Origin of the sequence: Flavobacterium sp. UBA6135, from assembly GCF_002428305.1 — a bacterium.
Taxonomy (GTDB): Bacteria; Bacteroidota; Bacteroidia; order Flavobacteriales; family Flavobacteriaceae; genus Flavobacterium.
This window is the reverse complement of record NZ_DIVJ01000029.1, coordinates 1-56,833: the sequence shown is the minus strand read 5'-3', so window position 1 is coordinate 56,833 and position 56,833 is coordinate 1. Positions and strand designations below refer to the sequence as shown.

The following is a 56,833-nucleotide window of genomic DNA, read 5'->3' as shown; positions in this document are numbered from 1 at the left end:
AAACTATAAATTCTTTATTAAAAAAATAACTATTATGAAAAAAATCATTTATTATTCCGTTTTACCGGCTGCTCTTTTTTCGCTTATATCTTGTAACAATTCTAAAAAACTAGAAGAAGTAGTAGAAGTTGCAGGTCCGGAAATTGAAGAAGTCATTGTTGCTGATCCTGCCGATGTGAAAGCAGATGAAGGAGGGACTTTTGAAATGATAACCCTGCCTTATGCTTATACTGCATTGGAACCTTTTATTGATGCGAAGACTATGGAAATTCATTTTTCCAAACATCATTTGGCTTACACCAACAACTTAAACAAAGCAATTGCGGGTACACCAATGGCTACTCTTTCTATTGAAGAAATTCTGAAAAATTTAGATGGTGAAAACAAAGCGGTTAGAAATAACGGTGGTGGTTATTACAACCATAATTTCTTTTGGGAAATCCTAAAAGTTAATGACGGCAAAGGACCAGGTGATGCTTTATCAAAAGCCATAACTAAAGATTTTGGTAGCTTTGAAAATTTCAAAACACAATTTTCTGATGCAGCAATGAAACAGTTTGGTTCAGGCTGGGCTTGGCTGGTTGTGGATGCTACCGGTAAATTGAACATTGTAGGAACTCCAAATCAAGACAATCCTTTGATGTCTAAATTGGGATTATCAGGAACGCCAATTCTTGCTTTAGACGTTTGGGAACACGCCTATTATTTGAATTATCAAAACAAACGAAAAGACTATGTAGATGCTTTTTTCAACATTATCAATTGGGAAAAAGTCAGTGAAAAATTCAACGCCACTCAAGTAGCCCAATAACTAAAAAATTATATTTAACACATCCCGGGCCTTTGTTCGGGATTTTTTTTAATACACCTTTCATGAAAAAGTTAATTACCCTTATTTTGATTTCAACGCTGCTAATTTCTTGTAGAAAAGACAAAGAAGAACAAGAAGAAGTTATAGCAGTCACCAATGAACCGGAAGTTAGTGACTTAAACTATTATAATTTATATGGTCCGGTAAAATCAGTTGAAGAAAAATCATATGAAATTGTTGACGGTAGAAATTCAGGCCGTTTAAAGAGAGAAACCTATTCTGAGTATGATTTTGTATTAGAATTTAATCAAAAAGGGCAATTGATTCGTGAAAAGAAGTTCAATTCAACAGGTGCACTTCATGAAGAAACCATTTATGATGGAAAAGACCTAATTGTTGACTACATTCAATATATGAACAATGCGGTTTTTTTAACCACAAAACACACCCGTGATGACAAGGGAAATACTATCATTATCACCCGAAGAAATCCGGATGGCAGTCAGTATGATAAAATTGTCCAAACTTTTGTGGATTCAAAATTAGTACAAAAAAGAAATTTTGATGCCAATGAGCGTTTAACGAGTAAAATCAGTTTTACCTATGATGACAAAGGAAATTTAATAAAAGAAAGTTATTATAAAAACACAGAACGTATCACCAACTACATCACCTATGAATATGATGATACCAACAAAAAACTAAGCGAGTCGTATTATGATAGTCAAAATAACAACGTTTCCAATACAAAGTTTGAGTATTTGGATGATTTATTGGTAAAAGTGGAAAGTTACCTTCCCAATGGAGAACTACAATATTCTGAAATGAAAATGTATGACGACAACAACAATTTAACTTATAATAAGTTGGTTGACAACAGTATAAAACATGTTTCAGAAGAAAAAATTGGGTATGACAATCAGAAAAACATTGTTTCTTATGAAGTTATTCAAAACGGTACAACAGTTCAAACCATAACCAAGGGGTATGACGACTCCAATCGATTAGTGGAGACTGCTACTACATCACAAAACGGAACCTCAAAACGCACGCTTTTTTTTGAAACAGATGACAAAGGAAATTGGGTCAAGAAAACCGTTCTTATTGATAAGATGCCTATTTATGAAATCCAGCGGGTGATTTTGTATTATTAAATATTTGGATGAATCATTTTGTTTCAATCTCCTTCAACACTTTAACCAATTGTAGCACTTCATCATTAGTATTGGTATAACTAAACGAAATACGAATATTGGGTTTTTGCAATTCGCCCATAGAAAGCATTTCTGCTAAAACGTGTGAAGGCTTTGTGGTTCCGGATTGACAAGCACTTCCTCGAGAAACTGCAATACCATGCATGTCCAATTCAAAAAGTAGTATGGCTGTTTTTTCTGCTGAAAAAGGCAATTGCACATTCAATAAGGAATGAAACGTTTCTTCAAGATTCCCATTGGATTTCACTAACGGAAAAACTTTTTGCAATTCGTTCCATGCAAAAGCTTTGAGTTCTTTGATTCGATTGCTTTCTGCTTCCAAATTTACATAGGCTAGCTCTAGAGCTTTTGCCATTCCTGCAATTTGATGAATGGCTTCTGTGCCGGCTCGCAAACCTTTTTCTTGTTCACCACCCAATAACATCGCTCCTAAACGACTGTTTTTCTTAATATAAGCAAACCCAACCCCTTTTGGTCCGTTGAATTTATGAGCACTCGCAACAATAAAATCCACCGGAGTTTCTTGTAGATTGAAGGTTTGCTTTCCAATACTCTGAACCGTATCAGAATGAAAAAGTGCGTTGTATTTTTTGCATAATGCTCCAACAGTATTTAAATTCATTACAACTCCTGTTTCGTTATTGACATGCATCAAACTTACAAGAGTAGGTTTTTCGTCTGCCAACAACGTTTCTAATTCATTTAAATCGATACAGCCATTACTATCAACCGATAAAAAGGAAACTTCAACCCCTTCTTTTTGCTCTTCTAAAATGGGATACAACACCGCGTGGTGTTCCACTTTAGTTGATATGATACGTTGGATGTGCAGTTTTTTAACTGCATTGCTAATAATCCAATTGTTGGCTTCTGTAGCACCGGAGGTAAAAATTATTTCAGAAGTTGTTGCATTCAAGAGTTTGGCAATACTTTTTCGAGCCGTTTCCAAAACTACTTTGGCACTTCTTCCATAACTGTGCGTTGATGAAGGATTGCCAAAATCTTCCATCATGACACGGGTCATCTCCTGAATTACTTCGGGCCGGATTGCAGTTGTTGAGGCATTATCCAAATATATTTTATTCATTTCAATTTTCGTAAGTCGTTTTTAATTTAAGGGTTGAAAACTAATAGCTGTACCACCTCCGGCCGCTAAATTCAGTTTCAGTTTCGATTTTGAAGTTACTTCAACTGTTCTGATAGCATACGCTTTCGGATTTTTTTCCCAATGAGCGTCTTTTGCATCTTCATAAATGGTGGCTTTGTATTTTTTTCCGGGTGATAAAAAATCTAATGCAATTTCTGTTTTTCTGGCATTTTCATCTGTAATACCACCTAAAAACCAAGTTTCTTTCCCTTTTGTTTTTCTGGCAATGGTGATATAATCTCCCGGTTCGGCTTCCAGAATTTTAGTATCGTCCCAATCCACTTCAACATCTTTAATAAATTGGAAAGCATCCGGATACTTCTCATAATTTTCCGGTAAATCGGCTGCCATTTGCAACGGGCTGTAAATCGTTACATATAACGCCAACTGTTTTGCTAGTGTGGTGTGTACTTGTTCGCTTTTGGTTGGATCATAATGACTCATTTTGATTTCAAAAATTCCGGGTGTATAATCCATCGGTCCACCCAAAAATCGAGTAAATGGTAAAATGGTTTCATGTGCCGGAGGGTTTCCATTACTCCAAGCATTGAATTCATTACCACGAGCTGCTTCTGAGGCAATATAATTGGGATACGTGCGATGCAAGCCTGTTGGTCTGGAAGATTCATGAGAGTTGACTAAAATTTTATAGTCTGCAGCTCTTTGAACCACATAATTAAAATGATTGACCATGGCTTGTCCGTCATGCCACTCACCTCTTGGAATAATTTTACCCACATATCCTGTTTTAACCGCGTTGTAATCGTTTTTCTTCATAAAGTCAAACGCACGATCTAATCTTCGCTCATAATTGCTCACAGAGCCTGAGGTTTCGTGATGCATGATCATTTGTACCTCCCTTGATTGTGCATAACGTTTCACTTCTTCCACATCAAAATCAGGATAAGAAGTTACAAAGTCAAATACTTCTTCTTTCCAATTGCCAAACCAATCTTCCCAGCCTACATTCCAACCTTCCACTAAAACACCGTCAAAACCATGTTTCGCCGCAAAATCTATATAGCGTTTGGCGTTTGCTGTAGTTGCTCCATGTTTTCCGGTTGGCTTTAGCGAACCATCAGTGGTGTTTTGAGCATTTTGCGAACCTGCATAATCCCAAGTAGCCTTCCCAACGTGCATTTCCCACCATATACCCACATATTTCATGGGCTTAATCCAAGAAGTATCTTCAATTACATTGGGTTCATTTAAATTCAATATCATTTGAGAGCTAAGTATTTTTCGAGCATCTTTACTTACCATGATGGTACGCCATGGTGTTTTTGCAGGAGCTTGGAGATAGGCTTTATCGCCAATTGCGTTGGGAACCAAATGCGATTGCATGGCAAAAGTGTCGGTATTCACATCCAAATGCATGATGGGATAATTCACAACAGCCGCTTCAAAAATAGTGATGTAAAGTCCGCTATTTGTTTTCATCATCACCGGAGATTGGATTCTGGTTTTTGTCATTGGTCCTTTCATTCCAATGCCATTATTCATATCTAAACTTAAAACATCAATCTCAGAAAGTTTCGTTTCATTATAGGCGTATTCTTGACTATCATAATCTCCGGGAATCCAAAAAGCTTTATGGTTTCCAACTAAATTAAATTGTGTAACCTCATCACTTACAACAAAATAATTGAAGTTACTTTGAGTAGAAATTTCATATCGAAATGCCAAACCTTCATTGTATAATTTAAAATGTAGGTGCACTTTTCTATTGGTTGCGTTTTGAATCAACTCAATCATCAAACCATTGTAATGATTTTCAATGGTTTTATATTCACCTAAAACCGGATTCCAGTTTTCTTTAAATGTAGTTGGTGTTGTATTTTGAACAGAAAATCCGGATGTTAATCCTTGTTCGTTTTTTAACTCAAGACCCAAATTACTTTTATTAATCACTACTTCAGACCCTAAGAGCAACTCATATTGAGGTGTGCCATTTTCCGAAATATAAAAAATCATTTTCAATTGTTTATCAGGCGATTGCAAGTTTTGACTAAAAGCAATAGATGAAGCTGAAAATATCATAAATACAATGAGTTTGTTCATGTTTTTTCTTTGTTTGATTTATAGTTTCAAAGATAGTAATATTGGTTAAAATCATCCCAATTAAAAACAAATGCTTTTACAAGCCATTAAAAGTTCTATTTTTGCTTTTTAAATACATTTAAAATGAAACGTTTTTTAGGTCTTTTACTTTTGGTTTTTGGAATTCAATCGTGTGATGATGGCGATTTCAATGTGGAATCGTTTGATTTTAGCAATGTTACTGCAACGGCCTGTTCAGGCTTAAACAATCAGTTTTTTATTTATTACATCAACCAAAGAGAAGCTTTATTGCTTCAAATTCCAAGCTCAAGTTTTCCTAACACAATTACACCTACTGACCAACCAAGAACGATAACAATTTCAACCGGAAGTCAAGTTTTTTATCGAGTATATAGCGAAACTGTAAATGCCCAAGTAATTTGCTCCGCTATTCCACCAGCAACACCAACAGTTTCTGAAGAATGGATTGCCACTTCCGGAGTAATTGAAATAGAAACTTTTGCAAATAAAGCCATCAATGAAACTACAGGCCAAGCATTAATAACCGGCTACACTCACACCGTTAAACTAATTAACACTACTTTTGAAAAAAGCAATGGAAGCCAACAGTTGTTTTCAGAATTACAATTAGGAAATTTTGTCACTAATGCCTCACCTCCTTCCACTATTATTACAAGTTCCGTTTTAAACATTTGCAACAACAACTTGTCTTTTATATACAAAAACGGAGGTGCTCAAGCCATAACTTTAACGACTGATATTCCCCTTTTCGAAAATAGCAATACTCCTATCAACGAACCAAGAATTGCGATTGTTGGCCAAAACAACACCTCAATCAACTATAGACTTTATGAAGCCATCATTCCAATACCTGCTTCGTTTTTTTGCACAAATCCGAATCCGACAACACCGGCACTTTTAGAAAGCTGGACCGGAGTGGATGGAGTAGCAAATGTTAGCGGAATTATTGAAGTAACCTCAATTGAAGAATTTGACAATGCACTACAGCAGAATGTTTTCAAACACACTGTAAGACTTCGTAAAGTAGCTTTTTCCAGAGAGGGAGTTCACTTTACTTTTGGAGATCTATATGAATTAGGAGTCCTGACAACTGTTCCCTAAATACGAACTAAGCCCTTTGCTTGATGTATACTTCCGTAGCTCCTAATCCATATTTTTGATAGTTGGCATCTTGAAAAGACACATTTTCATACCTGCCTAACAAAAAATCCAGCTCCGCTTTTAAAACACCTTCACCAACGCCGTGAATAAAAACCACTTTGGGCATTCGTTTAGAAATGGCAAATTCAAGTTGCCTTTTGGCTGTATCTATTTGAATCGTTAAGATATCATAATTAGACAATCCTTTTTTATTTGGCACTAATTTTTCAATGTGCAAATCAATTTCGAGTACAAATTCATCCTTCTTAGATTTCTTTTCTTTGACAAAAGAACGCTTGATTGGTTCCTTTTTATCATGCAAAGCCTTATGTGATTTGTCACTTGATATGAATGAGTTTAAAGCATTGGTATTGTTATATTTAATCAATTCATTGACAAAATATGTCATCAAGAAACCGTCAGTAGTTTCTATCAAAACTTCGTTATTTTGAACAGACACTACTACCCCTTCAATTGCTTCATCAAGCACCGAAACCTTATCCCCTTTATACAACATCATCTTGGTTGTCATTTTGATTTTTACTTGGCACTTTATTCATTAAACGCATCACTCCTATCATAACAATTACGATAGCTAAGATTTTAAAATAAAAAGAAAAGGAATTATCTTTTGGCAAATACAAAGCAAAAAAAGCTGCCACTACAACTAATACGATTAGTAATTTTTTCATTGGTTTCAAATTTTACCAAAGGTAGTAACAAATAAAAAAACGAACGTCTAATGGAATTAAAAAATATTTTTAGTAAACTTGTGCTATTCAAATTTTGTATTCCATGGAAAAATATATGATTCCCTGTATGAGTAAAAAACTTTTTGGCATTGACTGTATGGGTTGTGGCATACAAAGAGCCGTTGCTTTACTTTTAAATGGAGAATTTGAAGCAGCTTTTTATATGTATCCTGCCATTTATACCTTACTCCCTTTTTTTATATTTGTGGGGTTGAGTTTTATTGACAAATCACGTAACTATCACAAAGCAATTGTTGGTTTTGGCATCATTACCGCAATTTTGATGGTTACCTCCTATTTTTATAAAGTAATCTATTATTAACCAACTTATAACTAAATCAAAACGTATGGAAAAACAAAAACTACCCAATCAAACTGCTATTATCATTCTCGGATTAACCTCATTTGTGGGTTGTTGTTGCACTAACGGAGTACTAGGTGTTATTTTAGCTTATATTGGACTGCATCTTGCCAAAAAAGACGAAAAATTATATGCTGAAAACCCGGAAGTTTATGATATTAGCTCTTTGAACACATGGAAAACAGTTAATTTAATCAGTTTAATCATCAGTTCAATTTTTGTTATTTGGTTAATCTATTTGCTTGTAACGGGAGACTTTCAAGAAAGTATGGAACAATACAGAATACTGATGGAACAATTTCAAAATCAATAAAAATAAAAACCACGCTCAAGGCGTGGTTTTCTTTTACTCATTATGTAAAAATGATTGTCTGTTGAGCAACGTTTCTTCACTTTCCACATGGTTATCATCAGGAACACAACAATCAACCGGGCAAACGGCTGCACATTGTGGTTCTTCATGAAATCCTTTGCATTCCGTACATTTTCCGGGTACAATATAATAAATATCATCTGAAATAGGAGTTTGAGCAGCGTCAGCATCAATCTCTGTTCCGTCCGGCAAAATAACTTTACCGCTCAATTTAGTACCGTCTTTATAACGCCAATCATCTGCTCCTTCATATATTGCTGTATTTGGACATTCCGGTTCACAAGCTCCGCAATTGATACATTCATCTGTAATTATGATTGCCATTTTATTTTGTTTAAAAGTTTATGTGTTTAAGAGTTTAAAAGTTGATTGTCAAAATTTGTTTTTCAAAATCTAATTCAATCATTTTAACTATTGGCTATTTCCAACTTTCAATTTCTTATTTTTGTGCAAAATTACAATCAAAACACTACATAAACAAGTAATCAAATGTTAGAAAATACCAAAATAAATACTTTTGTTGCTTTAGGCGATTTTTTACGTCAATTTTCTCTGGATAACAACCAGCGAAATCCTGAAATTCAAAACAATGCTACTTTTTTTGACTCGTTTGAAGCTTTGTTAGAATTATCGCAATCACACAATGGATGGTTCACCAAAGAACAAGTATATTTTGCTGTGAATTCTTGGGCAGAAGCCTTAACAGAAGAAAATCTAACTACTTGGCTCTCAAACTATGGTTTTTCGGAAAAAGAAACCAAAAGAGTTGGACTAATTTTGGCAGGAAATATTCCTCTTGTGGGTTTTCATGATTTTTTAGCAGTCTTGTTGTCCGGACATCATGCTTTGGTAAAAACGTCTTCAAATGACCAACATCTCATAAAATTTTTAGCCAACTATTTGATTGCTGTTGAGCCTGAATTAAAAAACAGAATAACATTTACGGATGGAAAATTAGAAAACTTTGATGCCGTAATTGCAACCGGTAGTAATAACACCGCACGCTACTTTGAATATTACTTTAAAAACAAACCATCCATCATTCGTAAAAATAGAAATTCTATTGCCATTTTAAATGGAAATGAAACCCATGAAGATTTAGTCAATTTAGGCGAAGACATTTTCAGGTATTTTGGTTTGGGATGCCGAAATGTTTCCAAGTTATTTGTACCAAAAGGTTACAATTTTGAGTTTTTTTTCAAAGCCATTTATGAATACCAAGACGTGATTCATTATGAAAAATATTCGAATAACTATGACTACAACAAAGCTGTTTTTTTAATGAGTAATTTTAAGCTATTGGATAACGGCTTTCTGACAATCAAAGAGGATACAAGCTACTCTTCCCCTATTTCCAGTGTTTTTTATGAATTTTATGAAGATTTGGAAGCATTGAAAAATCGTCTAATAAACGAAAATGAACAAATTCAGTGTATTGTTTCTAATGATTTGGTAGATAAAAGTATCGCTTTCGGTCAAACACAAAAACCAAAACTTTGGGATTATGCCGATGATGTGGATACGTTGAAGTTTTTGAATTCATTATAAAAAACTACTTTTTAACTATATCGTTATTGTTAATAACCTATAATAAAAACAATACTTAAAAACGAGTCATTTCGCTGTGAATTTCAGAAATTTGCAATTCAATTTTTGCAATCAAACTTCTATAATGAAAAAACATAACTACAGTGCCGGTCCTTGCATTTTACCACAAGAGGTATTTGAAAAATCGGCTCAAGCCATTTTAAATTTTAATAATTCAGGATTATCTATTCTTGAAATTTCACACCGTAGTAAAGATTTTGTAGCCGTGATGGACGAAGCTAGAGCTTTAGCCTTAGAATTACTTGGCTTAGAAGGAAAAGGGTATCAAGCACTTTTTTTACATGGTGGTGCAAGTTTAGAATTTTTAATGATTCCTTACAACTTAATGAAAGTTGATGGAAAGGCTGCTTATTTAGATACGGGAACTTGGGCAAATTCAGCAATCAAAGAAGCTAAACATTTTGGTGAAACGTTAGTGGTTGCCTCTTCAAAAGCAGAAAACTATAACCATATTCCTAAAGGATATGTTGTTCCTTCAGATGCTGATTATTTTCACTGCACCTCTAACAATACCATTTTTGGTACACAAATGAAAGAATTTCCAAACCTTGATATTCCAATGGTTTGCGACATGAGTTCTGACATTTTTTCGAGAACATTAGACTTTTCAAAATTTGACTTGATCTATGCCGGAGCTCAAAAAAATATGGGGCCAGCCGGAACAACACTAGTAGTGGTTAAGGAAGATATTTTAGGAAAATCAGGTAGAACTATTCCTAATATGTTAGATTACAAACAGCATATTGAGAAAGAAAGTATGTACAACACCCCTGCCGTTTTTCCTGTTTATGCTTCGCTTTTAACCTTGCAATGGTTAAAAAATTTGGGAGGAATTGCTGCTATTGAAAAAGTAAATCAAGCTAAAGCCAATTTATTATATTCAGAAATCGATCGCAATCCCATGTTTAAAGGAACGGCAGTGGCAGAATTCAGAAGTAACATGAACGCAACCTTTTTATTAAATGATGAAGCACATGCTCCATTATTTGATGCCATGTGGAAAGAAGCAGGAATTTCCGGTTTACCTGGTCATCGTTCCGTTGGTGGTTACAGAGCTTCAATGTATAATGCCCTTCCTTTAGAAAGTGTTCAGGTTTTGGTAGATGTTATGAAAGAATTGGAAAAAAGAAGTTAGATTAAAGAGAAAGAAAGAGAAAAGAAGAAAGAGAAAAGAAAATAAATAAAAATAGAAACAAAATTCTCAGTTAATCAGAAACTTAAAAACTTAGAAACTCAGAAACTTAGAAAAAAATGAAAGTATTAGCCAACGACGGAATTTCTCCAAGCGGAATTAAAGCCCTAGAAAAAGGAGGGTTTGAAGTAATTACAACCAAAGTAGCCCAAGAACAAGTAGCCAATTATATTAATGCCAATCAGGTTAGTGTGATTTTGGTGAGAAGTGCGACAAAAGTTAGAAAAGATATTATTGATAATTGTCCGAGTTTAAAAATCATCGGCCGTGGTGGTGTTGGAATGGACAACATTGATGTGACTTATGCTCGTGAAAAAGGAATTCATGTCATTAACACTCCTGCATCTTCCTCTGAATCGGTAGCTGAATTGGTTTTTGCTCATTTGTTTTCAGGTGTTCGTTTTTTATATGATGCCAACAGAAATATGCCACTTGAAGGTGACACCAATTTTGACGGATTGAAAAAAGCCTATGCCAACGGAATTGAATTACGTGGCAAAACATTAGGAATCATTGGTTTTGGAAGAATTGGACAAGCTGTTGCTAAAATGGCTTTGGGACTCGGAATGAAAGTAATTGCATCCGATAAATATGTGGGAGAAGCTGTAATTCGAGTGGATTTTTACAATGGCCAATTTATCAATGTTGACATTGTTACTGAACCTATGGAGGATTTATTGAAACACTCTGACTTTATAACATTACATGTTCCTGCTCAAGAGGGTTATGTAATTGGTCGCGAAGAATTAAGTACCATGAAAAATGGTGTTGGAATTATTAATGCGGCTCGTGGTGGTGTAATTGATGAAGTAGCTTTAATTGAAGCTTTAGATGAAGGTAAAGTGCTTTTTGCCGGTTTAGATGTTTTTGAAAACGAACCCACTCCGGAAATTAAAGTATTAATGCACCCAAAAATTTCGTTAACACCACATATTGGTGCTGCTACAGAAGAAGCTCAAGATAGAATTGGTACAGAATTGGCAGAACAAATTATCAGTTTATTAAAAACTGAAAAATAAAAAAACACTTATTAAACCATCTCAATTGAGGTGGTTTCTTTGTTAAAAACAAATAGGCAACTAATTTATACAATCAAATATTTGTATCTTTATAAAATGAAAAATATAGTTATCATTTTCATCTTAGGTCTATTTACTTTAGCCTGTTCCGGTTATAAAAACAAACTTGTTGCAACTAATAATCAGGGTATTGCTAACGACACCATACGTATTGCTAACGAAGAAATTGAATATGAAATCATTATAATTGAGCCAGGGTTTAACGCTTGGTTAGCAAGCAGAGCTATGCCTCGTGATTATCACTCGCAATCCTATTTGGAATCACGAAATAATGTATGGGTAATTGAATACAACAGAAGAGCTCTTCAACCTTTCAGTTATGACCCGAATCTTTATCCTATGCAAATAGATTACAGACGTGGTATTGATTATGGCTATGAAGTAAACTATATGCTGTATAATTATTTGGTTTTTTTTCAATTAACCTACAAACAGAAACTTGGCGGTTTTCAAGCAAGGTTGTAATATTTTAAAATTATTTATTTACAAATAACCCATAACTATCAACAATAATACTACTTTAATTACCTTCTTTTTTTATGAAAAAACTTAAAGAACGTTGGGGTATTTCCTCAAATTTTCAATTAGTAATTATATTTATCGTATTTGCAATCACAGGATCATTATCAGCTTATTTATCAAAACCTTTTACCAATTGGATTGGTCTTACAAAAGAAAACTTAAGCTATTTCTATCTACCCGTTCGAATGCTAGCGATATTTCCAATTTATCAAGTTTTATTGGTCTTAACCGGTTTTCTGTTTGGACAATTTTCCTTTTTTTGGTGGTTTGAAAAGAAAATGTTGCGGAGTATGAAACTTGGATTTATGGCAGATTGGTTTGAAAGGAAATAAGAATAGTTTGAGGGTCTAAGGCACTAAGATTCTGAGATTTAAAAAAAAGCTTCATTTAATTTGAAATTTTTCTTTTTTCTATTTACTACCCTCTTAATTCTTCTTAATCAAATAAGTATAAATCCATGTAATGGTGAAGGTGGGAATAAAATCTAATCCGGGTAGTAATTCTTCTATGAAAACAATCACCCCACCAACAGCTCCAACTGTTCCTTTATACATTCGTAGTAAAAGTAATCCTGCAATTGGAGCCCAAATCACATCAGATAGCGTTCCTAAAACAGGAACCAAATAAGACATCATTCCAATACCATCAAAAAGGAGACTTAGGAATAAATCTCTTTTTTTATTTGATTTTGATGTGTTTTCAATAACTTCTTTTGTCATCGATAGTAATTTAAATCACGATTCAGACAAAAGTAGTGCCATTTATTTATCCTGTTTCATTAAGTTGAAAAAATCATTTCTGTTTTCTTTTTCGTTAAATATTCCTCCATATTGAATGGTTGAAGTATAACTGGAACTGTCTTTTATACCACGACTTGACACACACAAATGTTCTGCTTCAACAACTACAATCACATCTTGAGTATCCAAAACCGTTTTTAACTCATTGAAAATCTGCATTATCATTCGTTCTTGCACTTGGGGTCTGCGAGCATAATAATCTACAATTCGATTTAATTTTGACAAACCAATTACTTTTCCGCTAGAAACGTAACCGATATGAGCCTTACCAATAATAGGTAAAAAGTGATGCTCACATGTGGAATTAAAACTTATATTGGCTTCAACCAACATTTTATCATAGTTATAGCTGTTATCAAAAACCGAAATTTTTGGTTTATTTGCAGGATTTAAACCACTGAAAATTTCCTGAATAAACATTTTAGCAACCCTGTGTGGTGTGCCTTTCAAACTATCATCAGTCATGTCTAGACCCATTTCTTCCATGATAATTTTAAAATGTTTTTCAATGGTTTCCATTTTTTCTGCATCCGATTTTACGAAAGCATCAGGACGCAGCGGTGTTTCGGCAGAAGTCATTTGATGATTATCCCCCAAAAGTTCAATTAATTCTTTTTCAGTTAAAGTATTCATAGCTTTTTTTTTAATTATTTCAATGCTTCCATATAAGCTGTTCGATAATCGAGGTAACTCTTGGGAATTTATTTTTTCAATCTACTCTTGTAATTCTTTTTGAGCTTTTCAATCTTAGGAGTAATTACGTAACTACAATAGGATTGGGTTTTATTTAAGTTATAATAATTTTGATGATACTCTTCGGCTTCATAAAATTTTGAAGCGGGAGAAATTCGCGTTACGATTGGATTTAAAAAAGTTTTTTCTGAAGTCATCAAATCAATATAATCTTCTGAAATTTCTTTTTGTTGGTCATTATAATAAAAAATTTCACTTCTGTATTGTGTACCAATATCGTTACCTTGACGGTTTAACGTTGTGGGATCATGAGTAGCAAAAAATATTTCCAATAATTCGCCAAATGAAATTACTTTCGGATCAAATGAAATTTGAATAGCTTCTGCATGACCGGTTGTTCCTGTGCCAATATCTTTATAGGTTGGGTTTTCGAGTATCCCACCGATGTAACCCGACACTACTTTTTTTACTCCTTCTAATTCAAGAAAAACTGCTTCTGTACACCAAAAGCAACCACCAGCAAGTGTTGCTATTTCTAATCCATCTTTTGTTTCCATAACTACAGGTTTATCTACTACTAAGAAGGTAGTATTTTTATCTTGCGACTGACACGAAGTTTGTGATACAAGTAACAATAGTAAGATATACTTTTTCATAGTGAAATTTTGTTTAACAAATATAGTATTTAATTAAACAATAAATACAATTTAACGTAACTTTATTATCTATCTTTAAATAATAAAAAACTATACGATAAAAAATTCTTCAAAACTTTGTTTCTTTGTGAAAATGAAAATGATGATTCAAATAAAAAATATCCATAAATCTTTTGGTCAGTTACATGTTCTAAAAGGTGTCGATTTAACTATACAAAAAGGCGAAATTGTTTCCATTGTAGGCTCTTCAGGAGCCGGAAAAACTACGCTTTTGCAAATTTTAGGTACTTTAGAAAAACCTGATAAAAACTTTAATGAGGAACTAGTTATTGATTCTGTTTCCATTTTATCATTGAATGACAAGGAATTGTCTAAATTTAGAAATTTAAAAATCGGTTTTATTTTTCAGTTTCACCAATTATTACCTGAGTTTACTGCGATTGAAAATGTTTGTATTCCCGGATTTATTGCCGGAAGAAACACAAAAGAAATCGAAAAAGAAGCCGAACGTTTATTGAATTATTTAGGTTTGGGCGAACGCATGCATCACAAACCATCTGAACTTTCGGGTGGAGAACAACAGCGAGTTGCCGTAGCAAGAGCTTTGCTTAACAAACCGGCGGTGATTTTTGCCGATGAACCTTCAGGAAATTTAGATACGGCTTCGGCTCAAAATTTACATGAACTTTTTTTCAAATTAAGAGATGAATTTGGACAAACCTTTGTGATTGTAACACATAATGAAGAATTAGCTAACATGGCAGACCGAAAACTAGTAATGAAAGACGGACAAATTATTGAATAATTAATCAAACAAACGGATGTTTTTAATTGCACTATCATTCATCTACATCATTTTTACTTGTATCAATTTTGGTTTGGTTTATAGTCGATTTATTAAATTTCATCCATCCGATCTGATTCTCAATTCTTTGTTAGGTCTTTTTTCTATTACTATTATAACCAGCATTTGGGCTCTTTTTGGCAGAATTCACATTGAATTTCATCTTTTTATTCTTTTTCTAAACTGCTTTATCTTTTATTTTTATCAAAAAGAAATCAAAGCCAATTATATAGAATTCAGTAAAGAGTTTAAAAATATCAATCGCTTTTTAAAAAGTTTTCTTTTCTTTTCCATGCTATTAATTTTAGCACAAGCTGCAAGTATTCCTTATGTTCTAGATAATGAATCGTATTATATTCAAACTATAAAATGGCTCAACAATTATGGTTTTGTTGAAGGTTTAGCCAATTTGCATTTGTTTTTAGGTCAACAAAGTGGTTGGCATATTACTCAAAGTGCGTTTAGTTTTTCATTTTTATACAATGAATTTAATGATTTGAGTGCATTTTGCTTATTGTTAGGAATCACATATTCTGTCTTTAGATTGCAAGACTATTTAACTACAAAAGATAGTAACCAATTGATTTTTGGTTTATTACCTCTTTTTTTGGTTTTATTGTTTCAATTTATAAGTGCTCCTTCTCCTGATTTACCCATTTATATACTTACATTTTTTCTTTTTTATGTTTTTCTTGAGCATTACAACAAAATGACCATTGGTGTTTTTAACCTGCTTACCACTTTTGTTTTATTCATGTTGTATATCAAAAACACGAATATTGGTTTGATCATTTTGCCGCTGCTCCTTTTCTTAAAACATTCCAAAGATTTTGTTCCACAATTATTTCGAATTAGTAGTATTGCTTTTTTAGTCTTAGCATTATTTCTATTAAAAAACATAATCATCACCGGAACGCCTGTTTTTCCTTTGACAGCAAGACTATTTTATTCGTTTGAACATGTTATTCCCGAAAAAATTGTCTACGCATATTATATGGAGCTAAAAACATCTTATGGCTTTTATGTAACCGCTGAAGAATACAAATCAATGAATGCCTATCAATTGTTTGTGCAATGGCTTTCAATGCCAAAACTGAATGGACTGTTTAATAAAATTAGTATTATTCTACTTGTAGTTTGTCCGTTTTTGATTTTAAGAATGAAACGATTAAGAAACTATGGAATACTCTATTTAATCATGGTCATTCATTTAATGATTTTATTAGTCACCTCACCTCAATATCGTTTTCACCTGAACTTTGTTTTGTTTTTTAGTTTGTTCTGTTTAGCAATTGCCTTTCATGAAAAAATTAAAATCATTTACTTTGGTTTAATTGCATCCGGTTTAGTCACATTACTGGTTTTGATTGTTCCGTTGGATTTCAATGCATTCAGTTCTAATAAATTTTTATTAAAAAACAGTACATTCAACATTGAAAACATAATTATTCCGCATCCCAAAACAAAATTAATGACCGAGCATGAAACATATACATTGGGTAATTTGACTTATCATTCACCCATCAAAAACGAGTTTTTTTGGGCTTCAGGTGATGGACCGCTTCCATGTGTAAATAAAGTACAACTTGATTATTATGAGTATTGGTTACACCTAATTCCGCAGATGCAAACAGCTGATTTGAAAGACGGTTTTTATGCAAAAGACATTTCTAAACCATGAACTCAGCAGAACTAAAATCGTTTTTAGACGAAAAAGTAGTACTCTATAATCAATCAAGGTTTATAGAAAGTGACCCTATTCAAATTCCGCATCGTTATTCTCTGAAAGAAGATATTGAAATTGCCGCTTTTTTGACCGCAATCATTTCTTGGGGAAACAGAAAAATGATTATTTCTAATGCTAACAAAATGATGGATTTCATGGGAAATTCACCATATGATTTTGTTATGAGTCATGATGTTTTTCAATTAGAAAAACTGGAAAACTTTGTACATCGCACCTTTAATGGACAAGATTTGCAGTTTTTTATAAAATCGTTACAACATATTTATAAAAACCATAAAGGATTGGAAGCCGTTTTTGCTAAAAATCAAGAAACAGCAAGTTTACAAACAAGTATTTCTGAATTTAAGAAAGTCTTTTTCGAACTTCCTCACTTAAGCAGAACACAGAAACACATTTCGGACCCTATGAATAATTCTGCTGCCAAACGAATCAATATGTTTTTGAGATGGATGGTTAGAAATGATACTGCAAAAGTTGACTTTGGAATATGGGAAAGCCTCACTCCTGCTCAATTGTCGTGTCCGTTAGATGTTCATTCGGGTAATGTAGCCCGAAAATTAGGTCTTTTAACCCGAAAACAAAACGATGCCAAAGCTTTATTAGAATTAGACACTTCCTTACGAAAACTTGATGCAACAGATCCGGTAAAATATGATTTTGCTTTGTTTGGATTGGGTGTTTTTGAAAAATTTTAGTAAAAAAGTTACTATTACCACTGCTTCAGATTTAGTATCTTTGTTTTCATTTATTTCAAAATATAAATTATGCAACACATCATAGATCGTTTTATCAGTTATGTGACTATTGACACCGAATCTGATCCCAATTCTGAAACCACGCCAAGTTCAAAAAAACAATGGGATTTAGCCCATAAATTAGTTGATGAATTGAAAGCCATTGGGATGGAAGACGTAACCATCGATGAAAAAGCATACGTCATGGCCACTTTACCTTCAAATGTAGAACATGAAGTGCCTGTTATTGGTTTTATTTCGCATTTTGATACAACACCTGATTTCACTGGAGCCAATGTAAAACCTCAAATTATTGAGAATTATGATGGAAAAGATATTATTTTGAATGCCGAACAAAACATCATTTTATCGCCAAGTTATTTCAAAGATTTATTACAATATAAAGGACAAACTTTAATCACAACAGACGGTACAACACTTTTGGGTGCTGATGATAAAGCCGGTATTACAGAAATTGTTTCGGCTATGGAATTTTTGATTAAAAATCCTGAAATCAAACACGGAAAAATTAGGGTAGGATTTACTCCTGATGAAGAAATTGGAAGAGGAGCTCATCATTTTGATGTAGAAAAATTTGGAGCAGATTGGGCATACACGATGGATGGTAGCCAAATTGGTGAATTAGAATATGAGAATTTCAATGCAGCCGGAGCCAAAATTACTTTCAAGGGTAAAAGTGTACATCCGGGTTATGCCAAAGGTAAAATGATTAATTCCATGCTTTTGGCTTCAAAATTCATTTCCAAATTACCAAAAGATGAAGTTCCGGAAGCAACAAAAGGGTATGAAGGTTTTTTTCATGTAACCGGTATTACGGGAAGTATTGAAGAAAGCACAGTATCCTTAATCATTAGAGATCACAGCAAAAAAGTATTCAAAAAGAGAAAAGACTTTTTACATGATTTAACTTCAAAATTCAACAAAAAATATAAAAAACAATTTGGGGAAGATATAGCAATCATAGAAATCAAAGATCAGTATTATAATATGAAAGAAAAAGTAGAGCCGGTCTTTCATATTGTAAGCATCGCAGAAAGAGCAATGAAAGAGATTGGTATCAAACCAATTATTAAACCCATTCGCGGCGGAACAGACGGTTGCCAACTTTCTTATAAAGGATTACCATGCCCAAATATTTTTGCCGGAGGCCATAACTTTCACGGAAAATATGAATATGTCCCTGTTGAAAGTATGCAAAAAGCGGTAGAAGTCATTGTTAAAATTGCAGCACTTACCGCAGAGAAAAAGTAAATTTTCATTACTATTTTAGCCACTGATTCGCTAACTATTTTTAAATTTTATCATCTTATTAGTGGCTTTTTTTATAAATTAATTATGGAAGAAAGTAAATCTTGGAACAGAAATCAAAAATGGCTTGAAGAAATTGAAGCATTAAAATCAATTCTAGTAAAAACTGACTTGGTTGAAACCACAAAATGGGGCGGAATTGTGTATACTTGGAACAATCGCAACATCATTGGAATTGGTGGTTTTAAAGATTATTTCACGATATGGTTTTATAATGGTGTTTTTCTTCCTGATGAAAAAAAAGTTTTAGTTAATGCTAACGAAGGTACTACAAAAGGATTAAGACAATGGCGTTTTGCTTCAAAAGAAGAAATTGATGAAAAGCTGGTTTTGCATTATGTAAACCAAGCTATAGAAAATGAAAAAAAAGGATTAGCCATTAAACCCGAAAAAAAGGAAGTAATTCCATCCGAATTTTTTATGTCCAAATTAAATGAAAATTCAGAACTTTTGGAAAAATTTAAAAACTTCACTCCCTTCAAACAAAAAGAATTTGTTGAATATATTGACACAGCAAAACAAGAGAAAACAAAACACGACCGTTTTGAAAAAATAAAACCGATGCTTTTAAAAAACATCGGTTTAAATGATAAGTATCGTAAGTGAGATTATTTTTTCTCTACTAATTTAGCACTCATTTCCATTGAAATGGCAGAACGCTCCATTTTTAATTTTCCGGCCATTGTTTCAATAACCACAGTTCCTTCTGATAATTCAGCTACTTTTCCGTGAAGGCCACTTTTAGTGATGACTTTATCTCCTACTTTTAAATTACTTTCAAATGCTTTTTCTTGTTTGGCTCTTTTTTGCTGTGGACGGATCATAAAAAAATATATGACCACAAACATTAGTAAAAAAGGTAATAACGATTGCATGTTTTCCATTTTATTGATTTTCTGTTGTTGTTACTGGTTTTGGAATTACGTTGGCTTTGATTGTCAAAACGTCTGTTCCTTGTTGTGTGTTACAAGTAATTGTAACTGATTTTTGTTGCATCCCGGGTTTTCCGGTACTGTCAAATGATACTTTTAACTTTCCGGTTTTTCCTGGTTTGATTGGCTCTTTTGGATATTCAGGAACCGTACAACCACATGAACCGCTTGCATTTGAAATAATCAAATCGGCATCTCCGGTATTGGTAAAGGTAAATGTTGTTTCCGGTTTGGCTCCTTCATTGATATCGCCAAAACTGTGTTCTTTTTTATTGAATGTCATCACCGGAAATTTTCCGTTTGATGGAGGTGGTGTTGTTGTAATTGTTGGTTGTTCCGGAGTCGCTGCTGTTGGTTGATTTCCAGCCGCTGTCATTTGAACATCGGTACTATTAGGGTCAATTCTTGAAAGTGCATCTTCTTTTTTGCATGATGAAAGTACCATTGTAAAAAGGAGTAACATGGTGTAAATTACATTTTTTTTCATAGTCTTAGTTAATTATTAAAGTAATCCTCTTCCGGATTTGGTTAATTTATTTGTACGCTGAAAATCTTTGACTAAATTATCTAAAATTCCATTGATAAACAAACTACTTTTTGGAGTAGCATATTCTTTAGCCACCTCAAGATATTCATTGATTGTCACTTTGATTGGAATGGATGGAAAATGAAGAAATTCGCAAATTGCCATTTTTAACATGATTGTATCCACTTCAGAAATTCTATCCGGGTCCCAATTTGGAGTTCTATCTATAAATTCTTTTGCCAATTCATATTCACGGAGTGCTGTTTTTCTGAAAAGTTGGATGGCAAATTCTTCATCTTCCTCATCTCTAAAAAGAGCCGGAACGCTAAACGAACTTTCCTTGGTATGATCAATGGCTTTTAATTGTTTTAGAATAATGGTATTCACCAGAGGGATATCATCAACCCATGTCAATCTGTGGTCTTCTAAAAATTCGTATAGTTTATCGTTGGGGGCAATTACTTCCGAAAACAAATCCATTACAAAACGTCTGTCTTCCTCAAATGTATTGATTCGGTTGGACATATAAGTTTTGTAAACCACACTGTTTTTTGTGCTTTCCAATAACAAAAGGATATAATCATCATTCTGTTTCCAGTCGTTGATTCTTCGTTTTTCAACGGCATTTGCTAGTGATTTATTTTCTGTTAAAAATTTTAAAACGATATTATCAACAAACTTAGTATTGGGGTCTTTTTCTTCGGGAGTTGCTAAGTGTTTTTTTTTGGAAATATCTAAAAACGTTTGCTCTTTCTCTCTAATTTCAATTAAAGTAGAAATCATCAACAAATACAAATCCTGAAGATTTTCCATACTGGCTATCAAAAACTTTTCGGTTTTCTGTAAATCATCAGAACCACTTTGATGCATTGCATATATAGTTTGCAAAACTTTTACTCGGATATGTCTTCTGTTTAACACTTTTAAGAACTTTTTTAAAATTAGTGACGCCTCTTAAAAAAAGGCGTCACAAAAATAACAATATTATATAGCAAAAACTATTTTGCCATTTCTTTTTTACGTTCGTTAATTCTATTTTGTGCTACTAACAAAGCTGCTTGGTGTGTAGTAAGCTTATTTTTAACTGCATAGTCAAAAATTTCAAGCGATGTGTTATAGATATTTTCTGTTCTGCGTAAAGCTTCTGCTTTGTCATACTTTTCGATTTCAGCATAAACGTTGATAATTCCACCAGCATTGATTAAGAAATCAGGAGCATACAAAATACCTCTTTCCTGAAGAATTTTCCCGTGTACATTTTCATCAGCCAACTGATTATTAGCAGCTCCCGCAATAATGTCTGCCGTTATTTTGTAAACTGAACTATCATTAATTGTAGCTCCAAGTGCACATGGTGCATAAATATCTACTTCTGCGGTATACAAATCGTTTCCGGCATAAATTTTTACGCCATATTGAGCACTAACTTCATTCAATCGTTCTTGATTGATGTCGGCAATGATAACTTCTGCTCCTTCTTTAACTAAAAAATCAACTAAAGTTTCACCAACATGTCCAATACCTTGAACCAAAACTTTCTTACCACGTAAACTGTCTGAACCATATTTGAATTTTGCTGCTGCTTTCATTCCCATATAAACGCCATAAGCAGTTACAGGAGAAGGATTACCGGAACCACCTCTTGATTCAGAAATACCGGTTACATAAGGTGTAACATCATGAACGGTATCCATATCTTCGGTTTTCATACCTACATCTTCCGCAGTAATATATTTTCCGCTTAGAGAATGAACAAACTCACCAAACTTACGCATTAACTCAGGTGTTTTTTGGGTTTTAGCATCGCCAATAATAACGGCTTTTCCTCCACCTAAATTCAAACCAGCTACTGCCGATTTAAATGTCATCCCTCTGGATAAACGCAATACATCATTTAATGCTTCCCATTCATTTGTGTAATTCCACATTCTTGTACCTCCTAATGCAGGTCCTAAAACTGTGTTATGAATACCAATAATTGCTTTCAATCCAGTATCTTTGTCATGACAAAAAACAATTTGCTCATGATTATCAAATGAAACCTGACCAAAAACCGGGTCCATTTTTTGAAGTTCTTTTTGTGAAACTACTTCTGCTATCATAGTAAAAAATTTAAGAGATAAAATTGCGACTTTATCAATAAGTCCACACAAAAATATAATTTAAATTAAGATTAAACAATTTAACGACTATATTTTAGCAATATGTTAATAACTTAAGCTTATACGCAAATTATACTCAATTACATTAAAACACAATTTTTAACAAATTGAAGCACATTAAAACAGTAATTACATAAAATTAATGAAAGAACTCAACTATTTAAATAAATATTTCGTAAAATACAAATACCGATTCTTGCTTGGAATTTTAATCACCATAGTCGCACAAATTTTTTCGTTGTTTACACCAAAATTGATTAGTCGTTCAATCAATATTATCGAAGAGTATACTACCAATCCGCAGGGTGATTTATCGTTTGTAAAAAATGAGTTATTTATTAGCTTGGCATTGATAATTGCAGCTACTTTAATTGCTGGATTCTTAACCTTTTTAATGCGTCAAACACTTATTGTCATGTCGCGTTATGTGGAATTTGATTTAAAAAATGAAGTATTTCAGCATTATGAAAAGTTGTCGCAAAACTTCTACAAACGAAACAGAACCGGTGATTTAATGAATCGTATTTCTGAAGATGTCGGAAAAGTGAGAATGTATGTGGGTCCGGCCGTGATGTATACCATCAACACTATTATCCGTTTTGGAATTGTAATACTATATATGTATAACGTTTCTCCAAAACTAACGCTGTATACCTTATTACCGTTACCGCTTCTCTCCTATTTTATTTATAAATTAAGTACAGAAATCAATAAACGTAGTACGCTTTATCAAGAAAACTTGTCTAATTTATCGAGCTTTTCACAAGAAATTTTTTCAGGAATTCGAGTAATTAAAGCTTACGCTCTCGAGAATCAAAACATTGATAAATTCAAAAATTTAGCACAGGAAAGTAGGGATAAAAACATGAACTTGGCAGTTGTCAATTCACTTTTTGGTCCGTTGATGTTATTGTTAATTGGTTTAAGCAACTTAGTGGTTATCTATTTTGGCGGAATTATGTATATCAATGGAAGTATTGCCAGTATTGGTATCATCGCCGAATTTATATTGTATGTCAACATGCTAACATGGCCTGTGGCTTCCATTGGTTGGGTTTCGTCGTTGGTGCAAGAAGCCGAAGCCTCTCAAAAACGAATTAATGAATTTTTGAAAAGTGAACCCGAAATACAAAACAACAATTCACAACCCTCAATAATCAACGGCTCAATTGCATTCAAGAATGTGAGTTACACTTATGAAGATACAGCCATAACAGCACTTAAAAATGTGTCATTTACTGTTGAAAAAGGAGAAACATTGGCTATTTTAGGAAAAACCGGTTCCGGAAAATCAACTATACTTTCATTAATTAGTAGGTTGTATGATATCAAAGAAGGAACTATTACACTTGATGGAAAACAACTCGATCAGGTGAATTTGGAAAGTTTGAGAGAAAGTATTGGCTTTGTGCCACAAGATGCCTATTTGTTTTCTGATTCTATAAAAAACAATATCAAATTTGGCAAAGAAGAAGCCACAGACGAAGAAGTAATTGAAGCGGCTAAACAAGCAAAAGTTCATAAAAATATTCAAAAATTTAAAAAACAATATGAAACGGTTTTGGGCGAACGAGGCATAACGCTTTCCGGCGGACAAAAACAGCGGGTTTCTATTGCCAGAGCAATCATTAAAAATCCTCAAATATTACTTTTTGACGATTGTTTATCTGCCGTTGATACAGAAACGGAAGAGGCTATTTTACAAAATCTGTTCAAGATATGTGAGGATAAAACAACAATTATTGTCAGTCATCGCGTTTCATCTGCAAAAAATGCAGACAAAATTATTGTGCTAGATGATGGAAAAATCATTGAACAAGGCACTCATAATCAATTGATAGACCAAAAAGGGTATTATTATGAATTGTACATGAAACAACTTTCTGAAAAAGAATTAATGTAATTTTTTTGTTTATTCATTTATTTTTTAGATTTTTGGTTAACACAAATTAATTGACAGAAAGATTATGAGAGAAAATGAAATGTTAGAAAAAGACGAAATTTTTTCTAAAGTTTTAAGAGCAGGAAGAAGAACTTATTTCTTCGATGTACGTTCAACAAAAGCGGATGACTATTACATCACCATTACTGAAAGTAAAAAATTCACAGAAGAAGATGGTTCATTCCATTTTAAAAAACACAAAATCTATTTATATAAAGAAGATTTTGCAGCGTTTAAAGAAATACTTGACGAAATGACCACTTTTGTTTTAGAGAACAAAGGAGAAGAAGTAATCTCTGAAAGACACCAGAAAGACTTTAAAAAAGAGTTCGCTACTGATGAAGAACCAACTTCAGAAAATGCAACAAAATCAAGCTATACCGATATTGATTTTGACGATATTTAAAAAAGTATCCCCGAAAATTTCGGGGATTTTTTTTATCCTATCCGCATACCATTGTCAACTTTACTATCAGGATGCAGCAATACCACATCACCCTCATCACCTACTGCACCTAAAACCAAACATTCACTCATGAATTTTCCAATTTGTTTTTTGGGAAAATTTACAACGGCAACAATTTGTCTGTTTACTAATTCCTCTTTTGGATAGCGTTTCGTAATTTGTGCTGATGTTTTTAGAATCCCAATAGAGGTTCCAAAATCAATATGCAATTGATAAGCCGGTTTTCGAGCTTCCGGAAAATCATTGACTTCCAGTATGGTTCCAACACGCATTTCTACTTTTTCAAAAGCTTCCCAAGTTAACATAATTGCTATTTTTTATATTTGAAGTTAAATTTATAAAAAAAGAAATTTAAAGTTAGCCCTTTTTCATAACTTTAGCATAAAATCAACCTGTTTTAAAAATGGCCAGAACTGAATCAAAAATGTTACCGCTTGGAACTACTGCTCCAAAATTCAATTTAAAAGACACCAATTCGGCATTTCACAAAAGCTATGACGAAATTAAAGGCGAAAAAGGAATTTTAGTGATGTTTATTTGTAATCATTGCCCTTTTGTGCATCACGTTATGGAAGAAATCATCAGAGTTGCAAATGATTATAGAGTTCAGGGAATTGGTATTGTTGCCATTTCAAGTAACGATATTCAAATCCAACCTCTTGACAGTCCTGAATTGATGACCGAATTTGCTTTTGAAAACAATTTTGAATTTCCTTATTTGTATGATGAAACCCAAGAAGTTGCAAAAGCCTACGATGCTACCTGTACGCCGGATTTCTTTTTATTTGATGCGTTAGATAAATTGGTTTACAGAGGACAATTGGACGATTCAAGACCAGGAAACGGCATTCCTTTGAGCGGTAGTGATTTGAGAGGAGCCATTGATAGTTTGTTGTACAACCGCACTATCAATCCTAACCAAAAACCAAGTATTGGGTGCAATATTAAATGGAGAGACTAAGCTATTTTTTAACTAAATACACTTCAATAGGGCGATTGGTTTTAGGACCAAATTGTTGAGCTTGGCGTTCATTTTCTGACGAACAAAGCACATACATATTAAAAGGATATAGCTGAATTAATTGGGTTTGAAAACTGCCACCGTTTTCATCGCCATCAATATCTTCTATTTTCAAAAAATAATTTTCTGCGTTAAAAGTATTGGTGACAGATAGTAAGTAATGTTCTTTGGCAAATGGAAAAAACCATCGGCTTTCGGGAGTGTCGGCAGCAACTTTAGCTCCATTTTTATCAATTTTATAATTCATTGAAAAAACTAAAGGTTCGTTTCGTTTTGTCCAACTCAATAAGTTGTTTACATTGATAACTTCGCGTCCTAAACTGTCGGCGATTGAAATGCGTAAATTTTTTATTGTTTCCGATTTGCCCACTTCATTTACTTTCACTACCAAATAGGAAGTAAAATCATAACCACAATGTTGACCGGTTATAACTTGTCCTTTAACGGAAAATGAAAACAAAAGCAAAAAGTATAAAAAATAACGCATAATTAGATGTAGACTGTAAAGTTACGAAAGCAAAAGTTATTCCAAAAAAAAAAAAAACAAAGCATCTATTTCTGAATACTTTGCTTTTTTATAAAATTTTATATTATAATGATATTAACCCATTACCTATTTTACTTTACATTCATCAATTCTACATCAAAAATCAAAGTTGCATCAGGTGGAATTACACCTCCGGCACCACGAGAACCGTAGCCCAAGAAAGAAGGTATCACAAAACGAGCTTTGTCACCAACTTGTAACAATTGAATGCCTTCGTCCCAACCTTCAATAACCTGACCAATTCCTAATGTAAAATCAATAGGTTGTTTTCTTTTGTAAGAAGAATCGAAAACCATTCCGTTTTCTAACGAACCTGAATAGTGAACCGAAACTATTTTACCTTTTTCAGCTTGTTTACCATTTCCTTTTTGAATGAATTTATAACGCAAACCACTTTCAGTTTTTTCAAAACCGGCCGCAAGTTTTTCTAATGCTTCTTCAGCTTTTTGTTTTTCTTCGGCAATTCTTTTTTCGCGAGAACCTTCAAATGTTCTGAAAGCTTCGATGGCATTCCATTTTTGAGCTTCCTCACCTACTCTAACGATTTCCAATGTTTCTAATACATCGCCTTGTGTAATGGCATCTACTATATCTTGTCCTTCAACCACATTCCCAAAAACCGAATGTTTATTATCTAACCAAGGAGTTGCTACGTGCGTAATGAAAAATTGTGACCCGTTTGAACCCGGTCCTGCATTTGCCATAGACAAAACACCTGGTTTATCGTGACGTAAATCAGGGTGAAATTCATCATCAAATTGATAACCCGGTCCTCCTGTACCTTGACCTTTTGGACAACCACCTTGAATCATGAAGTCTGAAATAACTCTGTGAAATTTCAAACCATCATAATACGGTTTTCCCATTGGTTTGGCGTCGTTTTCTAATTGTCCTTCGGCCAAGCCAACAAAGTTCCCTACTGTTCCCGGTGTTTTATCGTGTGTCAATTTTACTAAAATGGTACCTTTTGTGGTATTAAATTTAGCATATATTCCGTTTTCCATTGATTTGATTTATTTAATTGAGGTGCAAATTTAAGATATTATTGTTGATTAACCTTATTTTTATAAATGCAGATTGTTGAAATTGAATTTCTTTTGAAACATAATCCCATAGTCTAGATTACTTCACTTAACTTTTTTTTAAGTAGAGTTCAACGAACTTCTTTTGAAACGGAAAGCTTTTTTGAAAAAATAAATTAGTTTTATTGATTTTGTGTAGCCACTTAGGAGCTCTTGTTGAGGCTTGCAAATCTTTTTTTGAAAAAAACTTGCAGTAAAATGCCAGGATACCTTCTGAAAAATAAGTATTTTTGCCAAAAAATTATATCTATGCGAATTGATATTATCACGGTTTTGCCTGAACTTTTGAAGAGTCCGTTTGAGGCATCGATTTTGAAACGTGCCATTGATAAGGGTTTGGTGGAAGTGCACGTGCATAATTTGCGTGATTATACGACCAACAAGCAAAAAAGTGTGGACGATTATCAGTTTGGCGGCGGTGCCGGAATGGTGATGTCGATTCAACCGATTGACGATTGCATAGCTAAATTGAAAAGTGAACGCAACTATGACGAGGTGATCTATATGTCTCCGGATGGCGAAACGCTGAATCAAAAAATGGCCAATTCGATGTCGATGTTGCACAATATTATAATTCTTTGTGGGCATTATAAAGGTGTTGACCAACGAGTTCGCGATCATTTTATTACGAAAGAAATTTCGATTGGTGATTATGTGCTTTCGGGTGGCGAATTGGGTGCGGCGGTGTTGAGTGATGCGATTATTCGATTGATTCCGGGTGTTTTGAGCAATGAAACTTCGGCTTTGACAGATAGTTTTCAGGACAACTTATTATCTGGGCCTATTTATACACGTCCCGCAGAATACAAAGGTTGGAAAGTGCCTGATGTTTTGTTGAGTGGGAATTTTGGTGAAATTGATAAATGGCGTGAGAATCAAGCGTATGAGCATACGAAGAATAGACGACCGGATTTGCTGGATGAATAGTTAACTATTATCGGTTGTCTGTTACGTTGAGGCGGTTTTGTTTTCACTATCTTTGTTATTGAAATTCCAATTTTATGCACACTAATTTACGAACGGTAAATGTTACCCGCTACATTACTCCTTTACGAGAAGGTGGTTCGTTGCCTGCATTGGCTGAAGCCGATGATGATTTTAAGTATGTTTTAAAATTTCGAGGTGCCGGTCACGGTGTAAAAGCGTTGATTGCTGAATTTTTGGGTGGTCAAATTGCAAAGTTTTTGGGTTTACCTGTTCCTGAATTGGTTTTTGCTACTCTCGATGAAGCTTTTGGACGAACCGAAGGTGATGAGGAAATTCAAGATTTGTTGCAAGGCAGTCAAGGGTTGAATTTAGGTTTGCATTTTCTTTCGGGAGCATTAACTTTTGATGCTACTGTGAATGATTGTGATGCCCTTTTAGCCTCCAAAATAGTTTGGTTAGACGCATATATTGCCAATGTTGACCGCACTTTTAAGAACACCAACTTATTGATTTGGAAAAAAGAACTTTGGTTGATTGATCACGGTGCGGCTTTTTATTTTCATCATTCGTGGGATAATTGGAAAGCCAATGCGTTGACTCCGTTTTCCTTGATTAAAGACCACGTTTTGTTACCGAAAGCGAGTCGTTTGGAGGAAGTAAACAACGAATTTATATCGAAATTAAACGATACAGTTTTACGTGAAATTGTGAATCAAATTCCGGAAGAGTGGTTACTTTGGGAAGATCAAACGATAACACCCACTGAAATAAAAGAAGTTTATTTTCAATTTTTGTCCATCCGATTGGCCAATGCATCCGTATTTTTAAAACAAGCACAAGATGTCCGCACCACACTTATATGAGTACGCCGTAATCCGCGTTGTACCAAGGGTGGAACGTGAGGAATTCATTAATATTGGTTTGATGGTTTTTTGTAAACATCAAAAATATTTACGGATTCAGGTTGAAATTCCGGATGAAAAAATTCGATTACTAGATGCTGAATTTGATTTATCCCAACTAAAAATAAATTTAGACGCTTTTTCAAAAATCTGTTCCGGTAAAAAAGACGGTGGACCGATTGCTGCTTTTGATATGGCAGAACGGTTTAGATGGTTAACCGCCGTGAAGAGTTCGAGCATACAAACATCAAGACCTCATACGGGTTTGAGTTTTGATTTAGATAGCACTTTTGAAAGATTGTATGCGGAGTTGGTTTTGTGAATGTTAAATAAAAGATATAAATAAAATGAAAAATATTTTCTTGATTGCATTAGTAATGATGATGATAAGCTGTAAAAATTATAATGAAAATACTATTACAGTGCAAGAGTTAGAAGAACAAATCTCAGATTTGAAGAATCAAAATAAAATTTTAAAAGATTCTTTAGATGATTACGAGGAAAATTTTCTTTATTCTCAAATACTAATTGGAATCCCTGATGACAATGTTCTAACTGTTGGAAAAAAAAACAATATAGCTATGCTTTTTCAAACTTACAATGTTGAAATTCCTGAATATGAAATTTTTGAAATTGAAGATGGAAAAAGAAAAAAAGTAGGTACATGTAATCTAACTAAATTTAATTACGAATTTATTCCTAAATCTATTAATGATAATTCAATTAATCTTGTTGTTAAAATTCCATTTAATAACAAGACATTTGAAATCCCTGCCACAATGACAGTTCAGTTAAAAGAATAAAACAATTACCTTAAAATATGAACCCCATCAAAACAGCCCTTTTAGCCTACGGGTTTTCCGGAAAGATTTTTCACGCTCCTTTTTTGGCCACTAATAAGGGGTTTGAATTGTATGCTGCTTTGGAACGCAATAATCAAAAAGCGAAGCAGGATTTTCCGGATGTGAAAAGTTATGCTTCGCTGAAAGAACTTTTGGCTGATGATTCGATTGAATTGGTAGTTGTAAATACGCCCAATAACACGCATTTTGAATTGGCTAAACAATCTTTGCAAGCTAAAAAACATGTCTTATTAGAAAAACCTGCAACAACTACACCTGAAGAATTTTTGGAATTAATAGCATTAGCCCAATCAGTTAACAAACAACTTTTGATTTATCAAAACCGACGATGGAGCAGTGATATTTGTGCTGCAAAAGAAATTATAAAATCGGGGAAATTAGGAGATATCATTGAAATTCACTTGCGTTTTGATCGCTTTCGCCCCGATATTAGTGCGAAAGCATTTAAAGAAAATGAATTGCCCGGAAGCGGCATTTTGTATGATTTAGGTTCGCATTTAATTGACCAAGCGATTTCCATTTTCGTTAAACCTAAAAAGCATTATGTTCAAAAAGGAATGTATCGCAACGGCACTTTGGTGGATGATTATGCGTTTGTGCATCTTTTATTTGAGAATCAGGTGAATGCTTTTATAACCGTTAGTTTGCACGCACTTGACGTTCAGCCGGGAATTATAATTCACGGAACAAAAGGAAGTTTCATCAAAGATTTTTGTGACGAACAAGAAAATCAATTGATGGCAGGAATGGCTCCGAATCATCCTGATTTTGGATTGGAACTGGAAAGCAAAGAGGGAAAATTGACTTATGTTGATGAAAACAACACTACCATTATAGAACGAATTCCTTCCCAAAAAGGAAATTTTAATGGTTTATTTGATGAAGTTTATGCGTGCATTCGCGAACACAAACCCTTTTCTGTCACAAATGAAGCTATTTTGGAACAAATCAAAATAGTAAGTACGGTTTAAGGTACGATTATTTTTCTTTAAGCAATAAAAAAACATATAGCATCACACAAATAATAGAAGGCCTTATTTGTGTGATGCTAGTCTTATTTAACTCTATTTAAAAATAAATACACTTTCGAGTTTTGGCAATCGTACTGTTTTTTGGAATCTCAACTAAAGTTCCGTCAGAGAAGTTGATTCCGAAAACGGTACTAACAGATGCTTCTGTGCTGCTCCAATAAATTGCGTCTAAAAAACCTCCCAATCCATTTAAATGTGTGTTGTTGTTAAAGCAGAGGGTTACCGTGAAGTGGTGAATGCTGCCGGTGGCGATCCAACAAAAGCTTTCCAATTGTTGTTAATTGAAAAACTTCCAGAATTAGTAAAAACACAAGTTGAAGCTGTGAAAAACATCAAAATTGATAAAATTACGGTTTGGGATTCCGGAAACAATGCTGACGGAAACGGTTCTACTGCCAATTTTGTTTCGGGTATGATGAAAACGGTACCACCATTGAATGATTTATTCAACATGGCAGGATTAAATTTGCCAACGTATTTGAAAGGTGAAGATAAAGTGGAGGATGTTAAAGCTACTGATAGTTCATCGGAAACTAAATCACCAGAATAGCTAAAGTAATATAGTAACGTACTTTTTTAAAAATCCCAAATTCCAAGTTTTGAGTTTGGGATTTTTTCTTATTTTTACCTACATCAATAATTTTCTATGGAATATATCATACAAACTAGTAATCTCAATTTTCGCTATTCAAAGCATAGAATTATTATTGAAAACTTATCAATTAATGTTCCTAAAGGAAGCATATATGGATTTCTTGGTCCAAATGGTGCAGGTAAATCTACGACCATGCGGCTGTTAACTGGAATCATTCCTGATGATAAAAATGCAATCAAAATTTTTGGGAATGGATTAAAGGAACAAACTCCATTTATATTTTCTAAAATTGGTGCTTTAGTGGAAAGTCCTGCTTTGTACCTTCATTTATCAGGTTACAATAATCTATTATATATTGCAAAAATTAGGAATATTAATCCCGATAAAATTAGTGAAGTACTTGATTTAGTTGATTTAACCTACGTAAAAAATCAAAAAGCCAAACAATATTCACTTGGAATGAAACAACGATTAGCAATTGCAATGGCTCTTTTAGGCGAGCCAGAGTTGTTATTTTTAGACGAACCTGTTAATGGATTAGATCCAAATGGAATTGTTGAAATAAGAAAACTTCTAATCAAAATAAACAAAGAAAAAGGCGTAACAATTTTTGTGTCAAGTCATTTGCTAAGTGAAATCGAAAAAATGTGTACACATATTGGCATCATTGCAAAAGGGAAATTAAAATTTGAAGGTACAATGAATCAACTGTCCACAAGTTTTAATACATGTAAAATTGAAATAACTATTGACAATGCTTTTGATTGGCAAAAAAAATTAAATGAAAATGGAATTAAAACACAATTAAACGAAGCTAATAAAATAGCCGTTGTATTGAATGCTAAAGAAGAAATTCCCGCTTTTATAAAAAAATTAATCGATGAAGGTGCACTACTTTATGAAGTTAAAATACTTGAAGGATTAGAAGAGTGGTTCATGAACTTAATTGAAAATTAAAATGAAAAATAGCTTTAATAACTTATTCACTGCCATTCAAGGAGAACATATAAAAAAGCGTGGTTCTGGTTTGTATACCATGAGTTTAATTTTTGGATTGATTATACCATTACTCTATTCGATAATTTATATTTTTAATCAAGAAGCAACAGCCAAACCCGAAGCTTTTTCATTTAATATATTTACGAAACACTTAAATGATATTTTTGATTCTTTTACCGTTTTTATTTTTCCGTTGTTAATAATCTTAATTACAAGTAAAATAGCTCAATTAGATCATAAAAATGGTGGTTGGCAACTTATGGAAACCACTCCACTGCAAAAAACATCCATCTATTTTTCTAAATTCTGTATTGTTTTGATAGCAAACAGCATTGCAATTTTTTCATTTTTATTTTTTAGTATACTATCTACGCTATTAATTTATTTGTTTGTAGAAGCTCCCGAAGTGGCAGAATTCAACTTGCCGTTTCTTCATTTAATACATGTTTTCATCCGATTATTTATCGCAAGTTTATTCTTAACTGCTTTTCAATATTTCTTAGCAGTCAAAGTTTCAAGTTATATTTGGTCGGTATTAATTGGTTTTTTTCTGTTGTTAGGCTTCTTAATTGCATCCAATTTAATTACAATACCAGACTGGTTCCCTTTTGAAATTTTAAAAAGAGTTTCAAAGTATCCAGAAGGTAGCCAAGTAGGGAATTGGCTGTTATTTACTGAAAAAATCAGTATTATTGGAGCCCTTTTCTTTTTATTTTTGGGTTATTATTGGTATAGCTTTAAATCTATTTTCAGAGCATTTTTTTATTCTAAAAAAAGATTGATTATTTCTTTGCTTGTTATTGCGATAACGGTATTTTCCTATTTTTTCTTGTCACAAACCTATCAAGTAAGGTTAAATGAAAATACAATAATTGCCGGTGAGATTATAAGTGAAACAAAATTTAAAAAAGCCTACTTAATTCATCCAATTATAGAAGATACACTTGCCGCTTTAGAAATTAGAAACAATAAATTTCATACTGTTTTAAGCAACAAAATTCCGTTGGATAATTATAAAATAATCATTGATAATTCTTTACCGGTAGACCTATTATTTGCTTCGAATGATAGTGTTTTTGCTTCGGTTGTATTTATGAATAATGAATTAAAAACTGAATTATCTGGCTCACGATTTCCGGAAAACGTTTATAAAAAGAGTAATAGTTTTAGTTGGAGTTATTTAAATTATAAAATTAACGAAAATGTCAATTTAGATAACTCAAAAAAAATACAAGAAGAATTATATGATGAATGGGAAGATCGATATAACGCGGCAACTACTTTTAAAACAGCAGACAATTATATGCCAAAACAAGATTTTATCGAAAAAGAAAAAAAATTAATTACTGTTGAATACCTCAATCTTCTCAATCAATTTCTAGATAAAAGAAAAGCTTTGTTTCCAAATGAAAAAACAGTTATAATTGATGATATAAAATTTTTGAAATCAAAAATAACATTGCAAGACGAATCTTTAATAGGTAACGAAAATTATTTAAGTTACTTACTTTATGAAATTACTAAAGAGGATCAACGAGATATTGATAAAAACCTGAAGGAAATTGAAGCTATTTCTATTTTAGAACCAAGTCAATTCAAAAATAGATTGCTTTTTTATTATTTAAAAAACAACATTAAAGAAGCCAATTCTTCTGAAAATAGATTGCAATTAGTTGAAAATTATGCGAATAAAATAACTGATACAAAACTCAATAAAAATATTCTTCATATTTTTAAAACCTATGAAAGATTAGGAAGAGGGAAAATAGCTGATGAGATTATAGCAACCAATTTAGATGCAAAACTTATTAATTTATCAAATTTTAAAGGAAAAAATATTGTAATTGATGTTTGGGCAACTTGGTGTGGACCATGCCGCTATCAATCGCCCTATTTTGAAAAAATGGCCATTAAGTATAAAAAAGAAAATATTCAATTTATTGCGTTGAGTACTGATAAGGATACTAAAAAATGGTTTGTAAGTGCAAAATTAAAATCAAAATCAGTTTTGCAATTACATGCTAATGATAGTGGAAAACTAGTAAAAGATTATAATATTGAATCTATTCCAAGATTTATTTTAATTGATACCGAAGGTAAAATTTATAATTCAAACATGCCTTTTCCAACAGAGGCAACTTTTGAAATGATTTTGCGAAAAATATTAAATATGAAAGAATTAGAATAGAATATTTATTGAACGCTTTACAAAACTCTGTTAAATCGGTTAAAGCAAAAACTTAATACACTTACTTTTATAAAAAAATTATAAGAGATGAAAACAGGTTTAGTTTTACTCATGGCAATTTTAAACACAACAATGATCTACGATTTCAACAAAAATTCCTCCCCACGCGATTGGCGAATCATTGACGATGGTGTCATGGGCGGATTATCCCAAGGAAAATTTTCTATTGATTCCGATGGAAATGGCGTTTTTGCGGGAACAGTCTCGTTAGAAAACAACGGCGGTTTTTCTTCTGTTCGTTACCAATTTGAAAAAATTAAGGTATCGAAAGACAGCAAAGTACGTATTCTCTTAAAAGGAGATGGCAGGGATTACCAATTTCGAATAAAAGACAAAGCCTCTTCCTATTACTCATACATCACTACATTCAAAACATCAGGTAATTGGGAAACCATCGAAATTAAACTGAGTGATTTATATCCTTCGTTTAGAGGCCAAACCTTGAATTTACCGAATTTTGATAGTACTTCTTTTGAAGAAATTGTCTTTTTAATCGGTAACAAAAAGAACGAATCCTTTCAACTGGTTTTGGATAAAATTGAGTTGGAATAAAATTAGTTCCTTTTCACTTATCTTTACGTCTCAATTTCAAACATGAGTCCTACCCTATTATCTTCACCATTACAAGGTTTCACCGATTTCAGATTTCGAAATGCGTTTCATCAGTATTTTGGTGGCATTGATACATTTTATGCTCCGTACATTCGGTTGGACGGCAAATTGGTCATCAAAAATTCTTACCAACGCGATTTGCAGCCGGAAAACAATAAAGTGTCTGAATTAATTCCGCAAGTGATGACAAATGATGCCGATGAATTTTTGTTTGTTGTAAAATACATTCAGGAGTTGGGTTACAAAGAACTGAATTGGAATTTAGGTTGTCCCTACCCGATGGTCACCAAAAAAGGAATGGGTTCCGGTTTGATTTGCGAACCTCAGCGAATTGACCATGTTTTAAACCGCGTTCACAACGAAACCGACGTCATTGTTTCCATGAAAATGCGAATGGGTTACGAACATCCTGAAGAAATTTTAGATGTTTTTCCGATTTTGGATAAATATCCGCTTAAAAACATTGCGATTCACGCCCGAATTGGTAAGCAATTGTATAATGGCGGTGTGAATTTAGAAGCCTTTCAACGCTGTACTGAAAACACCAAACACAAACTCTATTACAACGGCGACATCACTTCTGTTGCCAAGTTCAAAGAAATGCAAGAACGTTTCCCAAGCATTGATCATTTCATGATTGGTCGCGGTTTGATTGCCGACCCGTTTTTGCCGAGCATGATTAAAAACAACACGACGGAATACCCAAGCAACCGATGGCAAATCTTCAAAGAATTTCATGATACCATTTACCAAGAATACGATGCCGCTCTTTCAGGTCCCACGCCTATCAAAATGAAAATGTTAGGTTTTTGGGAATACTTTTCCACGTCCTTCTCCAACCCACAAAAGACGTTGAAAAAGATTAAAAAAGCTCAAAATCCGAGAAGTTATGTGGAAGCGGTGGCAGAAATTATTGTTAACGAAAAATAAATGTTTTTTGTTAATTAGTAATTTAAAGCTTTTTATCTAAGTTTATTATTAAGGCGATGATTCAATGAAGTTAACGAATGTGCATGGAATTGGATATTTTTTGGAGATGAAAGACTAGAGTTAAAAAAAAATCAACTTAATGATTCAACAACCATAAGGAATCATTTGCTTTATTGGTATAATTCCAAATTAATTCTTTGTCAAGATTGTTACGCAAATGAATTTTACCATCAATTAATTTGTAATCTACTTTGTAGTAATTCAGCACTTCAATTAAATTTTTGATTTGTTCTAGATTTAAAGAGTTAGGTTTTTCAACTAATTCATTGCCGTCAAAATATACCGGTTTATATTCTCTATAATTGGAACATGAAATCAGAAGTATAATAAACACAATATAAATAGAAATTTTAATCTGAAAAATTTATTTAGAATACAATAACTTGAAACCTGAAACTTGAAACTAATACAAACCTACCTAGTAAAAACCAACCTATCCCCCTTACTCAAATTCCCATCAAACGCATAACCCTCATAATTAAAACCTTTTAAATCATCAATCGTTTCGGCATTCGTATCAATGATGTATCGCACCATCATGCCTCTCGCCTTTTTGGCAAAAAAGCTGATCATTTTTAATTTTCCATCTTTGTAGTCTTTGAATTCGGGTGTGATTACAGGAACTTTCAAGGCTTTTACATCCACCGCATCAAAATACTCGTTACTGGCTAGGTTAATAAAAAGTTCGTCTTTTTGAAGTTCGCTATTTAATTGTTTGGTGATTTTGGTTTTCCAAAATTCATATAAATTCTTGCTTTTGCCAACTGATAATTTGGTTCCCATTTCCAATCGATACGGTTGCATCAAATCCAAGGGTTTCAACAATCCATACAATCCGGAAAGAATGCGGAGTTTGTCTTGTAAAACGTCTAATTTTTCTGTGGGAAGTGTTTTAATATCCAAACCAATATATACATCACCATTAAAAGCATAAATAGCTTGGCGTGAATTCTCAGGTGTAAAATTATCCAAATCACGTTCCTGATTGCGTTGCCAATTCAAATCGGCCAATTTATCTGAAATGTCCATCAATTCCATCAATTGCTTTGGCTTTTGCTTTTTCAATTGACGGTTGATTGTGTTTGCTTCTTTCAAAAAACAAGAAATAGTGGATTGATTTGTTGGTAACGTACTTTCGTAATCCAATGATTTGGCTGGCGATATAACAATTTTCATAGTAAATTTTTATAATTTCAAAAATACAAATTGATTCCTGAAAATCATATACGTAAAAATGGAAAGTATTGATTGTCCTATCAATGAAAATGATGGAACTTAATTATAAAATTTATGGATTAAATCCAAAACCAAATCAAATTGTTCCTTTTTGGTTAAGGTTGAATTGTCAATTACAATGGCATCATTGGCTTTTACTAAAGGTGAATCATCACGGTGCGTATCGATATAATCTCTTTCTTGAACGTTTTGCAACACATCTTCATAGGAAACATTCTGACCTTTTTCTGCTAATTCATCAAAACGTCGTTTGGCTCGTGTGTGAGCACTGGCAGTCATGAATAACTTCAATTCAGCATCCGGAAAAACGACTGTTCCAATGTCTCGACCATCCATAACGATAGCTTTGTTCTTTCCCATGGCTTGTTGTTGTTCTACTAATTTTGCTCGAACTTCAGAGATTTCGGCAATTTTGCTTACCAATCTAGAAACATCAATAGTTCTAATTTCATTTTCTACATTCACGTCATTCAAATACATTTCTGCAAAACCTAAATCAGCATTAAACTGAAAATGAAGTTTGATTTCAAGCAACTTTTCAATCAAACCTTCTTTATCTAAAAAATTTTCAGAAACCAAATGATGCTGCATTGCAAAATAGGTTACTGCCCGATACATTGCTCCGGTATCCACATAAACATAGCCCAAATGTGTAGCTAATTGCTTGGCTAAAGTGCTTTTTCCTGTGGATGAAAATCCGTCGATGGCGATGGTGATGTTGTTCATTTTTCTAAGGTACTGAGGTGCTAAGTTACAAAGGAACTAAGGTTCATTCTCTATTTTCTTTTCTCTATTTTCTTTTCTCTATTTTCTATTTTCTCCAAACTCCATTCCTAATCCAAATTAATCATTAATCCAAATAAACTGGTATTTGCTGCAACAGTATATCTGGAATACGAATAATCAAAACGAATGGAATTCATCCGAAGTCCGACTCCAAAAGAGATTCCTGAAAAATGGCGTTGGTCTAAAATTCGCAATTCTTCACTTCTTCTAAAATTATAACCTACACGAACATTAAATTTCTTTTCGGGAAAAAGTTCTGCTCCAACAACCACATGTCTAAGGGCATTATTAAAAAACGATACTTTTTCTTCATTTTGTCCGCCATCTAAAGTACCTTCTGCTCTAGCCGGATTAGAAAAAGCAACATTCCATTGCTGAAGATTTTCTAACGACAAATGCCAACGGATGGGAACATTTTCCAGCTCTTGCGAGATTCCTGCAATGATTTCAAAAGGCAATTTTTCTCGAGTTCCGGCATAGGTTACAAATTGGGTTCCAAAATTCCGAATGACCAATGCATAATTTATATCATTTCTGTCATCAATATAAATACAACCCACATCAATTGCTCCACCAAAAGAGGTATAACTTTCCAAGGTTGAAGTTATCAGCTTTGCATTGGCACCAATATAAAAATTTGAAAACGGAATATTATAAGAATAGCCAAAAGACAAAGCCCCTTCACTTCCAGTGAAATCAGCTGTTTCTAATCCATTTTCATCTCTTCCTTCAAAAGTTCCATAGTTAATATAATTTACACCCATATGAAATGTTTGTAAATGACGATCATAAGTATAAGCATATGCAGCTGTTCCATACGCTATTTCGCCAAAATAACTACCGTAATTCACCGCTAACTGATTGTGCATTTCGCTGTTGATGGAAGCCGGATTAAAATGGCCTTGATTCACATCATAATCAAAAAGGGTGATGGTTTTTCCGCCCAAAGCAGCTTGTCTTGGTGAGGTCATTAAATTTAAAAACTGATAAACTGATTGACCACCCACTTGTGCAAATAGATGGAATTGACAGAATAAAAATAAAACAAATATCAGGTTTTTAACCATAGCCTTTTTTGGGAAGTACTTCTCCTATAAACGAAGTTGCGAAGATATTATTTTTTGTTGAGTAAGTTTTTATTTGAAATCGTAAAGTTAACGAAGGATGAAAAAAAATGGCAATCGAAAAATTGATTGCCATTTTAATTAAACTTAAAGTTTTTTTGCGTTTTTTACATTTTGATTGGTGATGGCTAATTTTAGCACTTCCGCCATTTCTTTGACATAATGAAAGGTTAAACCTTCTAAGTATTCCGGTTTAATCTCATCAATATCATGTTTGTTATCTGCACAAAGTATGATCTCTTTTATGTTAGCACGTTTTGCTGCTAAGATTTTTTCTTTTATTCCACCCACAGGGAGCACTTTTCCTCTTAGCGTAATTTCGCCGGTCATGGCTAAGTTTTTCTTAACTCTTTTTTGAGTCAAAACAGAAACAATCGATGTTAACATTGCAATTCCGGCACTTGGTCCGTCTTTTGGTGTTGCTCCTTCCGGAACGTGAATGTGAATGTTATAATTTTGTAATAAATCTTGATTGATTCCCAACTCTTCCGAATACGATTTGATGTATTCCAAAGCTATAGTCGCCGATTCTTTCATAACTGTTCCCAAATTTCCGGTTAAGGTAAGTGTTCCTTTTCCTTTTGAAATTAAAGATTCTATAAATAAAATATCGCCTCCAACACTTGTCCAGGCTAAACCAGTTACAACTCCAGCCACATCATTCCCTTCAGACTTGTCACGTTCTAAACGTGGAGCTCCTAGCACTTTAATAATGTCTTCATCTGTCACTTTTTTATTGTATTCTTCTTCCATTGCAACAGATTTTGCTGCATTTCGAATTACTTGAGCAATCTTTTGTTCCAAACTTCTAACTCCGGATTCTCTAGTGTAACCTTCAATTATTTTTTCTAATTGACGTTTTCCAATAGTCAAATCTTTTGTGGTTAGTCCGTGTTCTTTTAATTGTTTTGGCAATAAATGTTTGGCGGCTATTCCAACTTTTTCTTCAATAGTATAACCTGACATTTTAATTACTTCCATTCTGTCTTTCAAAGCCGGTTGGATTGATGACATCGTATTTGATGTGGCAATAAACATCACTTTAGACAAATCATAACCCATTTCCAAAAAATTATCATAGAACTCATTGTTTTGTTCCGGATCTAAAACTTCCAACAATGCAGAAGAAGGATCTCCGGAATGGCTGGCCGAAAGTTTATCGATTTCATCTAAAACAAAAACCGGATTGGATGTTCCTGCCTTTTTTATATTTTGAAGAATACGACCGGGCATGGCTCCAATATATGTTTTTCTGTGACCTCTGATTTCTGCTTCGTCACGCAAACCGCCTAATGACATTCTCACATATTCTCTACCAAGAGCTTTTGCAATGGATTTTCCAATTGATGTTTTTCCAACTCCAGGAGGTCCGGTTAAACACAAAATTGGAGATTTCATATCGTTTCTTAACTTTAAAACCGCCAAATGTTCAATAATTCTTTTCTTAACGTCTTCAAGACCAAAATGGTCTTTGTCTAGAATTTTTTCTGCTCGTTTTAAATCAAAATTGTCTTTTGAATAATCATTCCATGGTAATTCTAAAAAGAGTTCTAAATAATTACGTGATATTCCAAAATCAGGAGACTGTGGATTGGTTCGTTGTAATTTTTTTAATTCCTTTTCAAAATGGTCTTCCACTTTTTTATTCCATTTTTTGGATTTTGCTTTCTGACGCATTTCTTCAATTTCCTGCTCATAAGAAACACCGCCCAATTCTTCTTGTATGGTTTTCATTTGCTGATGCAAGAAATATTCACGTTGTTGCTGGTCTAAATCAAATCTTACTTTAGATTGAATATCGTTTTTCAACTCCAATTTTTGCAACTCTGTGTTCATGTAACGCAAGGTAGTCAACGCTCGTTCCTTCAAAACATTCATCATCAACAATTCTTGCTTCTCTTGAACAGAAAGATTCATATTGGAGGAAACAAAATTGATTAGAAATGATTTACTTTCAATATTCTTTATAGCAAAAGTGGCTTCAGTTGGGATATTCGGACTCGATTTAATAATTTGAATGGCAATTTCTTTAATTGATTCAATGATTGCTCCAAACTCGGTATCAGTATGACTTGGTCTTTTTTCAGGAACTTCTTTAACAAAAGCATTGATATAAGGATCTTCAGAAATAACTTTATCAATCTCAAATCGTTTTTTGCCTTGTAAGATTACGGTAACATTACCATCAGGCATTTTTAAAACTCTTAAAATTTGAGCAACAGTTCCAATCGTATTAATATCTTCTCTTTTCGGATCTTCAATTTCTTCATTGATTTGAGCCACTACACCAATTACTTTTCCGGCTGCATTGGCATCATTTATTAATTTAATTGATTTATCTCTTCCTGCGGTAATTGGGATTACAACTCCCGGAAATAAAACCATATTTCGTAAGGGCAATATTGGTAATGACTTTGGAAGCTCTTCCTTATTCATTTCCTCCTCATCTTCGGGAGTCAATAACGGAATTAAATCGGCTTCAGTATCAAAATCATGAAGTGACAATTTGTCTAGGGTTAAAATTTTGTGATTTGACATAGTTATTTTATAGGTCATTTTGTCATTAAACATAAAAAAAAGGAAAGCAAATATAGAGTATATGTTTGATTGTGAATAAGAATCTACAACATAAACGATGAAATACAACTAACCATCTATAAAATGTCAAATCTCATGCCATAAAAAAACCGTCTCCAAATGGAAACGGTTATTAAAATGAGTTAAAAATTAATTAACTGTATAACTTACTAAGTCGTGATCAAGGGTTTGTCCCATTGCAATATTAACATATTTTATTAAACCAATGTTTTTAGCAAACCAATAATAATTTGTCAATGTTTGACCTTGTGTATTTTGAATTAATTCAACTTTAATTACATTTTCATAGGAAACATTATTCACAGTCACAGTTACATCTTTTTCTAAAATTTTACCAACTATATTAACTTGAGTTTGAACGGGAGGAATTCCTTCAATTGTAGTGGTTTGAGTAAAATTCTGAGTCCATGTTTGATTAACTGCTAAAAAGTCTTTCAAAATAATTATTTCAATCGGAGAAATAGTAATTGAAGGCATTCCCGGTACAGAAGGAATTGTAGCTTGTTGTCTTACATAATAATTACCACTGCTCTTTTTAGTCCAAATGTTTCCTTCAAAAGCTTGACCTTCTGTGGACATACCAACAAAGTTATCATACTTATAATGAGTACTATTGTTAATTGACTCCGTTGAAATGATTTTCATAGGTGGTTGATTCACCCCATCTTTAACAAAAATCCATGAATTATTTACTGCCATAGGCCAATAATCACCGGTTGATGTTCCTCCTCCATTATTACCTCCTCCATTGTTTGGATTCGGAATCTGAATAGCCGGATCAATTGGTTCTACATCTCCAGAACAAGAAATAACCAATGAAGAAAAAATTAATGTAATAATATAAAGTAAGTTATGCTTTTTCATTTGGGATTAAATTTAAATTTTCCAAATATAAAAATTTGAATACATCTAAAGAACAATTTTAAATTTTATTTTTACAAAACTGTAACATTTAATAAATTAATTTGTCTTTAAATCAAATCCAGTTAACCAATTGAGTTTAGCAAACGAAAATATTGAGCATTTAATCTTGCTTTGCAAGCAAAATAATCAAAAAGCACAACTAGAGGTGTATAATCGCTATTGCAAAGCGATGTATAACGTGGCTCTTCGAATTGTGAAAGATGAACATTTTGCAGAAGATGTGATGCAAGAAGGATTTTTAAAAGCTTTTCAAAAACTGGATACCTTTAGAAATGAAGTTGCTTTTGGAGCTTGGTTAAAACGAATTATTATTAATTACAGCATTGATTTTTATAAAAAAAATAGCTTTTTTAATCATGATGATTTTGAAACTAAAGTCTATAAAATTGAAGATGAACCCGAAGATGAGTCTATTGATTATACCAATTTAAAGGTTCAGGAAGTATTAAACGCTATTCAAAACTTAAAGGAAAGCTACCGAATGATACTAACATTAGTATTCATTGAAGGTTTTGATTTAGAAGAAGTTTGTGAAATATTAAACATCAGTTATGCCAATTGCAGAACTACTATGAGTAGAGCAAAAGAAAGTTTACGAATGCAATTAGCAGTAAAATAAAAGGATTATGCAAGAGAAAAAAGATCAAATGGAAAAATTGTTCAGTCAATTTGAAAATCAATGGGATACCGAAGCTCCACGGCTAGGTCATTCTGAAAGATTTTTGAAAAAATTAAACACTGAACCCGTTCAAAACAAAAAGAAAAATTGGTTACCATTATCACTAGCGGCTTCACTTCTACTGATTGTTGGAATGATAACTTTTTATCAACTTAAAAACGAACAACCAACAGATCAATGGCAAAACGCTTCATCACAGACCAAAGAAACCCACGATTACTTTGCTTCTGTAGTTGAAAAAGAATTAAACGATTTAAAATCAAAACAAACTCCAGAAACAAAAGAAATTATTGAAGACGCCATGATTCAGATGAAAATTTTTGAAGAAGATTATCAAAAAATAATTCTCGAATTACAAAAAAACGGAGACACCAAACAAGTGCTGAATGCAATGATTGTAAATTTTCAGACCCGAATTTCATTCATCGAAGACATCATCAAAAAAATTGAAATAATTACGTATCAAAACACTATTCAAAATGAAAAATCTATTTAACATATGCTTATTTGTATTGCTGACTTCTGTTTCCTATGCAAAAGATTTTAACGGCAAGCACACCAAACAAAAAACAGTTAAAAAAACAGTTGCTGTTAACCCTGATGCAACTGTTGATATCAATAATAAATACGGAAACGTTTTAATCACAACGTGGAACGAAGACAAAATTGATATTGAAGTCATAATTACCGTAAGTGCAGATGATGAAAAATGGGTCGATAGCAAATTAGAATCCATTTCAATTGATCTAGGAGGAAGTAAAAGTTTGTATTCCGCAAAAACCATATTTGGAAAAACTTCAAATTACAGCAAAAGAAGTAATATGGAAGTAAACTATACCGTTAAAATTCCAAAAAACGGAAATGTAAAAATTATCAACCATTACGGAAATATTGTAACTCATGATTTAAACGGAAGCACCAATATCGTTTGTAAATATGGTAAAATTTCATTGGGTAAATTAAACAACACTTCAAATGATATCAAAATTGATTATTGTTCAAAATCAACCATTGAAATGGTAAAAAATGCAACCATCAATGCAAAATATTCCGGATTAACCATGAATGATTTCACCAATTTGAATTTAAATTCAAGTTATACCGATGTGATTGTTTTAAATGGAACAAATTTGAATTATTCCAGTAATTATGGAAAAATCAATATTGGTAAAGTGACAAATGTTGAAGGAAGCGGCAACTATCTTTCCATCAAAATTGAAGAAATTTTGGGTAAATTGAAATTGGCTACCAATTATAGTAATCTTACCTTAAATGCTATTTCTGCAAAAGCAAATTCAATTTCAATTGATGCCGGTTACACCAATATTAAAATAAATCACAGTCCAAATTATTACTTTGATTTTGATGTGACTACAAAATATGCCAATTTTAAAAGCGATGCCGAATTGGAATACAATTCAAGAATTGAAACTTCAAACACTAAATCATACAAAGGTTTTTATAAAAAAAGTGGTGTAAACCAACTTACAATCTCCTCCAATTATGGAAATGTTAGTCTAACTCAAAATTAAAATAATCAATAATAATTAACTTTAATCATAATGAAAAAAATAATCACACTTCTAGCAATCTTAACTGTTTCAATAACGTCTGCTCAATGGGGACAAAAAAAGATTAAAGGAAACGGAAACTTTATCTCCAAACAAATAAGTACATCAGATTATGAATCAATAAGTGTTGCGGGTACATTTTATGTAACACTTGTAAAAGGAAAAGAAGGTAAAATCACAATCAAAGGCGAAGAAAATATTCTTGAACATATTGTTGTGGAAAGCAAAAATGATGATTTACAAATTCGAACAGAAAAAGGATATAATTTAAGTCCATCAAGAGGAAAAAGAATTGAAATTACTGTTCCCGTTGAAGAAGTTGAAAAAATAAACTTAGCCGGTTCAGGAGATATTGTAGGCGATTTTACATTAAAAGCAGCCAATTTCAAAGCATCTTTAGCCGGTTCAGGAGACATCAAACTAATGATTGATGCTCAAAACACTACGGCAAATGTTGCGGGTTCAGGCGATATTGAATTAAAAGGAAAAACCGAAAATTTCAACGCGAATGTTTCGGGTTCAGGCGATATCAAAGCCTTTGATTTATTAGCTCAAAAAAGCAAAGTAGCTGTTTCAGGTTCCGGAAATATCAGAACCACGTGTTCCGAATTCATTGAAGCTCGTGTGGCAGGTTCAGGCGATATTGAATACAAGGGAAAACCTAAAAAAGTAGACACAAAAGTGGCCGGATCTGGAAAAATTAAAATGATCTAAATAAAATAAATCTGCTTCCGAAATTATTCTACTTCGGAAGCAGTATATTTTGGTACACGCAGTAACAATAACAATCCTGCTACAAAGAAAACCATTAAAAATACAATTGCGTTTCGCATGCTTCCTGTAATTTGGTCTATCGTTCCATATATTGCCATACCAATCACAATTCCAATTTTTTCGGCAACGTCATAAAAACTAAAGAAAGACGCTGTATCTTCTGTTTTAGGTAAAAATTTCGAATAAGTTGAACGAGAAAGTGCTTGAATTCCGCCCATCACCATTCCCACAAAACCTGCTGTAACATAAAAATGAATAGGTTCGGTTACAAAGTAAGCAAACACACAAATGATTGCCCAAATGGCGTTAATCACAATCAACGTTGAAATATTTCCGAATTTTTCTGAAGCTTTGGAAGTTAAAGTCGCACCAACAACGGCAACCAATTGAATCACTAAAATACTTATGATTAAACCGGTTGTTTTTTCACTATCGGTTGACCAATTTATTTCTTGTTCACCAAAATAAGTCGCCACTAACATTACCGTTTGAACTGCCATACTATACACAAAAAAAGCAACTAAATAGCGATAAAGCCTGAGGTTTTGGTATAATTGACTTTGCACTTTTTTCAGTTCTCTAAATCCGTTTAAGATGACATCTTTAGTAATTTTATCGGCATTCTTATTTCCTTTTGGCAAATACCAAAAAGCATATTGAGCAAAAAGAATCCACCAAATTCCGGTCATCGCAAAAGCCATTCGCATAGCTAGAAGAGCTTCTTCTCCCTCTTTTCCGATAATCATGTATAAGTTTACCAATAACAAAATAACACTTCCTACATAACCCATCGAATACCCTTTGGCACTCAAACTGTCTTGTTGCTCTTTATAAGCGATGTCGGGTAAATAGGAATTATAAAACACCAAACTCCCCCAAAATCCAATCAATCCAAAAAAGAAACAGACTATTCCAAAATAGATATTATCCGCTGTAAACCAATACATCCCAATACAAGAAAAAGCTCCTAAATAACAAAAAAACTGCATAAAACGTTTTTTATTACCTGCAAAATCAGCAATCCCTGATAAAATCGGAGAGAAAAAAGCAACACATAAAAAAGCAAAAGCAGTAACAAAACTGATGAGTGCCGTACTTTTAAATTCATAACCTAAAAAAAGGATATTCGGATTCTCTTTCGGAAATAAAAACCCGTAATACAAAGGAAAAATAGAGGATGAAATTACCAACGGATATACCGAATTGGCCCAATCATAAAAAGCCCAAGCGTTCAGTAATTTTTTGCTTCCTTTTAAAAGTATTGCCATAGTTGAAATTTTTAGACATAAAAAAAGCTGCTCTTTTCAGAACAGCTTCGAAAATACTATTTTTTATTTAAATGTTACACCATATTTTGCGGCTTCTGCTTTTGCCTCTGGAATCCATTTTGTTAAATTGGATACCCTAGTATTATGAGAAGGGTGCGTACTCATAAACTCCGGCGGTGCTTGACCTCCTGATGCTCCTCCCATTCTTTGCCAAAAAGGAATAGAGGCCTCTGGGTTATATCCGGCAATAGCCATCAATATCAAACCGATTTTATCCGCTTCAGATTCATGATTTCTGCTAAATGGCAACATTCCAAACATTTGAGATCCTGCTCCATAGGCTGTCATAGCTAATTGTTGGGTTTCAGTACTTGAATTTCCGGTTGCGGCTCCTAATCCAACAGCTCCGACTTGCTGTAACATACCGGCACTCATTCGTTGCTGACCATGATTTAATAAGGCATGGGCAACTTCATGACCCATCACAGTTGCTAATCCTGCATCATCTTTTGCAATAGGTAATATACCGGTATAAACCACAATTTTTCCACCCGGCATGCACCAAGCATTAACTGCTTTATCTTCTACCAATTTGTATTCCCATTGATAATCCTTTAAATAATTAGGTTTGCCAACTGCTGTCAACCATTTTTGAGCGGCATCCTTAATTTTAATCCCAACTGTTTCAACTCTTTTTGCATCTGCAGTTCCGGTTAAAACTTTGTTTTCCTTTAAAAATGCCTCATATTGCTGAAATGCAGAAGGAAAAATAGAACTATTGTCCACTAACGCTAAAGTGCTTTTCCCTGTTAAAGGATTAGTGGCACATCCCATTGTAAATAATAGGAAACTAAATGTACTGAAAGCAATAACTCTTTTCATTGTTTTATTTTTTTTTGAATAGTAAATGTACGAAATTTTGCTTACTTCCCGACAATATGTAATTCAGTAAAAAACTTATCAACTAACAAGGAATTTGTACCATTATAAGAGGCCGACTCTAGTGAAACTATTTCATTATCAATCTCAATTTCAATAATTGAAAAAGGCAATCCAATTAAGTTAATTCTGAATTTAGAATAATTGGTTAAAAATTCGCCTTCTTGATGTAGTTGAATAATGAGCTCTTTTTCTTTTCCTGTTAAACTAAATGTTTTTAAAGAAAATCTTCCTTTATTGTAATCATAACCGTCTTGTGAATCTTCGTATAAAACTGATTTTTCTTTTCCGAATTTATAATAAACATCCAAAGTGATTTCTTCAAACTCTTTTTCGCCTACATATTGTTGAATAGGATATTTTGGAATGATAGCTCCTTCTTTAATGAAAATCGGAATTTGATCATAGTCTGTAGCGACCCATAACTCCCTCTTACCTTCAACCAATTCATTAGTCCAATAATTATACCAGTTTCCTTTTGGAAGATACATTCGTCGTCCCACCGCATTTGGTTCTAAAATCGGACAAACTAGAATTTGATTTCCAAAAATGAATTCGTCTGTTCGATATAACGTTTGAACATCTTCTTGATCAAAGTAAACTAAAGGTTTCAACATCGCTTCACCTTCATTCACATATTTCCAAAACATAGTATATAAATAAGGAAGTAATTGGTAACGAAGATTCACGAATTTTCGAGTAATATCTACCACTTCTTCGCCAAACGACCAAGGTTCTTGTTCTCCGTGATCTCCGGAAGAATGCGTTCTGCAAAACGGATGAAAAACGCCTAATTGAATCCAACGAGCATACAATTCGCCCGAAGGTTGTTCGGCAAAACCGCCAATATCAGAACCGGTGAAACCCATTCCGCTAATCGACATACGTTGCATTTGAATGTTAGCAATCCACAAATGTTCCCAAGTGGCTACATTATCGCCTGTCCAAGATGAAGTATACCGTTGAGCACCGGAATAAGCGGAACGAGTAATAATAAAAGGTCGTTTCGGATAAGCAAATCGTTTCACACCTTCATAGGTTGCTCGGGCCATTTGGGTTCCATAAATATTATGAGCTTTTCGATGACTACACGGATGGCCATCATAGTCGTGACGAACATCCATTGGAAATGTTTTTCCCGGAACATCCATTACAGCTGGCTCGTTCATATCGTTCCACACTCCTTTTACACCAATATCAGAAATTAATTCTTTGAATAATCCGGCCCACCATTCGCGAACTTCAGGATTTGTATAGTCTGGAAAATTACATTCGCCAGGCCAAACTTTTCCTTTCATATAAGGTCCGTCGGCTCGTTTACAGAAATAATCTTTTTCTAAAGCTTCTTGATATACCCAGTAATCCTTATCAATTTTAATTCCGGGATCAATAATCACAACTGTTTTAAATCCGTCTTTGGCCAATTCAGCGACCATTCTTTTTGGATCGGGAAAATATTCTTTACTCCAAGTAAAGCAACGAAAACCCTCCATATAATCAATATCCAAATAAATGGCATCACACGGAATTTTAAGTTTTCTAAAAGTTGATGTGATTTCTTTCACTTTACTTTCCGGATAATAACTCCATTTACATTGATGATACCCAAGTGTCCACATCGGTGGAAGCTCCGGTTTACCGGTAAGATGCGTGTAATTCGTCACTACATCTTTCATTTTTGGCCCGTAAATGAAATAATAATTCATCTCACCCCCTTCTGACCAAAAACTAGTTACATTTCTGCGTTCGTGACAAAAATCAAAAAAAGTTCGGAATGTATTATCAAAGAAGATTCCGTAAGCTTTATTGTGATGTAATCCAATATAAAACGGAACCACTTTATACAACGGTTCTTGGTCACGATGAAAAGCATATTGATCGGTAGCCCAATTTTCAACTCGTTTTCCTTTCAAATTCAAATGAGTGGCTTTGTCGCCCAAACCATAATAACATTCACCATCATTGGCTTTCTTACTCATTTTTACAATGTTGCCACCAAATTCATAACTTTCCTCCCAATGAAAACCTATTTCATCATCCAAAATTTGAAAACCTTCTAAATCAAAAATCGAAACTTTGGCATTTTCTTTATTGATTTTACAAACTATTTTGCTGGTGGTAATGGTATAAAAAGTTTTGTGTTCTTCAACATTCAATTCGTTATAACCATGCGATTGGCCTTTATCAATGGCGTACGAGAAATCTTTGTTGAAATAGCCTTTGGTCGTATAACGAAAACGAATCATACTATCACGAAGAATAGTAATCTTTAAAACCACATTATTTTCGGTGTAAAAAAAGACGTTGTCTACATCTTGGTTAAAGGAAATTATCTTAGAAGGAAATTGATCGCCTTTGTATTCTAGTTCGGTATTTGTAATCATACTTTTGGGTTATAATGTTCAAATTTACAAAGTTGAAACTATTTATTTGTTTTTAATTTTAGCTTTTATTAACTCAAACGTTTGCGGTGTTGGATAAAATGAAATCCCTCTTATTAGGAGGGATTTAAACTTGTCAGGTTTAATGATTCAAATTAATTAAAAATATTCTACTTCAAAGAAACCTTAAAAACCAAAACTCCCAAAGGCGGCAAAGTCAATTCTGCTGAAAAATCTCTACCATTCCAAGGTTCTTTTTCAATTTTGATGGCTTTTTTATTGTTGATGCCACTTCCGCCATATTCAACTTTGTCAGAATTAAAAATTTCAGTCAATTTTCCTTTGGAAGGCAATCCGATTCGATAATTCTCCCGCACAACCGGAGTGAAATTACAAACCACCACTAAATTTTCTTTTTCGTTTTTTCCTTTACGGATGTAACTCAGCACTGCATTTTGGTGATCGGAATAATTAATCCACTCAAAACCTTCGGGACTAAATTGATTTTCGAATAAAGCGGGATTCGTTTTATAGAGTTGATTCAAGTCTGAAATACATTTTCGTGTGCCTTCGTGATAACCGTATTCTAATAAATGCCAATCTAAACTTCCGTCAAATTTCCACTCGGCACGTTGACCGAATTCGGAACCCATAAACAACAAATTCGTTCCCGGATGCGTAAACATGTATCCGTAAAGCAAACGTAAATTGGCAAATTGTTGCCATTCATCGCCTGTCATTCGTCCTAAAATGGATTTTTTGCCATACACCACTTCATCGTGCGAAAGTGGCAACATAAAGTTTTCGGAAAACGCATACGTCATCGAAAAAGTCAAATCGTTTTGATGGTATTTTCGATAAATCGATTCTCTTTGAAAATATTGCAAGGTGTCGTGCATCCATCCCATCATCCATTTCATACCAAAGCCTAATCCGCCAACCGAAGTTGGTTTGGAAACCATTGGAAACGACGTGCTTTCTTCGGCAATCGTCTGAACTCCTTCATAATTAGAATAAACCGCTTCATTAAAATCTTTTAGGAAACTGATGGTGTCTAAATTTTCTCTTCCGCCAAAAATATTCGGTTCCCACTCTCCTTCTTTTCTGGAATAATCCAAATACAACATCGAGGCTACGGCATCAACACGAAGTCCGTCTGCGTGATAATAATCTAGCCAAAATAAAGCATTGGAAATCAAAAACGAACGCACTTCATTTCTGCCGTAATTGAAAACTAAACTTTTCCAATCAGGATGATAGCCTTTTCTTCGATCGGGATGTTCATATAAATTGGATCCGTCAAAAAAACCTAAACCGTGAGCATCGTCGGGAAAATGCGACGGTACCCAGTCTAAAATCACGCCTATTTCGGCTTGGTGCAATTTATCCACCAAAAACATAAAATCCTGCGGTTTTCCAAATCGTGAAGTTGGAGCAAAATAACCCACCAACTGATAACCCCACGAAGGATCGTACGGATATTCCATAATTGGCATAAATTCCACGTGTGTAAAACCGGTTTCTTTAACGTAATTCACCAAATCTTCCGCCAATTCTAAATATGTTAGTGAGTGATCTTGTTCCAAATTGCGTTTCCACGAACCCAAATGCACTTCATACACCGAATAAGGTTTGTCTAAACCATTTTTATCCTTTCGGGAATCCATCCATTTTTTGTCTTTCCATTTGTATTCCAAATCCCAAATAACCGAAGCAGTTTCGGGTGGTTTTTGGCAATACAACGCAAACGGATCGGCTTTTTCAGTGATGATACCGTTGTTGTTGGACTGAATTTTATATTTGTATTTTGTTCCTTTATCTACTCCGGGAATAAACCCTTCCCAAATTCCGGACGCATCCCAACGCACATTCAATGGATGCTCACCCTGAATCCAGTAATTAAAATCGCCTACCACAGAAACCGAACGTGCAGACGGTGCCCAAACGGCAAAATAAACGCCTTTTACGCCATTGAATTCGATGAGATGAGCTCCTAATTTTTCGTATAATCTAAAATGTTTTCCAGATTTGAATAAGGCGATATCAAAGTCAGAAAAAAGGGAATATGGTTGTACTTTATTCATGTTGATGATGTAAAAATGCTTTTATTTAGCATATATAATTTAAAAGGGGGCAAATATGCAAAGCTAAAAAATTAAAAGGTTAGCAAATCTAATGTTTTCAAATTTACAATTTTTATGACTCTTATGTCAAAATAGTTATTTACTAAAATAATTAACCAAAATATCCATTTGCAAAATAATTACTGACCTTTCAAATAAAAGATTATAGAGACTTTTAAGTAATATTTATGAACTCTAAATTTATAAAAAATAATTTTAAATCATACCTTGCCATAAAATTTTTTGAAATGTCAAAAAAAACGAAATCTGACAATCAATCCATACAGATACCGAAGATAATTCTCGTAACCGCTAAATTTTTGCAAGCAATTTCACCAAAATTAGCCACTCAATTTGCTGCAAAACTTTTTACAACACCCATAAAACACAAGATTCCTAAAAGAGAATTTCAAATGGAAAAACAAAGTATTCAAAATGATATTTTGATTCCGTCCATCAACAAAACCGTCAAAACTTACCAATACGGCAACAGTCCGAAAAAGATTTTACTCGTTCATGGTTGGTCAGGTCGTGGTACACAATTAGTCAAAGTTGCTGATGAGCTCATTAAAATCGGTTATTCCACACTCAGTTTCGATGCTCCCGCACACGGCAAGAGCAAAGGAAATTCGTCGATTATGACCGAGTTCATCGCTTCTATCATCGAACTCGACAAACAGTTTGGCCCGTTTGAATTTGCTATTGGTCACTCGTTGGGTGGCATGTCCATCATCAACGCCATCAAGCAAAACCTAAATGTCAAAAAAGCCGTAATTATAGGTAGTGGCGACTTAATTCAAGATATCATCGACGATTTTATTCGAAATTTAGGTCTAAAACCACAAATTGGCGATAGAATGCGAGAGCATTTTGAAAAGAAGTTCGGCGAACCAATGAATAATTATTCCACATCAGTTGTGTCAAAAAACATCGAAACGCCGGTTTTCATCATCCATGACAATGACGATCATGATGTAAATGTAAAATGTGCCCACAACATTCACAGTCATTTAAAAAATAGCAGATTAATGATAACCAATCATTTAGGACATAGAAAAATACTAGGTAGCGAAAAAGTAATCCATGAAATTAGTAATTTTATCAGAAGCTAATCCAACTATCCGCTGCAACTCCTCGACCTTCAAGCCATTTTTCTAACACTTTTTCGTGGCTTCTTTGGTTGCCCGAAAAAGCAAAGAAAAATTGGCTTTCAGTCCTGCGGGGTTTCCGCTACTATCTGGACTAGGCTATGTGCTAACAAAGAGATAAATAATTAAATTAATTACAAAAAAAAGAAATTAGCTATGAAAAAATTAATTTTAATTCTGTCATTCTTTACCTTAACCGCGTGTCAAGGACAAAAAAAAGAAACTAAAAAACCCTTAAAAATTGTCAAAACCGAAGCCGAATGGAAATCCGAACTCACACCCGAACAATACGAAGTATTGCGTAAAAAAGGAACAGAAAGAGCGTTTACCGGAGAATATTGGAATCACTTTGAAGAAGGACAATACGTATGTGCCGCTTGTGAAAATCCTTTATTTGTTTCCGAAACCAAATTCGAATCCGATTGCGGTTGGCCATCCTTTGACCAAGCCATCAAAGGTTCAGTAATTTATGAAAATGATTATAGTTTTGGAATGTCACGTGTAGAAGTCATGTGTGCCAACTGTGGCGGTCACCTCGGTCACGTTTTTGATGACGGTCCGAAAGAAACTACAGGAAAGCGTTTTTGCACCAACTCAATATCTGTTAAATTTATACCTAAAAAATAATGGCCTACAAAATTCAAAAATCTGAAGAAGAATGGAAAGCCCAATTAGGGGTAGAAAAATATAAAATCCTTCGTCAAAAAGGAACTGAATATCCGCACACAGGACAATACAACCTCCATTTCGAAAAAGGAAAATATGGCTGTGCCGCTTGTAGCGAAGTTCTATTTGAAAGCGATTCCAAATTCGATGCTCATTGTGGTTGGCCATCTTTTGATCAATCCATTCCGGGAAAAGTAGAATACATCAAAGATGCATCCCACGGAATGATTCGTACCGAAATCCTTTGTGCCAGTTGCGGAAGTCATTTAGGTCACGTTTTTGATGATGGTCCAACTGAAACCGGAATTCGTTATTGTGTGAATTCGTTATCGATTGATTTCAAAGAGTAAAAAATGAATTTATTTGAAGAAACACCTAATTGGAAAGAAAAATTAACTCCTTTAATTAATCAATACAAAGGAAAAAAACATCCATTGGATTACCAAAATGCTTATCAATTGCTAGTTATGGTTGTGCTTTCTGCTCAAGATTCAGATGCCAATATCAACAAAATTGCACCTGAATTATTCAAAAACTTTCCGAATATGGAAGTATTAGCCGCTTCAAATGCGGAATCTTTATTTCCATTTATTAGTAAAGTGAGGAACTATGGAACAAAAGCAAATTGGCTCATTGAAATTGCTAAAACAGTCAAAGAAGACAAAAATATTCCAACTAATATTGAAAACCTAATTGCTCTGAAAGGTATAGGAAGAAAATCAGCTAATGTAATTTTACGTGAAACAAATCAAAAATCGGAAGGAATAATTGCGGATTTACACGTCATCCGAGTAGCTCCAAGATTTGGTCTAACCGACGATAGTAAAGACGGTATCAAAATTGAAAAACAACTTATGAAAATCCTTCCACCGGAAATCTGGAATGAAATCGGAATGTCAATTTCATTTTTAGGAAGAGAAATTTGTCGCCCAACTAATCCAAAATGCAACCAATGTATTATCCAAAAAGATTGTCAGTATCCATTTAAAATAATTTAATTATTTTTATATACTTAAACTTTACTTTTTCTAGTTTATGAATAAAGAAAAACCGAAATATTTATTAGCTGTAATACCAAGTCTAGAAATTTCAAGTTGTGTGAAAGAATGGAAACAATTACTAAAAAAAGAAATTGGAAGATTTGGAAGCGATAATTCTCTAGCCCACATCACTATAATGGGTTTTAACACAGATGCAAATCAATTATCTTATTGGATTAATATAATTTCAGCCTTTTGTAACAATCAGCCTAATCATAATATTGGTTTCAATGGTTTTGCTCACTTTGGCTCTTATGCATATTATGTTAAACCTGATAATAGTTCAGAAAAATATCTTAATAATTTAATCAGAAACGTTCATCAACATTTTGGTTTTAAAATAAAAAGTCCTAAATCACATATGACCATAGCTCGTGAGTTGGATGAAGTAAGAATAGAAAGAGCTTCTAAATTATTTAAGAATTACGATACAGATTTTAAATTTTTATGCGATGGTTTTACACTCAGAAAATTTAATAAATCAACCAAACAATACTCTGATTTTATAGCTGAGTTTAAGTTCAGTGAACAGCAATTGAAACTTTTCTAAAAGTTCATTGATTGTATCCCTTCGTGAATTTCGGATAGAACTATCCGCTACAAGTCATTATAGCGTCCTAAAAAAAACAAAAAACCCCTCATCGATA

The 56,833-nt window shown here is 33.5% G+C and carries 62 protein-coding genes and 1 pseudogene (1 of these 63 cut by a window edge); 38 read left to right on the top strand and 25 right to left on the bottom strand.

The genetic code is table 11. The features are described from left to right. The 3 genes from B3L86_RS08065 to B3L86_RS08055 all read left to right on the top strand — a co-directional run. Nucleotides 1-29 carry the 3' portion of an acyl-CoA-binding protein gene (locus B3L86_RS08065; RefSeq protein ID WP_291117418.1) on the top strand. The gene continues 238 nt to the left of window position 1, outside the view, so the window shows 29 of its 267 coding nt (coding positions 239-267); its start codon lies beyond the left edge, outside the window; its stop codon occupies nt 27-29. A gap of 5 nt (nt 30-34) precedes the next feature. Further along, complete coding sequence (locus tag B3L86_RS08060) at nt 35-811, top strand: superoxide dismutase (RefSeq protein WP_291117415.1); 777 nt, start codon at nt 35-37, stop codon at nt 809-811. Between the two features lie 62 nt (nt 812-873). Then, a complete protein-coding gene (locus B3L86_RS08055) occupies nt 874-1,965 on the top strand; it encodes a hypothetical protein (RefSeq protein WP_291117412.1) in 1,092 nt (363 codons plus the stop codon). A 13-nt stretch (nt 1,966-1,978) separates the two neighbouring features. Here B3L86_RS08055 and B3L86_RS08050 read toward each other — a convergent pair whose 3' ends face one another. After that, entirely contained in the window at nt 1,979-3,112 is a 1,134-nt protein-coding gene (locus B3L86_RS08050) for a cysteine desulfurase family protein (protein ID WP_291117409.1), read from the bottom strand. Between the two features lie 21 nt (nt 3,113-3,133). Further along, nucleotides 3,134-5,233 carry a glycoside hydrolase family 97 protein gene (locus B3L86_RS08045; RefSeq protein ID WP_291117406.1) on the bottom strand — a complete coding sequence of 700 codons (2,100 nt, stop codon included), beginning with the start codon at nt 5,231-5,233 and terminating at the stop codon, nt 3,134-3,136. A gap of 123 nt (nt 5,234-5,356) precedes the next feature. On the opposite strand from B3L86_RS08045, the gene B3L86_RS08040 reads away from it, so the two are divergent. Further along, nucleotides 5,357-6,355: a hypothetical protein gene (locus B3L86_RS08040; protein WP_291117403.1), complete on the top strand. Its 999-nt coding sequence runs from the start codon at nt 5,357-5,359 to the stop codon at nt 6,353-6,355. 7 nt (nt 6,356-6,362) lie between these two features. Here B3L86_RS08040 and B3L86_RS08035 read toward each other — a convergent pair whose 3' ends face one another. Together B3L86_RS08035 and B3L86_RS08030 are read right to left on the bottom strand one after the other, a co-directional pair. Continuing rightward, nucleotides 6,363-6,911, bottom strand: a complete 549-nt coding sequence (locus B3L86_RS08035) for a Smr/MutS family protein (RefSeq protein ID WP_291117449.1) — start codon at nt 6,909-6,911, stop codon at nt 6,363-6,365. Next, nucleotides 6,901-7,086 (bottom strand): hypothetical protein, encoded by a 186-nt coding sequence (locus tag B3L86_RS08030; RefSeq protein ID WP_291117400.1) that lies wholly within the window; start codon nt 7,084-7,086, stop codon nt 6,901-6,903. Before B3L86_RS08030 ends, B3L86_RS08035 begins: the two co-directional genes overlap by 11 nt. Nucleotides 7,087-7,213: 127 nt before the next feature. On the opposite strand from B3L86_RS08030, the gene B3L86_RS08025 reads away from it, so the two are divergent. Continuing rightward, on the top strand, nt 7,214-7,468 hold the full coding sequence (locus B3L86_RS08025; protein ID WP_291117398.1) for a DUF2752 domain-containing protein: 255 nt from the start codon (nt 7,214-7,216) through the stop codon (nt 7,466-7,468). 25 nt (nt 7,469-7,493) lie between these two features. Further along, entirely contained in the window at nt 7,494-7,820 is a 327-nt protein-coding gene (locus B3L86_RS08020) for a CCC motif membrane protein (RefSeq protein WP_291117395.1), read from the top strand. Between the two features lie 33 nt (nt 7,821-7,853). Here the strand turns inward: B3L86_RS08020 and B3L86_RS08015 are convergent, their stop codons facing one another. Then, nucleotides 7,854-8,204 (bottom strand): 4Fe-4S dicluster domain-containing protein, encoded by a 351-nt coding sequence (locus B3L86_RS08015; protein ID WP_291117392.1) that lies wholly within the window; start codon nt 8,202-8,204, stop codon nt 7,854-7,856. Nucleotides 8,205-8,369: 165 nt separating this feature from the next. Here B3L86_RS08015 and B3L86_RS08010 point away from each other — a divergent pair, with 165 nt between their 5' ends. From B3L86_RS08010 to B3L86_RS07990, 5 genes are all read left to right on the top strand, one after another. Then, nucleotides 8,370-9,428 (top strand): acyl-CoA reductase, encoded by a 1,059-nt coding sequence (locus tag B3L86_RS08010; RefSeq protein WP_291117389.1) that lies wholly within the window; start codon nt 8,370-8,372, stop codon nt 9,426-9,428. A 124-nt stretch (nt 9,429-9,552) separates the two neighbouring features. After that, nucleotides 9,553-10,623, top strand: a complete 1,071-nt coding sequence (gene serC, locus B3L86_RS08005; protein WP_291117386.1) for a 3-phosphoserine/phosphohydroxythreonine transaminase — start codon at nt 9,553-9,555, stop codon at nt 10,621-10,623. Between the two features lie 116 nt (nt 10,624-10,739). After that, nucleotides 10,740-11,699, top strand: a complete 960-nt coding sequence (locus B3L86_RS08000) for a D-2-hydroxyacid dehydrogenase (protein WP_291117383.1) — start codon at nt 10,740-10,742, stop codon at nt 11,697-11,699. Nucleotides 11,700-11,795: 96 nt separating this feature from the next. Beyond that, on the top strand, nt 11,796-12,224 hold the full coding sequence (locus B3L86_RS07995) for a DUF6146 family protein (protein ID WP_291117380.1): 429 nt from the start codon (nt 11,796-11,798) through the stop codon (nt 12,222-12,224). A gap of 74 nt (nt 12,225-12,298) precedes the next feature. After that, on the top strand, nt 12,299-12,613 hold the full coding sequence (locus B3L86_RS07990) for a DUF6787 family protein (RefSeq protein WP_291117377.1): 315 nt from the start codon (nt 12,299-12,301) through the stop codon (nt 12,611-12,613). A 93-nt stretch (nt 12,614-12,706) separates the two neighbouring features. Here B3L86_RS07990 and B3L86_RS07985 read toward each other — a convergent pair whose 3' ends face one another. The 3 genes from B3L86_RS07985 to msrA form a co-directional block, all read right to left on the bottom strand. Continuing rightward, the gene (locus tag B3L86_RS07985) at nt 12,707-13,000 is read right to left on the bottom strand and encodes a hypothetical protein (RefSeq protein WP_291117375.1); all 294 of its coding nucleotides are present in this window, start codon (nt 12,998-13,000) and stop codon (nt 12,707-12,709) included. A 42-nt stretch (nt 13,001-13,042) separates the two neighbouring features. Continuing rightward, nucleotides 13,043-13,714 carry a GTP cyclohydrolase I FolE gene (gene folE, locus B3L86_RS07980; RefSeq protein WP_291117372.1) on the bottom strand — a complete coding sequence of 224 codons (672 nt, stop codon included), beginning with the start codon at nt 13,712-13,714 and terminating at the stop codon, nt 13,043-13,045. A gap of 68 nt (nt 13,715-13,782) precedes the next feature. Beyond that, nucleotides 13,783-14,331, bottom strand: a complete 549-nt coding sequence (gene msrA / locus B3L86_RS07975) for a peptide-methionine (S)-S-oxide reductase MsrA (protein ID WP_291117446.1) — start codon at nt 14,329-14,331, stop codon at nt 13,783-13,785. A 241-nt stretch (nt 14,332-14,572) separates the two neighbouring features. On the opposite strand from msrA, the gene B3L86_RS07970 reads away from it, so the two are divergent. The 5 genes from B3L86_RS07970 to B3L86_RS07950 all read left to right on the top strand — a co-directional run bounded on the left by B3L86_RS07970 (nt 14,573) and on the right by B3L86_RS07950 (nt 19,690). Further along, nucleotides 14,573-15,235 (top strand): ABC transporter ATP-binding protein, encoded by a 663-nt coding sequence (locus B3L86_RS07970; protein WP_291117369.1) that lies wholly within the window; start codon nt 14,573-14,575, stop codon nt 15,233-15,235. Nucleotides 15,236-15,251: 16 nt separating this feature from the next. Then, nucleotides 15,252-16,955: an LIC_10190 family membrane protein gene (locus tag B3L86_RS07965; protein WP_291117367.1), complete on the top strand. Its 1,704-nt coding sequence runs from the start codon at nt 15,252-15,254 to the stop codon at nt 16,953-16,955. Then, on the top strand, nt 16,952-17,716 hold the full coding sequence (locus B3L86_RS07960; protein ID WP_291117364.1) for a TIGR02757 family protein: 765 nt from the start codon (nt 16,952-16,954) through the stop codon (nt 17,714-17,716). Before B3L86_RS07965 ends, B3L86_RS07960 begins: the two co-directional genes overlap by 4 nt. A gap of 69 nt (nt 17,717-17,785) precedes the next feature. Beyond that, complete coding sequence (gene pepT, locus B3L86_RS07955) at nt 17,786-19,027, top strand: peptidase T (RefSeq protein WP_291117361.1); 1,242 nt, start codon at nt 17,786-17,788, stop codon at nt 19,025-19,027. Nucleotides 19,028-19,111: 84 nt separating this feature from the next. Beyond that, entirely contained in the window at nt 19,112-19,690 is a 579-nt protein-coding gene (locus B3L86_RS07950; RefSeq protein ID WP_291117360.1) for a YdeI/OmpD-associated family protein, read from the top strand. A gap of 2 nt (nt 19,691-19,692) precedes the next feature. On the opposite strand, the gene yajC is transcribed toward B3L86_RS07950, so the two are convergent. From yajC to B3L86_RS07930, 4 genes are all read right to left on the bottom strand, one after another. Beyond that, nucleotides 19,693-19,968: a preprotein translocase subunit YajC gene (gene yajC / locus B3L86_RS07945; RefSeq protein ID WP_291117357.1), complete on the bottom strand. Its 276-nt coding sequence runs from the start codon at nt 19,966-19,968 to the stop codon at nt 19,693-19,695. Between the two features lies 1 nt (nt 19,969). Next, nucleotides 19,970-20,503, bottom strand: coding sequence for a DUF1573 domain-containing protein (locus B3L86_RS07940; RefSeq protein WP_291117354.1), 534 nt, complete (start codon nt 20,501-20,503; stop codon nt 19,970-19,972). A 15-nt stretch (nt 20,504-20,518) separates the two neighbouring features. After that, nucleotides 20,519-21,463: a transcription antitermination protein NusB gene (locus B3L86_RS07935; protein WP_291117351.1), complete on the bottom strand. Its 945-nt coding sequence runs from the start codon at nt 21,461-21,463 to the stop codon at nt 20,519-20,521. Between the two features lie 77 nt (nt 21,464-21,540). Further along, on the bottom strand, nt 21,541-22,644 hold the full coding sequence (locus B3L86_RS07930) for a Glu/Leu/Phe/Val dehydrogenase (protein WP_188362819.1): 1,104 nt from the start codon (nt 22,642-22,644) through the stop codon (nt 21,541-21,543). A gap of 202 nt (nt 22,645-22,846) precedes the next feature. On the opposite strand from B3L86_RS07930, the gene B3L86_RS07925 reads away from it, so the two are divergent. Both B3L86_RS07925 and B3L86_RS07920 read left to right on the top strand, forming a co-directional pair. Beyond that, the gene (locus B3L86_RS07925) at nt 22,847-24,607 is read left to right on the top strand and encodes an ABC transporter ATP-binding protein (RefSeq protein WP_291117348.1); all 1,761 of its coding nucleotides are present in this window, start codon (nt 22,847-22,849) and stop codon (nt 24,605-24,607) included. Nucleotides 24,608-24,671: 64 nt separating this feature from the next. Further along, nucleotides 24,672-25,052 (top strand): PUR family DNA/RNA-binding protein, encoded by a 381-nt coding sequence (locus B3L86_RS07920; protein WP_291117345.1) that lies wholly within the window; start codon nt 24,672-24,674, stop codon nt 25,050-25,052. Nucleotides 25,053-25,084: 32 nt separating this feature from the next. Here the strand turns inward: B3L86_RS07920 and B3L86_RS07915 are convergent, their stop codons facing one another. Next, nucleotides 25,085-25,417, bottom strand: a complete 333-nt coding sequence (locus tag B3L86_RS07915) for a tRNA-binding protein (RefSeq protein WP_414655127.1) — start codon at nt 25,415-25,417, stop codon at nt 25,085-25,087. Between the two features lie 98 nt (nt 25,418-25,515). Between B3L86_RS07915 and B3L86_RS07910 the strand changes: the two genes are divergently transcribed. Beyond that, a complete protein-coding gene (locus tag B3L86_RS07910; RefSeq protein ID WP_291117342.1) occupies nt 25,516-26,073 on the top strand; it encodes a thioredoxin family protein in 558 nt (185 codons plus the stop codon). 1 nt (nt 26,074) lies between these two features. Here the strand turns inward: B3L86_RS07910 and B3L86_RS07905 are convergent, their stop codons facing one another. Beyond that, complete coding sequence (locus tag B3L86_RS07905) at nt 26,075-26,620, bottom strand: hypothetical protein (RefSeq protein WP_291117340.1); 546 nt, start codon at nt 26,618-26,620, stop codon at nt 26,075-26,077. A 131-nt stretch (nt 26,621-26,751) separates the two neighbouring features. Further along, on the bottom strand, nt 26,752-27,684 hold the full coding sequence (locus B3L86_RS07900) for a peptidylprolyl isomerase (RefSeq protein ID WP_291117337.1): 933 nt from the start codon (nt 27,682-27,684) through the stop codon (nt 26,752-26,754). Between the two features lie 327 nt (nt 27,685-28,011). On the opposite strand from B3L86_RS07900, the gene trmD reads away from it, so the two are divergent. From trmD to B3L86_RS07850, 10 genes and pseudogenes are all read left to right on the top strand, one after another. After that, the gene (gene trmD, locus B3L86_RS07895) at nt 28,012-28,689 is read left to right on the top strand and encodes a tRNA (guanosine(37)-N1)-methyltransferase TrmD (RefSeq protein ID WP_291117334.1); all 678 of its coding nucleotides are present in this window, start codon (nt 28,012-28,014) and stop codon (nt 28,687-28,689) included. Nucleotides 28,690-28,763: 74 nt separating this feature from the next. Continuing rightward, nucleotides 28,764-29,552: a HipA family kinase gene (locus tag B3L86_RS07890; protein WP_291117331.1), complete on the top strand. Its 789-nt coding sequence runs from the start codon at nt 28,764-28,766 to the stop codon at nt 29,550-29,552. Continuing rightward, a complete protein-coding gene (locus tag B3L86_RS07885) occupies nt 29,530-29,913 on the top strand; it encodes a DUF3037 domain-containing protein (protein ID WP_291117328.1) in 384 nt (127 codons plus the stop codon). The genes B3L86_RS07890 and B3L86_RS07885 overlap by 23 nt, the downstream gene beginning before the upstream one ends. 25 nt (nt 29,914-29,938) lie before the next feature. Further along, nucleotides 29,939-30,394, top strand: a complete 456-nt coding sequence (locus tag B3L86_RS07880) for a hypothetical protein (protein WP_291117326.1) — start codon at nt 29,939-29,941, stop codon at nt 30,392-30,394. Nucleotides 30,395-30,411: 17 nt separating this feature from the next. After that, a complete protein-coding gene (locus tag B3L86_RS07875; protein WP_291117324.1) occupies nt 30,412-31,425 on the top strand; it encodes a Gfo/Idh/MocA family protein in 1,014 nt (337 codons plus the stop codon). Between the two features lie 268 nt (nt 31,426-31,693). Continuing rightward, nucleotides 31,694-32,035: pseudogene (locus tag B3L86_RS07870) on the top strand (flotillin family protein); the annotation flags it as partial. A gap of 96 nt (nt 32,036-32,131) precedes the next feature. Further along, entirely contained in the window at nt 32,132-33,037 is a 906-nt protein-coding gene (locus B3L86_RS07865) for an ABC transporter ATP-binding protein (protein ID WP_291117321.1), read from the top strand. Nucleotide 33,038: 1 nt separating this feature from the next. Then, a complete protein-coding gene (locus B3L86_RS07860; protein ID WP_291117318.1) occupies nt 33,039-35,267 on the top strand; it encodes a redoxin family protein in 2,229 nt (742 codons plus the stop codon). 87 nt (nt 35,268-35,354) lie between these two features. After that, nucleotides 35,355-35,879, top strand: a complete 525-nt coding sequence (locus tag B3L86_RS07855; protein ID WP_291117315.1) for a CIA30 family protein — start codon at nt 35,355-35,357, stop codon at nt 35,877-35,879. A 42-nt stretch (nt 35,880-35,921) separates the two neighbouring features. Next, the gene (locus B3L86_RS07850) at nt 35,922-36,869 is read left to right on the top strand and encodes a tRNA dihydrouridine synthase (RefSeq protein ID WP_291117312.1); all 948 of its coding nucleotides are present in this window, start codon (nt 35,922-35,924) and stop codon (nt 36,867-36,869) included. Between the two features lie 136 nt (nt 36,870-37,005). On the opposite strand, the gene B3L86_RS07845 is transcribed toward B3L86_RS07850, so the two are convergent. The 6 genes from B3L86_RS07845 to B3L86_RS07820 form a co-directional block, all read right to left on the bottom strand. Further along, nucleotides 37,006-37,263 (bottom strand): hypothetical protein, encoded by a 258-nt coding sequence (locus B3L86_RS07845; protein WP_291117309.1) that lies wholly within the window; start codon nt 37,261-37,263, stop codon nt 37,006-37,008. Nucleotides 37,264-37,343: 80 nt separating this feature from the next. Continuing rightward, on the bottom strand, nt 37,344-38,105 hold the full coding sequence (yaaA, locus tag B3L86_RS07840; RefSeq protein ID WP_291117306.1) for a peroxide stress protein YaaA: 762 nt from the start codon (nt 38,103-38,105) through the stop codon (nt 37,344-37,346). A 99-nt stretch (nt 38,106-38,204) separates the two neighbouring features. Continuing rightward, the gene (gene cmk, locus B3L86_RS07835; RefSeq protein ID WP_291117303.1) at nt 38,205-38,891 is read right to left on the bottom strand and encodes a (d)CMP kinase; all 687 of its coding nucleotides are present in this window, start codon (nt 38,889-38,891) and stop codon (nt 38,205-38,207) included. A gap of 107 nt (nt 38,892-38,998) precedes the next feature. After that, nucleotides 38,999-40,018: a type IX secretion system protein PorQ gene (gene porQ / locus B3L86_RS07830; RefSeq protein ID WP_291117300.1), complete on the bottom strand. Its 1,020-nt coding sequence runs from the start codon at nt 40,016-40,018 to the stop codon at nt 38,999-39,001. A 144-nt stretch (nt 40,019-40,162) separates the two neighbouring features. Then, nucleotides 40,163-42,613 (bottom strand): endopeptidase La, encoded by a 2,451-nt coding sequence (gene lon, locus B3L86_RS07825; protein WP_291117297.1) that lies wholly within the window; start codon nt 42,611-42,613, stop codon nt 40,163-40,165. 189 nt (nt 42,614-42,802) lie between these two features. Beyond that, the gene (locus B3L86_RS07820; RefSeq protein ID WP_291117294.1) at nt 42,803-43,537 is read right to left on the bottom strand and encodes a hypothetical protein; all 735 of its coding nucleotides are present in this window, start codon (nt 43,535-43,537) and stop codon (nt 42,803-42,805) included. 130 nt (nt 43,538-43,667) lie between these two features. Between B3L86_RS07820 and B3L86_RS07815 the strand changes: the two genes are divergently transcribed. The 4 genes from B3L86_RS07815 to B3L86_RS07800 are packed head-to-tail and all read left to right on the top strand — an operon-like array spanning nt 43,668 to nt 46,561. Further along, entirely contained in the window at nt 43,668-44,216 is a 549-nt protein-coding gene (locus B3L86_RS07815) for an RNA polymerase sigma factor (protein ID WP_291117291.1), read from the top strand. A 7-nt stretch (nt 44,217-44,223) separates the two neighbouring features. Continuing rightward, nucleotides 44,224-44,772: an anti-sigma factor gene (locus B3L86_RS07810; RefSeq protein WP_291117288.1), complete on the top strand. Its 549-nt coding sequence runs from the start codon at nt 44,224-44,226 to the stop codon at nt 44,770-44,772. Further along, nucleotides 44,756-45,808: a hypothetical protein gene (locus B3L86_RS07805; protein WP_291117285.1), complete on the top strand. Its 1,053-nt coding sequence runs from the start codon at nt 44,756-44,758 to the stop codon at nt 45,806-45,808. Before B3L86_RS07810 ends, B3L86_RS07805 begins: the two co-directional genes overlap by 17 nt. A 30-nt stretch (nt 45,809-45,838) precedes the next feature. Next, nucleotides 45,839-46,561 carry a head GIN domain-containing protein gene (locus B3L86_RS07800; protein WP_291117282.1) on the top strand — a complete coding sequence of 241 codons (723 nt, stop codon included), beginning with the start codon at nt 45,839-45,841 and terminating at the stop codon, nt 46,559-46,561. A 23-nt stretch (nt 46,562-46,584) separates the two neighbouring features. Here B3L86_RS07800 and B3L86_RS07795 read toward each other — a convergent pair whose 3' ends face one another. From B3L86_RS07795 to glgB, 4 genes are all read right to left on the bottom strand, one after another. Continuing rightward, nucleotides 46,585-47,889, bottom strand: a complete 1,305-nt coding sequence (locus B3L86_RS07795) for an MFS transporter (RefSeq protein WP_291117279.1) — start codon at nt 47,887-47,889, stop codon at nt 46,585-46,587. Between the two features lie 63 nt (nt 47,890-47,952). Then, nucleotides 47,953-48,771, bottom strand: coding sequence for a M48 family metallopeptidase (locus tag B3L86_RS07790; RefSeq protein WP_291117276.1), 819 nt, complete (start codon nt 48,769-48,771; stop codon nt 47,953-47,955). Between the two features lie 41 nt (nt 48,772-48,812). Further along, nucleotides 48,813-51,212, bottom strand: coding sequence for a glycoside hydrolase family 31 protein (locus B3L86_RS07785; protein ID WP_291117273.1), 2,400 nt, complete (start codon nt 51,210-51,212; stop codon nt 48,813-48,815). Between the two features lie 167 nt (nt 51,213-51,379). Next, nucleotides 51,380-53,293 (bottom strand): 1,4-alpha-glucan branching protein GlgB, encoded by a 1,914-nt coding sequence (glgB, locus tag B3L86_RS07780; RefSeq protein WP_291117270.1) that lies wholly within the window; start codon nt 53,291-53,293, stop codon nt 51,380-51,382. Between the two features lie 287 nt (nt 53,294-53,580). On the opposite strand from glgB, the gene B3L86_RS07775 reads away from it, so the two are divergent. The 5 genes from B3L86_RS07775 to B3L86_RS07755 all read left to right on the top strand — a co-directional run bounded on the left by B3L86_RS07775 (nt 53,581) and on the right by B3L86_RS07755 (nt 56,736). After that, a complete protein-coding gene (locus B3L86_RS07775; RefSeq protein ID WP_291117267.1) occupies nt 53,581-54,444 on the top strand; it encodes an alpha/beta fold hydrolase in 864 nt (287 codons plus the stop codon). Nucleotides 54,445-54,636: 192 nt separating this feature from the next. Further along, nucleotides 54,637-55,107: a peptide-methionine (R)-S-oxide reductase MsrB gene (gene msrB / locus B3L86_RS07770; protein WP_291117264.1), complete on the top strand. Its 471-nt coding sequence runs from the start codon at nt 54,637-54,639 to the stop codon at nt 55,105-55,107. Continuing rightward, complete coding sequence (msrB, locus tag B3L86_RS07765; protein ID WP_291117261.1) at nt 55,107-55,496, top strand: peptide-methionine (R)-S-oxide reductase MsrB; 390 nt, start codon at nt 55,107-55,109, stop codon at nt 55,494-55,496. The genes msrB (B3L86_RS07770) and msrB (B3L86_RS07765) overlap by 1 nt, the downstream gene beginning before the upstream one ends. A gap of 3 nt (nt 55,497-55,499) precedes the next feature. Next, nucleotides 55,500-56,144, top strand: coding sequence for an endonuclease III domain-containing protein (locus tag B3L86_RS07760; RefSeq protein WP_291117259.1), 645 nt, complete (start codon nt 55,500-55,502; stop codon nt 56,142-56,144). 37 nt (nt 56,145-56,181) lie between these two features. Then, complete coding sequence (locus tag B3L86_RS07755) at nt 56,182-56,736, top strand: 2'-5' RNA ligase family protein (RefSeq protein ID WP_291117256.1); 555 nt, start codon at nt 56,182-56,184, stop codon at nt 56,734-56,736. The last annotated feature ends 97 nt before the right edge of the window (nt 56,737-56,833 follow it).

What these genes read in the sequence shown, in the direction of transcription:
- yajC (WP_291117357.1), bottom strand. Translation starts at nt 19,968, where the DNA reads ATGGAAAACATGCAATCGTTATTACCTTTTTTACTAATGTTTGTGGTC.
- B3L86_RS07950 (WP_291117360.1), top strand. Translation starts at nt 19,112, where the DNA reads ATGGAAGAAAGTAAATCTTGGAACAGAAATCAAAAATGGCTTGAAGAA.
- B3L86_RS08020 (WP_291117395.1), top strand. Translation starts at nt 7,494, where the DNA reads ATGGAAAAACAAAAACTACCCAATCAAACTGCTATTATCATTCTCGGA.
- pepT (WP_291117361.1), top strand. Translation starts at nt 17,786, where the DNA reads ATGCAACACATCATAGATCGTTTTATCAGTTATGTGACTATTGACACC.
- B3L86_RS07755 (WP_291117256.1), top strand. Translation starts at nt 56,182, where the DNA reads ATGAATAAAGAAAAACCGAAATATTTATTAGCTGTAATACCAAGTCTA.
- B3L86_RS08010 (WP_291117389.1), top strand. Translation starts at nt 8,370, where the DNA reads ATGTTAGAAAATACCAAAATAAATACTTTTGTTGCTTTAGGCGATTTT.
- B3L86_RS07810 (WP_291117288.1), top strand. Translation starts at nt 44,224, where the DNA reads ATGCAAGAGAAAAAAGATCAAATGGAAAAATTGTTCAGTCAATTTGAA.
- B3L86_RS07910 (WP_291117342.1), top strand. Translation starts at nt 25,516, where the DNA reads ATGGCCAGAACTGAATCAAAAATGTTACCGCTTGGAACTACTGCTCCA.
- yaaA (WP_291117306.1), bottom strand. Translation starts at nt 38,105, where the DNA reads ATGAAAATTGTTATATCGCCAGCCAAATCATTGGATTACGAAAGTACG.
- B3L86_RS08060 (WP_291117415.1), top strand. Translation starts at nt 35, where the DNA reads ATGAAAAAAATCATTTATTATTCCGTTTTACCGGCTGCTCTTTTTTCG.
- B3L86_RS07990 (WP_291117377.1), top strand. Translation starts at nt 12,299, where the DNA reads ATGAAAAAACTTAAAGAACGTTGGGGTATTTCCTCAAATTTTCAATTA.
- B3L86_RS07930 (WP_188362819.1), bottom strand. Translation starts at nt 22,644, where the DNA reads ATGATAGCAGAAGTAGTTTCACAAAAAGAACTTCAAAAAATGGACCCG.
- B3L86_RS08030 (WP_291117400.1), bottom strand. Translation starts at nt 7,086, where the DNA reads ATGAAAAAATTACTAATCGTATTAGTTGTAGTGGCAGCTTTTTTTGCT.
- serC (WP_291117386.1), top strand. Translation starts at nt 9,553, where the DNA reads ATGAAAAAACATAACTACAGTGCCGGTCCTTGCATTTTACCACAAGAG.
- lon (WP_291117297.1), bottom strand. Translation starts at nt 42,613, where the DNA reads ATGTCAAATCACAAAATTTTAACCCTAGACAAATTGTCACTTCATGAT.
- B3L86_RS07970 (WP_291117369.1), top strand. Translation starts at nt 14,573, where the DNA reads ATGATTCAAATAAAAAATATCCATAAATCTTTTGGTCAGTTACATGTT.
- B3L86_RS08050 (WP_291117409.1), bottom strand. Translation starts at nt 3,112, where the DNA reads ATGAATAAAATATATTTGGATAATGCCTCAACAACTGCAATCCGGCCC.
- B3L86_RS07995 (WP_291117380.1), top strand. Translation starts at nt 11,796, where the DNA reads ATGAAAAATATAGTTATCATTTTCATCTTAGGTCTATTTACTTTAGCC.
- B3L86_RS07790 (WP_291117276.1), bottom strand. Translation starts at nt 48,771, where the DNA reads ATGAAAAGAGTTATTGCTTTCAGTACATTTAGTTTCCTATTATTTACA.
- B3L86_RS07965 (WP_291117367.1), top strand. Translation starts at nt 15,252, where the DNA reads ATGTTTTTAATTGCACTATCATTCATCTACATCATTTTTACTTGTATC.
- B3L86_RS07940 (WP_291117354.1), bottom strand. Translation starts at nt 20,503, where the DNA reads ATGAAAAAAAATGTAATTTACACCATGTTACTCCTTTTTACAATGGTA.
- B3L86_RS08045 (WP_291117406.1), bottom strand. Translation starts at nt 5,233, where the DNA reads ATGAACAAACTCATTGTATTTATGATATTTTCAGCTTCATCTATTGCT.
- B3L86_RS07885 (WP_291117328.1), top strand. Translation starts at nt 29,530, where the DNA reads ATGTCCGCACCACACTTATATGAGTACGCCGTAATCCGCGTTGTACCA.
- cmk (WP_291117303.1), bottom strand. Translation starts at nt 38,891, where the DNA reads ATGAACAACATCACCATCGCCATCGACGGATTTTCATCCACAGGAAAA.
- B3L86_RS07855 (WP_291117315.1), top strand. Translation starts at nt 35,355, where the DNA reads ATGAAAACAGGTTTAGTTTTACTCATGGCAATTTTAAACACAACAATG.
- glgB (WP_291117270.1), bottom strand. Translation starts at nt 53,293, where the DNA reads ATGAATAAAGTACAACCATATTCCCTTTTTTCTGACTTTGATATCGCC.
- B3L86_RS07960 (WP_291117364.1), top strand. Translation starts at nt 16,952, where the DNA reads ATGAACTCAGCAGAACTAAAATCGTTTTTAGACGAAAAAGTAGTACTC.
- B3L86_RS08035 (WP_291117449.1), bottom strand. Translation starts at nt 6,911, where the DNA reads ATGTTGTATAAAGGGGATAAGGTTTCGGTGCTTGATGAAGCAATTGAA.
- B3L86_RS07820 (WP_291117294.1), bottom strand. Translation starts at nt 43,537, where the DNA reads ATGAAAAAGCATAACTTACTTTATATTATTACATTAATTTTTTCTTCA.
- B3L86_RS08000 (WP_291117383.1), top strand. Translation starts at nt 10,740, where the DNA reads ATGAAAGTATTAGCCAACGACGGAATTTCTCCAAGCGGAATTAAAGCC.
- msrB (WP_291117264.1), top strand. Translation starts at nt 54,637, where the DNA reads ATGAAAAAATTAATTTTAATTCTGTCATTCTTTACCTTAACCGCGTGT.
- msrB (WP_291117261.1), top strand. Translation starts at nt 55,107, where the DNA reads ATGGCCTACAAAATTCAAAAATCTGAAGAAGAATGGAAAGCCCAATTA.
- B3L86_RS07925 (WP_291117348.1), top strand. Translation starts at nt 22,847, where the DNA reads ATGAAAGAACTCAACTATTTAAATAAATATTTCGTAAAATACAAATAC.
- B3L86_RS07900 (WP_291117337.1), bottom strand. Translation starts at nt 27,684, where the DNA reads ATGGAAAACGGAATATATGCTAAATTTAATACCACAAAAGGTACCATT.
- B3L86_RS07850 (WP_291117312.1), top strand. Translation starts at nt 35,922, where the DNA reads ATGAGTCCTACCCTATTATCTTCACCATTACAAGGTTTCACCGATTTC.
- B3L86_RS07880 (WP_291117326.1), top strand. Translation starts at nt 29,939, where the DNA reads ATGAAAAATATTTTCTTGATTGCATTAGTAATGATGATGATAAGCTGT.
- B3L86_RS07795 (WP_291117279.1), bottom strand. Translation starts at nt 47,889, where the DNA reads ATGGCAATACTTTTAAAAGGAAGCAAAAAATTACTGAACGCTTGGGCT.
- B3L86_RS07865 (WP_291117321.1), top strand. Translation starts at nt 32,132, where the DNA reads ATGGAATATATCATACAAACTAGTAATCTCAATTTTCGCTATTCAAAG.
- B3L86_RS07875 (WP_291117324.1), top strand. Translation starts at nt 30,412, where the DNA reads ATGAACCCCATCAAAACAGCCCTTTTAGCCTACGGGTTTTCCGGAAAG.
- B3L86_RS08055 (WP_291117412.1), top strand. Translation starts at nt 874, where the DNA reads ATGAAAAAGTTAATTACCCTTATTTTGATTTCAACGCTGCTAATTTCT.
- B3L86_RS07785 (WP_291117273.1), bottom strand. Translation starts at nt 51,212, where the DNA reads ATGATTACAAATACCGAACTAGAATACAAAGGCGATCAATTTCCTTCT.
- B3L86_RS08015 (WP_291117392.1), bottom strand. Translation starts at nt 8,204, where the DNA reads ATGGCAATCATAATTACAGATGAATGTATCAATTGCGGAGCTTGTGAA.
- B3L86_RS07760 (WP_291117259.1), top strand. Translation starts at nt 55,500, where the DNA reads ATGAATTTATTTGAAGAAACACCTAATTGGAAAGAAAAATTAACTCCT.
- folE (WP_291117372.1), bottom strand. Translation starts at nt 13,714, where the DNA reads ATGAATACTTTAACTGAAAAAGAATTAATTGAACTTTTGGGGGATAAT.
- B3L86_RS07985 (WP_291117375.1), bottom strand. Translation starts at nt 13,000, where the DNA reads ATGACAAAAGAAGTTATTGAAAACACATCAAAATCAAATAAAAAAAGA.
- B3L86_RS07860 (WP_291117318.1), top strand. Translation starts at nt 33,039, where the DNA reads ATGAAAAATAGCTTTAATAACTTATTCACTGCCATTCAAGGAGAACAT.
- B3L86_RS07805 (WP_291117285.1), top strand. Translation starts at nt 44,756, where the DNA reads ATGAAAAATCTATTTAACATATGCTTATTTGTATTGCTGACTTCTGTT.
- B3L86_RS07890 (WP_291117331.1), top strand. Translation starts at nt 28,764, where the DNA reads ATGCACACTAATTTACGAACGGTAAATGTTACCCGCTACATTACTCCT.
- B3L86_RS07920 (WP_291117345.1), top strand. Translation starts at nt 24,672, where the DNA reads ATGAGAGAAAATGAAATGTTAGAAAAAGACGAAATTTTTTCTAAAGTT.
- B3L86_RS08040 (WP_291117403.1), top strand. Translation starts at nt 5,357, where the DNA reads ATGAAACGTTTTTTAGGTCTTTTACTTTTGGTTTTTGGAATTCAATCG.
- porQ (WP_291117300.1), bottom strand. Translation starts at nt 40,018, where the DNA reads ATGGTTAAAAACCTGATATTTGTTTTATTTTTATTCTGTCAATTCCAT.
- B3L86_RS08025 (WP_291117398.1), top strand. Translation starts at nt 7,214, where the DNA reads ATGAGTAAAAAACTTTTTGGCATTGACTGTATGGGTTGTGGCATACAA.
- B3L86_RS07915 (WP_414655127.1), bottom strand. Translation starts at nt 25,417, where the DNA reads ATGTTAACTTGGGAAGCTTTTGAAAAAGTAGAAATGCGTGTTGGAACC.
- B3L86_RS07775 (WP_291117267.1), top strand. Translation starts at nt 53,581, where the DNA reads ATGTCAAAAAAAACGAAATCTGACAATCAATCCATACAGATACCGAAG.
- trmD (WP_291117334.1), top strand. Translation starts at nt 28,012, where the DNA reads ATGCGAATTGATATTATCACGGTTTTGCCTGAACTTTTGAAGAGTCCG.
- B3L86_RS07800 (WP_291117282.1), top strand. Translation starts at nt 45,839, where the DNA reads ATGAAAAAAATAATCACACTTCTAGCAATCTTAACTGTTTCAATAACG.
- msrA (WP_291117446.1), bottom strand. Translation starts at nt 14,331, where the DNA reads ATGGAAACAAAAGATGGATTAGAAATAGCAACACTTGCTGGTGGTTGC.
- B3L86_RS07905 (WP_291117340.1), bottom strand. Translation starts at nt 26,620, where the DNA reads ATGCGTTATTTTTTATACTTTTTGCTTTTGTTTTCATTTTCCGTTAAA.